Below are 41,670 nucleotides of genomic sequence, written 5' to 3' on the forward strand. Positions count from 1 at the left end.
GTCGCCGCACCCACCTCGAGTCTCGAGGGGGTCTGCTGCACAACTTCTGACAACGAGGGCTCCATCAGCCCTTCCCCCGCATAACGCTCATCCTACGACGGCGGTCGCGCAGCCTGACCAGCCGAAGTTCACTCATCCGGAGACAAATTTGTTGTACGTCCGCACGATTTTCCTACATCCGCCAACCCAACCGACTAGGCTATCGCTCACTTGCTGAATTACTTGAGTGTCTTGGATTTTGGGGGTTGTGGGTCTACGTGCGATGCTTCAGGATTCACAGCCTGGCCCCCGCCGCGAAGAGGTGGTCAGGCGTAAATGAGCCACAGGCGGCCGTGGTTGCAGTCGTCGCGACGCGTCCGCTCGCCGAGGCCGCCTACCCCAGCGGATGTTACGGCTGATGAGTGAATCCGAGGTGGCCCGCCCCGGGGGCATTTTCGACAAACTAAGCAAGTTCGTCATCGAAAAGCCGTTGCTCGTCATTGCAGTCTGGATCTTGGCCGCACTCATACCCGCTCTGGTATACCCGCCGCTCATGGAGGCCGCCGCCGGAAAGAATAATGCTGCCGCCCTGCCGGACGATGCTCCGACGATGGTGACCACCAAAGAGATGGCCAAGGTGTTTGATGAAAGGGGCGGCAAGGGCGGCTCTCAATTGTTGGTGGTCTTGACCAACGAGAACGGCCTCGGCCCGGCCGACTTAGCTACCTACCAAAAGTTGGTTGAGAAGCTGCGCTCCGAAAACTATTCGTTGCAAGACTTCATCAGCACGCCCCCGCTGCGCGAAGTGCTGGCAAGCAAGGACAATAAGGCCTGGAACTTGCCCGTCGTGTTCCAGACGAGCCAAGACGACCCCGCAACGCAGTCGGCGTACAAGAAGATCCAGGCGATCGTTAAAGATATTGTCGCCGGAACAACGCTCACCGCTCACTACGCCGGAGCCGTGGCCACCGTGGACGACCTTGTCACCATTGGCAAGGAAGATACACATTTAATCGAGATTGGCACCGCGGTCAGCGTACTCCTCATTCTGTTGATGGTTTACCGAAACATCATCACAATGCTGGTGCCACTGGCGACTATTGGTCTTTCCCTGGCGTCCGCTCAGGGCCTATTGTCTGGGCTGTCACTAATCGGTCTGGACGTGCAGATGCAGACCATTGTCTTCATGACCGCAGTTATGATTGGCGGCGGAACGGACTATGCCGTCTTCCTGATCAGCCGTTATCACGATTACGTGCGTAAGGGTCTCGATTCGGATCAGGCGGTCAAGAATGCGATGATGTCCATCGGGAAAGTGATTGCTGCGTCGGCAGCCACTGTGGCAGTCACATTCCTTGCGATGGTGTTCTCTAAGCTGTCCATTTTCTCAAGCATAGGACCGGCAATATCAATTTCGATATTGGTGGCGTTTGTGGCCGCACTAACCTTACTGCCCGCGATCTTGGTCCTTATCGGACGACGCGGCTGGGTCAAGCCGCGCCGCGAGTTGACCCGTCGCTACTGGAGGATTACGGGCACACGCATTGTGCGGCGGCCTCGGATTCATCTGGTCGCCAGCCTGATCGTGCTCGCCATCCTGGCCAGCAGCACGTTGCTGGTGCGTTTCAACTATGACGATCTCAAGGCACTACCAGGTGACGTCGAAAGCGTCGCCGGGTACGACGCGATGGATCGCCACTTCCCGCAGAACATGATGACTCCGATGATGTTGTTCATAGAGTCTCCACGCGACTTGAGGAGCCCAACCGCCCTTGCTGACCTGGAGCTAATGGTCAGCCGGGTCACTCAATTGCCCAACATCATCGCGATACGCGGTTTGACCCGGCCTAAAGGAGAACCGCTGGAGCAAACCAAAGTCTCCTATCAGGCGGGCGAAGTCGGTGGCAAACTTGACGAAGCGTCCACGGGGATCCGTGACCACGGAGGCGACTTGGACAAACTCGCCGACGGTTCTAACCAGTTGGCCGACTCTCTTGCGCAGGTGCGCGATCAGGTCACCGAGTCGGTCGCCAACGCAGGCGCGCTGGTCAGCCTCCTGGTGACGATGAAGCAACTAATTGGCGGCGACAAGACCCTCAACACTCTCGACCAAACGGCCAAGCTCGTCGGCCGGATGCGCGCGCTCGGGGATGCGCTCACCTCGAACATGGTCGACGTATCAAATGTAGTTGCCTGGGCCGGCCCAGTCGTATCGGCACTTAACGCCAGCCCGCAGTGCAACTCTGACCCGGCCTGCGCGGCGTCGCGTTACCAGCTGCGGGCGCTTGTCGAAGCGCAGACCAGCGGAAGCCTCACCAGCATTACCGCGCTCGGCCGTAGCCTGCAGCAGACTCAAGAATTCCAAACCGTCGCTCAGACAATCGACAAACTCGAGACAAACCTCAATCAAGCGGTCAGCCTGTTGCGGTCTATCGACGGAATGCAGAATCGGCTAAACGAAATGCAGCAAGGCGCCGGCGCCCTCGCTCAAGGCAGCCGCGCAATTGCTGATGGTGTGAACGAGCTCGTTAGACAGACCAAGAGGATGGGCACCGGACTCAACGAGGCTTCGTCGTTTTTGTTGGGGATGAAGCATGACGCGAACAAGCCGTCGATGGCTGGTTTCAATATTCCGCCGGAGGCGATGGCCAATGAAGAGTTCAAAAAGGGCGCCCAGATTTTCATTTCACCGGACGGACATGGGGCCCGGTACCTCGTACAAAGTGCTCTCAATCCGTTCACTACCGCCGCGATGGATCAGGTCAATGACATCCTCGGAGTAGCACACGCCGCCCAACCGAACTCGGAGTTGTCGGACGCCACGGTGTCGATGGCGGGGATTCCGACCGGGCTTCGGGATACGCGTGATTACTACGATCATGATATTCAGTTCATAATTGTCGCGACTATCATCATCGTGTTTTTGATCCTGGTCATGCTGCTACGAGCGATCGTTGCGCCGTTATATCTCATCGGTTCGGTGCTGGTTTCGTTCTTGTCCGCGCTGGGCCTGGGTGTCATCGTCTTCCAGTTAATACTCGGCAAGGATTTGCACTGGAGCTTGCCCGGCCTGTCTTTCATCTTGTTGGTTGCGGTAGGCGCCGACTACAACATGTTGCTCATCTCCCGGATTCGTGACGAATCGCCGCACGGTGTGCGGGTGGGCGTTATTCGCACAGTGGGTTCGACCGGCGGTGTCATTACGTCCGCAGGTCTTATCTTCGCTGCTTCAATGTTCGGCCTGTTGGCCGCGAGCATCAGCACCATGGTCGAAGCCGGGTTCATCATCGGGACCGGTATTTTGATCGACACCTTCCTGGTGCGCAGTGTCACTGTGCCCGCCATAGCTGCGATGCTTGGCCACATCAACTGGTGGCCGTCAAAGATCGGAACCAGCTCCACACCGCGCCGGCGAATTTACCGACAGGCTCGGGCCCGTAAACCCAACCTGCTGGACCGCGTGGTGAATACCGTCCGACGCTCTAAGCCCCGCCCCGGGTTGGCTGCGCCGTCGACTACCTTGAAGCGCTCACCGACCACTGGTAAGGGCCGCGGGGACCTGGTATCCAGCGCTGAAGCGAATAAAGCAACGATGCCGGACATCCCAAAAAGAATCAGCGACTACGACGATCTCTGGGAACACGCGCTCCCGCTATTCGGCTCCATGCGTGTGCCACCTAAGCTGACCCGGAGCGGTCGAGCGCTGGGCAATGGCCACGACAGACTCAACGGGAACGGTAAACAGATCGAACTGGCGAAGACATTCTGCGTATCCTCTGGTGACCAAAATGGGCACACCAACCGAAGCGGCCACACGAACGGCCATCACACCACCAATGGAAACGGCAACGGCGAGGCCCCCTTGAGTATGAGCGGAACGTTCACTGAGCCTGTCGACGAATTCGACTGTCACGCGCTTCCGCTTTTCCGGCCTATCGACATGAAGGACGCTCTGGTCAATCGGTGAAGTTTTCGTTCGTCGTCTGAGGTCGACCGCATGCACTCGTGACTCGTGGCCGTTGCGCGGCGTCGACTCGGACCTGCAACACCCACCGCCGCAGCGAATCGGCACCCACACCGACCGTCGGGCCGACCAACTGGCAGCCGTCATGCACTGACCGATACTCATCATGGTGATGGAGCACCATCCTCACCGCGCGCTCACGCTGCTCGACTGGATAATGCTTGGCCATAACCACCGTCTCTTTCACAGAAAAGAAGCGGCATCCAGCCTGGCGCCGTTCAACGTTCCCTGCTGCGGCCGCATCAAGAGTGGTTTTTCAACGTCTTTGCGGCACTCGGAAAGTCGTTGGCGCCCGAGCCGTCTTGAAGCTGTGGCGGACGCTGTCTGAACCCTCTCAGCAGGTCTGGTCTGGGTGGGGCCGGTGATCCCACGCAGACATATTGGAGATATCGGCCGTCGGCGAAGAACCCCAAACTCATGACGGCCACAAACACGCCAACTGTGCCGCGCCAAGCGTTGATTCCCTCGATCCGCTGTACCTTGAACCCCGCTCTCTTGAATATCCGCCGAATGCTGCGGCGGGTAAAGAAACGAATGTGGGTCCGGTCGAAGATGCCAAAGTCCTCCTGCGGAAAGTCCTTTCGGAACAGCACGTAGCCTAGGGCAGGAAGAAAACGGAAATTTGGGACCGCGGCGACGACGACGCCGTCGGGCCTCAGCTTAGCGCGAAGCCGTCGCAGCGTCGCACCGGGTTCGACCAGCCGTTCGAATACGTCGATGCAAATTATGGCGTCAAAGTAGCCGTTGGGAAGTTCGGCGATCTGATCGTCCAGGTCTCCGGTCAGGACGCGATCCATGACGGCAGTTGCGCGCTGAGCTGAGTGTGCGTCGGGCTCGATGCTCCATAGTTGCGCGCTGGTTTTAATTTTGATCTTGGTGCCGAACCATCCGTCTCCGCAGCCGAGATACAGCACGCGCTGCAAGTCAGTTGGGATGAATCGCAACATCTCTGGCGCTGCTCGTCGGTAGTACCGAGTGACGCTGTTCTCTTCTCTCGCAACGGGCATGGCCATCCGTCCTTGGTCCTGGAGGGTAGGTGGTCGCGATCTGCAGAGGCGACGCTGGCGGTGCTCATCCGTCCCGGCGTGCCGATTCAGATGCCGCCCATACCATTTGAGAGCAGGGCTACTCCGGCCGCAGTGGCGGCGAAGGCCAGGATTTGCCGCCGGTGGGTCCGTAGCCAGTTACGCAGCCACAGCATCGTTGCTTCGGTTTTTGCAGGGCTTATCAAGTGGCTGACGAGCGGAATCTCGACGATCGCAAGCATTACGAGGAGGTAAGCGATAGTGGCGCTGACCTGGGTGCCGATCGCAGCTCCCGAGGCGCCGATAGCCCCGAGCGCTACGAGGTACTCCACCGGCGGCGGTCCCGCTGAGCTCAGACCGGCGACAAACGCCGCCCATGGAACCCCGCCTTCCAGGGCGCCCTGAGCGCTTGCCATCAGCCGCGAGAACCGGGTTGGCTTGTGCTCCACCAGTTGCGACGACGAGTCACCTGTGTTGACTAGCGCTGGTGCGGGTGAACGCATCGAGAAACCCTTCGCAACCAGCGCGGCGACCATTAAGGCAACCACTCCTAGGGCAATTTGAATGTGTCCCACAACGGAGCTTGCCGCGAGGGACGTCACATGATTGACGAGTGCGTTCGCGCAGTCGCGAAGCAGAAGTAAGACGCCGAGCGCGACGGTTATGCCCGTCGCCATGCCACCAAACCAGAAAGCGAGCAAGTTCACCATGGCGCGCGGCTTGGAGACCAGGAAGGTGGCAACCCCGAGACGCACCGGCTCGGTAGCTGTCATCAGCGCGAGAATGAGCACTGTGGTCCACACCTTCGCCCTCCTTACCTTTGCCGTCTTGTAGCTGACCGACATTGGGTGAACAGGCAGAAAGCGCAGGCCACTGGGGCTCTGCGGATCAAGAAGCGCTCTGCGGCGGCCATATCGTCCTATTCGAGTGGTCGGCGGAGCTGCAGACCGTCAGTCGCGAAACTAATGGCTGGGGTAACTCCGGCTCACCTCATTTTCCAAGAGATCAGCTGCCCGCGTGGCACTTTCACCAGATTTGGTCATCTGATTCGCGATGTTGCGCGCTCGGGTGACGTATTCGGGAGCCAGAATTGAGCGGAGATCGCTGATCAAGGTCTCTTTAGTGGTGGCCGTCAACCGGCGTCCGGAACCGATTTTGAGCCGCTTGATCTGGGCTAGCCAGATCGGCTGCTCTATCCAGATCCAGAGGATCAGTGTTGGGACGCCGGCTCGCATGCCTGCGGCGGTTGTTCCGGCGCCACCGTGGTGTACCACTGCGCGACAGGCGGGGAATATAGCGGCGTGGCTGGCCGAAGTCACTAATTTAACGTGCTCGGGGGTTTCTATTTCGCTGTATGCATTAGGTCCGGTGCAAATTAACGCCCGTTCGCCCAACGCTGCGCAGGCGGCGCTGATCATGGCGATTGTGTCGCCGGGCGAATCAACCGGCATGCTGCCGAATCCGAAGTAGATCGGCGGCGTTCCGGCAGCAATCCACGACAGAACCTCGTCATCGGAATCCGTCGGCAACTCCAGTGTCAGGGCTCCGACGAACGGTCGCCGATCACCTTGTTCCGCCCACTCGGCTCCGAGGTCGGGAAAGCAGAGTTCATCATAGGCTTGGATCTCAAGAGAGCGGCTCTGCAGAATGCGCGATGTGGAGGATGCGGTTGCTTTCGGCAGGCCTAGCTCCCGGCGTTGCGCGTCTTCCGGATTCTTTGTCACGCGCCAATGCACCCACCACAGCGCCGACAACAGGGAACGGTTCAACGGCGCTGGCAATATCGGAATGAACTGGCCATTGGCACGCGCGGGGAAGTAATGGATCGTCGCCAGCCGAATGTCGTAACACTCCGCGACATTGGCTGCGATGCCCTGGTGGATCATGCCCGTCAACACCAGGTCGACGCCGTCTGCGAGTGTGTTTAGGGTCGTCGCCATATCCGCCCAGGCCTCGCGCAGTTCCGCGATGCCCTCGCGCACTAACTTGATTGAGGTTCGAGGCTTCCAGAATTCGCGGTAATTGTCCTCGTCGTCGAGGAGCTCCTGAGTGTCGGGACCGTAGGTTACTGCCTCCAGCCCGGCTGCCGCGACCAAATCAGTCAGGTTCGGTGGTACAGCGACGCGTACCTCGTGGCCGCGCCGCAACAACTCCCGACCGAGTGCTGCGCAAGGCTCGACATCGCCACGCGTGCCATTTATGGCAAGTGCGAATTTCATCAGCGGCCCCCTGCAACCTATTTCCCTATACCGCAGACGCAAGTCGACTCACCCGCGGGGCGGGAGTCATTAGAGTACGTCCGCCACCAGCGAGTACTCGGCAAGCGCTTGGTCTACCAGCCCGCGAAGATACTGGTCTGAGTTCTCGGCACCAGGTTGATATGCGGAGATGCTAACAAAAATCTTCCCAGCGATGCGTCCGGAAAAAAGATAAAGTTCGCCGCTTTCCCGCTCGACATGTTGCTTGGTTGCGCCACGGTTGACCAAGCGCGCGGAAAAATATTCGGCATCGGTACCGTCGATGCGGACGATTGCAGGATTCAGATCCCGAAGGTTGGAGCAACAAACCGGCAAATCCGCGTGACCCAAAGCCAGCCCTTCCAACTTGCGAGCTAGCCATTTCGGTGTATAAGGCACCAGTGGAAGAGGCTTCAGCAGCTCGTTTGGGGTGTGCTCAAGGGTGGCGAGACTCCGCTTCATCTCGTTGTGGATAATCTGGAAATCCGATGTCGCGCGGTCTGGATCGAGATGGAATGTAACTGCTGTAAGTGCATTCGCGCGCACATCGTCCGCGATACGGTCACTGACTGGCATTGTGATAGTGACAGCGCCGTCCGCCGGTCCTAGCCGCCCCAAGAGTTGAGCGAGTTTGGTCGCGAAAGCGACGAAAAGCGAACTGCTGGACCCTCCGAGTTCGACTGCGCGAGCATCCCATGAAGAGACGTCGCAAGAAAGTGATATCGATGGACAGTCTATGGGTTCGTCATTGCTGTCCGATGTAGCCGGCGGTGAATGCGATTGGCCTGCAGCGCCAGAGTCGCGTTTGAGCAAGATCATTATGCAGGCGATAAATGCCCGCAGGACCTCCGGCAAGCCACGGAGGGCTTGCCAACCGTCAACCAGAAGACCTCGCATGCGGCCGCGGGATCTCGGCGGTTGATAGCCGAGCTCCCGGTCGATGCCATTGATGGCTTCGTATACGGCCATGCTTAAGGCCACTCCGTCAACTACGGAATGCGACGTCACCAAGCTAATTGCGGAGCCGCCGTCTTCTAGCGGGAGGACTCCAAGATGCCAGCAAGGTCCATACTCCGGGTCAACTGGAATCTTTGCGCGTTCGTCCAGCCACGCCTTGATTGCACGCCGAGGCTGGGGCGACGGAGCGACGGCGACGTCGGGTGCATCGTGAAAAGCAACCCAACGGGGTCGGCCAAACGGCAACGGAGAACGCTCAATTCGGCGTCCCAGCAAACCACGGCCGAGGTTTCGATTGAAACGTCGCAACCCGTCCATGTCTACCGCCCGGTCATATATCCACAATGCCTGACCGACGGTTTCGTAGCCGGTGGCCCGCAACCGCAGGAGAGACGCATGGTCTAGAAACGCGACCCTGTCATCCGTCATAACCGATGAAATCGCCCCGTCCGAAACTCGCTGACAACCTTGATTTCCGCTTAGCCAGTACGCCAAGTGGGCACGGAAGGCGACGCGGTCGCAGGTTCATACGTGCGCCGACTGTAAGCAAGATGTAGGCCGCCGTTGCAGCGCCGCGCCGGCATCACGTCGCGTCCCTCGGCGACGCGAACAAACGCGGACTTCAGCGCCTCGACGTAGCGGGTGACTGATTCGCGGGCTATCGGGTTGTCCGGGAACAGCACCGTTACCTGTGTCTCCTTCTCTAACCGATTCACCCGTATGTCTATCTGCCCCATCATCCCGCCGTCGTGGCAGAGGCGGGCGCGCAGGTGTTCCATGTGCGAGTTCGCGAGAGCGGAAAGCGGAGGAATGCCGGCGTCGAGGTAAAATAGCAAGGGTGCCCCCCATTGGCCTTCCCGCAGCCACGGCACCAGCTCGAGCACCCGATCCAGCGGCACGTCCGCCAGGTCTCTGCCGGAATCGAAGCTTTCCTGAGCGGCTCTAACGATTTCGCGGAAAGACGATCCCGTGGTGGGGACGGTGATCGGAACAAAGCCGGTGAACCAGCCCGTCGTCATAAAGTCCACCTCGGTTCGGCGGAGGTCGATGGGGACGATGGCGTGATACTCGTCGGCTCCGGTCAATTCATGTTCGACCACGGCGTTGATGGCGAATGCGCCACCGCAGAACCTAGCTCCCGCCGATATGCAAGCAGATTCGAACGCAGCGGTTTGCCGCTCGTCCATCAGCTTGACGGCGATCATCTCGCACGGCGCAGACGTGTCACCGAGCGGTAGTGGGAATTCGGGCAGAGACCCCTCAATCTTGTCGAAGAATTCGGCCCATCTGCTTACGGCAGGGGACTCCAAAGTGAGCCGGGATATGCTCTCGTGCTGCCGGGCGCAGTAGTCCTGATAGCTGCCCGGTTCCGCAAGGCGCAGCGGCGCTCCGCCTCCGATGAGTGTGAGATACATCAGATGTATTTCGGCGAATACGACACCGACGAACATGGCGTCGCAATGCAGATGGTCTATGGCCACGCAGAAAGTGAAGTGGTCTGCGCGCTGGATGATCGAGAAACGGAAGCAATCCCATTCGAGCGGGCTCGGGGTGGCCAACAAATGGTCTTGCCACTGACTTTGCCCAGTCAGTTCGCCGTGTTGAATCGCGACGAACTGGACGTCGTTGGGCTTGGTCATGGTTCGCCGCTCGAAGCGATCGCCCTCGATGTGCTCGAACCGGCTTCGGTAGGTGTCGTGGCGACGCAGGTGCGCGTTGATCACGTGCGTCATGGTGCGGATGTCGCATTTACCGGGAATGTCCCACGCCGAAATCAATAAACGCGACATCTCAAGACCACGGTTGGCGTAGGACCGGAAGTTGCGAAGGTGATGGGTCTGCATGTAGCTGGGCGGGACCGTGCTTGCCTGCGCTTGCTCGGCCTTCGCGAGCGAAGCAGGCGACGGCTGCCATGACACGAGCGTGCCGGGCTCAGGATTCCAGTCACGGATTGTCCCGGCCTCCACCTTCCCTACTCTGACCATTTCGCCTCCGAGTCTTTCAGCTGGTTGCGGTGCACCGTAGAGCTGCGGGCGGCACACGAAATCTGGAACGGTGATGACGCTGGTAGGGGCGTCGACAAAGCGGGCTTCAAGGCCGCGTCCAGGCCGTTTCCGCTTGGTTGACGGGAGCCAAGCTGCCAGGTATCCGACGACGTGTCGCACGCAACGGACCCCCCAGCCAGCCATCCAACTGGGTTGGTGACGGCACTCGGTATGCCGACTAATGTGGTATTCACATACCCCCCTTTATGTGGTTTGCCGTTTGCAGGCAAAAATTGCCGCCGATGTGGGTTGACCACGCCCGACGCTGTGATGACTTCCCATCCGCGTTTTACGTTTTCGACCGTTGCTGAACCCGAGCTTAGTTGATGTTGGTCGTTTGATTTTGGTTTTCGCGGCATTGGTATTGAACCCAGGTCGAACAGCCGCAGTCAGTGCGGTGACGTGACTGCTGGCGTGCCTGCGGCCGGGTATCATCGTCGCAACGGCACCGATCCGGCCATCACCGGGGAGCCTTCGGAAGAACAGCTGCGAAGCCCAGTAAAACCGAACGGGTGGGCCCGTCACAGCCCTAAATAAGTGGCCGTGCGTGAGTGCGGCAAGCGGGGTGGTACCGCGGCGCTTGCGCTTCCAGCGCGTCGTCGTCCCCGTGCCTTGTGATTTATGGCACAGGAGACGAATGACCGACAGCGCCTATCCACGCATTGCCCTGGGCGCCGACCCGCGCGGCGGCACCCCACATTTTCCCGCGCTCGAGCTGGACGTTCTCGACTACTGGTTTCGCGACGACACGTTCCGAGCCAGTATCGCCCGGCGGGATGGCGGGCCGGAGTATGTGTTCTACGACGGGCCTCCGTTTGCCAATGGGCTGCCGCATTACGGGCATCTGCTGACCGGATACGTCAAAGACATCGTGCCGCGGTACCGCACCATGCGAGGGAACAAGGTAGAGCGCCGATTCGGTTGGGACACACACGGTTTGCCCGCTGAGCTGGAGGTTGAGCGGCAACTGGGTATCACCGACAAGTCCCAGATCGACTCGATGGGCATCGCGGCTTTCAACGACGCGTGCCGTGCATCGGTACTGCGTTACACCGACGAATGGCAGCAATATGTGACCCGCCAGGCGCGCTGGGTCGACTTCGACCACGACTACAAAACACTCGATCTCAGCTACATGGAGTCGGTGGTCTGGGCGTTTAAACAGCTGTGGGACAAGGGCTTGGCCTATGAGGGTTACCGGGTGCTGCCGTACTGCTGGCGCGACGAGACGCCGCTGTCCAATCACGAACTCCGGATGGACGACGACGTCTACCAGAGCCGTCAGGACCCGGCTCTCACCGTCGGTCTCAGGGTCGTCGGCGGCGAACTCGACGGCGCTCACCTGCTGATCTGGACCACGACGCCGTGGACTCTGCCGTCGAACCTGGCCGTGGCGGTGAATCCCGAGGTGAGCTATGTCCAGGTCCAATCCGGTGATCGGCGTTTTGTTCTGGCCGAGGCGCGGTTGGCCGCGTACGCCCGCGAACTCGGCGACGAGCCCGAGGTACTCGGAACCTACCGCGGCGCGGAGCTGTTGGGCACCCGGTATCTGCCGCCGTTCGCTTATTTCATGGACTCGCCCGAGGCCTTCCAAGTGCTGTCAGGCGATTTCGTCACCACCGAAGACGGCACCGGGCTGGTGCACATGGCGCCGGCCTACGGCGAGGACGACATGGCGACCACCGACCCCGTCGGCATCGTGCCGGTCACCCCGGTCGACGCCAGAGGCCGCTTCGACGCAACGGTCCCGGACTACCAGGGACAGCACGTCTTCGATGCCAACTCGCAGATCATCCGCGATCTGAAGAACCAGCAAGGCCCGGCCGGAGCCAACGGCGCAGTCCTGTTGCGTCACGAGACGTACGAACACGCGTACCCGCACTGCTGGCGCTGCCGCAACCCGCTGATCTACCGCGCGGTGTCATCGTGGTTCGTGCGGGTCACCGAGTTCCGCGATCGCATGGTGGAACTGAACCAGCAGATCACCTGGTATCCCGAGCATGTCAAGGACGGTCAGTTCGGCAAGTGGCTGCAGGGTGCCCGCGACTGGTCGATCTCACGAAACCGCTACTGGGGCACGCCGATTCCGGTGTGGAAGTCCGACAACCCGGACTACCCTCGAATCGACGTGTACGGCAGCCTGGACGAGCTGGAACGCGACTTCGGTGTGCGCCCGGACAACCTGCACCGCCCCTACATCGACGAGCTCACCCGGCCCAACCCCGACGATCCGACCGGCGCCAGCACGATGCGCCGGATCCCCGATGTGCTCGACGTGTGGTTCGATTCGGGTTCGATGCCGTACGCGCAGGTGCACTACCCGTTCGAGAACCGGGATTGGTTCGACGGCCACTATCCGGGTGACTTCATCGTCGAATACATCGGCCAGACCCGCGGCTGGTTCTACACACTGCACGTGCTGGCCACCGCCTTGTTCGACCGGCCCTCGTTCAAAACCTGCGTCGCACACGGCATCGTGCTGGGGTCGGACGGCCAGAAGATGAGCAAGTCGCTGCGTAACTACCCCGACGTGACCGAGGTGTTTGATCGCGACGGCTCAGACGCCATGCGCTGGTTCCTGATGGCCTCGCCGATTCTGCGCGGCGGCAACCTGATCGTCACCGAACAAGGTATCCGCGACGGCGTGCGCCAAGTGCTGCTGCCGTTCTGGAACGCCTACACCTTCCTGGCCTTGTATGCGCCGAAAGTTGGTGTTTGGCGGGCGGATTCGGCGCATGTGCTGGATCGTTACATCCTCGCTAAGCTCGCGGTGCTGCGCGACGACCTGACCGTGTCGCTGGACAACTGCGACATCTCCGTTGCCTGCGAACAGCTGCGGCAGTTCACCGAGGCGCTGACAAATTGGTATGTGCGACGATCGCGTTCGCGGTTCTGGGTGGAAGAAGCCGACGCTATCGACACGCTGCACACAGTGCTGGAAGTGACCGCGCGGCTGGCCGCCCCGCTGCTGCCGCTGACCACTGAGATGATCTGGCGCGGGCTGACCGGCGGACGCTCGGTGCACCTGACGGATTGGCCGCAGTCCGGCGAACTGCCCGCCGATCCCGGTCTGGTGGCCGCCATGGACCAGGTGCGGGACGTGTGTTCGGCGGCATCATCTCTGCGGAAGGCAAAGAAGCTCAGGGTCCGGTTGCCGCTGCCGAAATTGACTGTGGCGGTGGAAGATCCGGCGCAGCTGCAGTCGTTCACCGAGCTGATCGCCGACGAGCTCAACGTCAAGCGGGTCGCGCTCACCAACGCGATCGACACGTACGGCCGATTTGAGCTCACCGTCAACGCGCGCGTCGCCGGCCCGCGGCTGGGCAAGGATGTGCAGGCGGCCATCAAAGCGGTGAAGGCAGGGGAGGGGGTGCTGAACCCGGACGGCACCCTGACGGCCGGTCCGGCGGTGTTGCAGCCTGATGAGTACAGCTCGCGATTGGTGGCGGCTGACCCGGAATTCACCGCCGCGCTGCCCGGCGGCGCGGGACTTGTGGTGCTCGACGGAACAGTGACCCCGGAACTGGAGGCCGAGGGCTGGGCAAAGGACCGCATCCGCGAATTGCAGGAGCTGCGCAAGTCAACAGGGCTCGAGGTGTCCGATCGCATTGCGGTGGTGATGTCGGTGCCCGAACAGCGAGCTCAGTGGGCGCTGACGCACCGCGACCTCATCGCGGGCGAGATCCTGGCTACCAGCTTCGAATTCGGTGAACCGGCGGACGGGGTAGATATCGGCGACGGTGTGCGGGTGGCGATTTCGTGCGCCGCGCGCTAGGCGTGGGGCGAAGCACCTGGGGCCGCGCCAGCCGGACCGCGACCGCGCCGCTAGAGCAGGCCGCTTAGCAAAGGCGACGTGGTCGGCGACCCCGGTACGGTCATAGCAGGCAGCAACTGCGGCAGACCTGGCAACGCCGGCAGACTGGGCAGCGTCGGCAAGCCCAGCCCACCTATGCCGCGCAGCACCGACCCCAGGTCCGGCAACGCGGGCAGTCCGGGCAACAGGTCGCCCAGCGACGGCAGACCCGGTACGAACGGCAGACCAGGCAGCACTACCTGTGGCGTGGGGAGAAGGGGACTGGGTAGTGGCGCTGCGCCGATTGCTTCCGCCAGTCGCTGCGGCGCGTACAGCAGAAGTCCAGGCAGGATCCCGCCCGTCGGCGTGCCGCCGAGCGGGACGGACACCAGCGGCGGCGTTGTCAACAGCGGATTGACAATGAGAGTGTTCACCGACAGCGGAGTGAGAATCCCTCCGACCGGGATGCTTGCGGTAGCCGGTACGGTGACCGAACCCACGCCGCCGACGATCGGCAAGCTGACCCCCGGCAGGCCCAGGCTCAGCATGACCTGACCGTTCAAGAAGCCATTCGTGACGACCGCGGGCGCGGTGAGCACCGCAACCGCGGCACCGAAGGCGTCGCCACTGCGCACCGCGCTACTGAAAGCCGACGCAACCGAGGCAAGTGCACTTCCGGTGGTGATGGGCGAACCGATGGCGTCAATTCCCAGCGCAATCGGTAGACCGAAGAATGCGGCACCAACTTGCAGCGGGTCGAGGTTCGCCCCGATCGAGTAAGAGAAGTCGGTGAGGGTAGCAAACACGTTGAACGCATTCTGTCCGATTCGACCCGGTATCGCGGCGATGGGCGCGAGGTCGGCCAGAATCTGGCTGGCAGCGAACCCGGCGCTGAGGTGTTGGCCCGCGGTCGCCAAGGACGTCGCAATCGTGTTTCCGTAACTGACCTGGTTGGCGATGAATTGGCGCAAGAAGGGGAATGGGTTGGCGGCCAAACCATTGCCGAGACTTTGCAGATTGTTGATCGTGTTGGTCACCAGCGCCTGGTAGGGCCCAGTGATGGCGGCCAGGCTCGGGGGAGTTGCGCCGGGTGCGGGCGCAAATATGCCAGGCAGTAACGACGGAAGGGATGGCAGACCGAGACCCCCCAGTAGTCCGCCGTTGCTGAACAATCCGCCGACCCCGCTCAACAGGCCACCCGGATTGCCCAATCCGCCGGTGAGTCCGTCCAGAATCGACGCCGCCGGGGCGGCGGCCGCTGTACTTGCCAGTAATTGTTCGGCTATCGCGGCTTCGGAGCCCAGGTAAGCGCCGGCGGCGGCGCCGAGAGCCCGGACGAACTCTGCATGGAATGCCTGCGTCCGCGCGCTGATGGCCTGATATTGGGCTCCCAGCTCGTCAAATAACGCGGCGACGGCGTTCGACACTTCATCTGCGGCGGCCGGGGCGATATTAGTGGTCAACCCGGCAACGGAATGGGACGCATCAGAGATCGCGGCGCGGATGCCCGCCAAATCCTCGGCTGCGACCTGTACCCACTCTGGCGTAATGACAACCGACATAGTTATCTCCCCGACCCTGGTGCGGTATACGCGGTATCCCGGTAAGGCGGGAATCGGCCGAGTTAGCCGTTATTAAACATGCGTGAAATCTAATGTTTTTGTTGTCGACATAAACTCTGAAGGGCAGTGGATGTCCAAAAGGCAGGCACCCGAGCAATAGTCCGCAGGAGACCCAGCACCTGCATGTCCGTTGACGAACGAACCCGTCGACGTCGCCCTGGGGCGGCATGGCCGCAACGCGCCGCAGTGAAAGTTGGCAATAGCATCGATGACCGTGGAGTCCCGTTGGGTGCTGCACCTGGACATGGACGCGTTTTTCGCTTCTGTGGAACAACTCACCCGGCCGACCCTGCGGGGACGTCCGGTGCTGGTGGGCGGCCTGGGCGGACGCGGGGTGGTGGCCGGAGCCAGCTACGAATCGCGGATCTTCGGCGCCCGTTCAGCCATGCCGATGCACCAGGCCCGCCGGTTGGTGGGGATGAGTGCTGTGGTGTTGCCGCCGCGCGGCATGGTCTACGGAATCGCGAGCCGGCGGGTCTTCGACACCGTGCGCGGCTTGGTTCCCATCGTCGAGCAACTGTCGTTCGATGAGGCGTTCGGGGAGCCTTCGCAGCTTGCCGGCGCCTCGGTCGCCGAGGCGGAGGCGTTCTGCGAATTGCTGCGGCAGCGGGTACGCGACGAAACCGGTCTGATCGCCTCCGTCGGCGCGGGATCGGGAAAACAGATCGCCAAGATCGCCTCCGGACTGGCCAAGCCCGACGGTGTTCGAGTAGTCCGCCGCGACGAGGAGCGGCAGCTGCTGAACGGATTGCCGGTACGACGTTTGTGGGGGATCGGTCCGGTCGCGGAGGAGAAACTCCACAGACTCGGCATCGAAACCGTTGGGCAACTGGCCGCCCTGACCGAGCCGGAAGTGGCCAATATCCTGGGTGCAACAATCGGACCCGCGCTGCATCGGTTGGCCCACGGAATCGACGACCGCCCCGTTGCCGAACGCGCTGAAGCCAAACAGATCAGCGCCGAGTCCACCTTTGCCGCCGACTTGACCACCCTGGACCAGCTGCGGGAGGCGATCGAGCCGATCGCCGAGCACGCACATCGGCGGCTACTCAAGGACGGCCGCGGCGCTCGCACGGTGACGGTGAAGCTGAAGAAGTCCGACATGAGTACGCTGACCCGTTCGACGACGCTGCCCTACGCGACGGCCGAAGCGAGTGCCCTGACAGCGGTGGCCCGCCGATTGCTGCTCGATCCGCTGCAAATCGGACCTATTCGCCTTCTCGGCGTTGGGTTTTCCGGTCTCAGCGACGTCCGCCAGGAGTCGCTATTTCCCGAGTTGGACCTGTCGCCGGAGACCGAAGCGCACCAAGATTTCGAGACGATGCGAGCGGCGCTGCTGACCGGACAGGACGGTACGCCGTGGCGGATCGGCGATGACGTGACCCATCGCGAATTCGGCCATGGTTGGGTGCAGGGCGCGGGCCACGGTGTGGTCACCGTCAGGTTCGAGACTCGCAGTACGGGACCGGGGCCGGCGCGCACCTTCCCCGTCGTCGATAACGACATCACCGCGGCCAACCCGGCCGACAGCCTGGACTGGCCTGACTACATCGGTGAACTGCGCAGGCACGAACCGGATTCGGTGCCGCCGCCGTCAACCCCAGCGGCGGACGACGTCGTCAACGGGTAGCCCCGCCGTCAGCGCCGCCATCACCAGCACTCGAGCCTGCGACGGGGCCAGCTGCGGCACTATCACCGCTCCCGCCTCAACCAAGTCGTGCCCGGGGCCGTATCCCGCGCTGACGCGGCCTCTGGGCACACGTGTGGACACGGCGACCACCAGGCCTTCGCGGCACAGGCGACGAACGCCGTCGACCACAGCGGCCCCGGCGTTGCCGGATCCCAGCGCTTCAAGGATCACCCCTCGCGCGCCGGCCGCCGCGAAAGCGTCCAGTGCCACCGCATCGCTGCCCAGGTATGCCGCGGCGATGTCGACCCTCGGTGCCGTCCCGGCGATCAACTCGCCGAGGAACGGCCGCACCTTGGGCCCAGTCAGGCTCACGCCGCCGGCCACGGTCCCGAGCAGATGTCCGGCAAAACCGCTCAGGTCCTGGGTAGCCGCCTTACGCAGACCCAACGGCTGCAAGACGCGACCGGCAAAACACACGACCACCCCCAGGCCATGGGCATCCCGGCTGGCCGCCAGGGTGAGCGCGTCGCGCAGGTTGGCCGGGCCGTCCGCGTCGGCAGCGTCCGCGCTGCGCATCGCCCCGGTCAGCACCACCGGCAGGCTGCCGGCGTAGCCGAGTTCGAGCCACAACGCCGTTTCCTCCATAGTGTCGGTGCCGTGGGCGACGACGATTCCCGTAGCGCCGTCGTCGATGGCAGTGAGTACTGCGGCGCGGATCCGGTCCCAGTCGGTGGTGACCAGTTCAGAACTGTCGACAGCCATCAGATCGACCACTTCGACGTCGAACGCCCGCCGGAGACCTGCGGTCAGTTGCGCCCCGCTGTGGGTGGGCCGGCGCACACCGTCGGCGCCGGTCGTTGTCGAGATCGTCCCTCCGGTGGTGATGACGGTGATGCGGTTCATGAGGGGATCATTGCGCACTGCCGCAATTCGCATCCGCCGGCGAGGTCACGTCACCACTTGCGTGTGGGTGTCGACCCGCGGCGCGCGGCCTCTGCCGCGCTTGCGATCGCCACGGGTTGTAATGGTGTCGACCCGCGGCGCGCGGCCTCTGCCGCGCTTGCGATCGCCACGGGTTGTATGGTGTCGACCCGCGGCGCGCGGCCTCTGCCGCGCTTGCGATCGCCACGGGTTGTATGGTGTCGACCCGCGGCGCGCGGCCTCTGCCGCGCTTGCGATCGCCACTAGTGGATGATGGTGGGGTGCCCGACGAACCAACAGGATCCGTCGATCCGCTGACTTCACCCGTTGAGGCCACCACATCGCAAGGCCCACCCAGGCGCCTGCGGCTACTCCTGTCGGTGGCGGCCGTCGTGCTCGCGCTGGACATCATCACCAAGGTTCTGGCAGTCAAACTGCTGCCGCCCGGTCAGCCGGTATCCATCATCGGCGACACCGTGACGTGGACGTTGGTGCGTAACTCCGGCGCCGCGTTCTCGATGGCGACCGGATACACCTGGGTGCTCACCCTGATCGCGACCGGCGTCGTCGTCGGCATCTTCTGGATGGGACGACGGCTGGTATCACCGTGGTGGGCCTTGGGGCTGGGCATGATCCTGGGCGGCGCGATGGGCAACCTGGTCGATCGCTTCTTCCGAGCGCCGGGCCCGCTGCGCGGACATGTGGTCGACTTCCTTTCAGTCGGATGGTGGCCGGTATTCAACGTCGCCGACCCGTCAGTGGTGGGGGGCGCCATCCTGCTCGTCATTCTCTCGATCTTCGGTTTCGATTTCGATACGGTGGGCCGGCGAAAGTCCAATGGGGACAACGAAGATCAGGACCCCATTGACTGATCGTTCGATGACTGTCCCGGACGGGCTGGCAGGTATGCGCGTCGACGCCGGTCTGGCCCGTCTGCTGGGACTGTCCCGCAGTGCCGCAGCAGCCATCGCCGAAGACGGCGGTGTCGAACTCGACGGTGTGACGGCGGGTAAGTCCGACCGTCTGAACGCCGGCGCATGGTTGCAGGTACGACTGCCGGAACCGCCGAAACCGCCGGAGAACACGCCAGTAGACATCGAGGGCATGACGATCCTGTACTCCGACGAGGACATCGTCGCGGTCGACAAACCCGCGGCGGTGGCGGCACACGCTTCGGTCGGCTGGACCGGGCCGACGGTGCTGGGCGGCCTGGCGGCAGCAGGCTACCGGATCACCACGTCCGGGGTGCACGAGCGTCAGGGCATCGTGCATCGCCTGGACGTCGGTACCTCCGGCGTGATGGTGGTGGCGATCTCTGAACGCGCCTATACCGCGCTCAAACGGGCATTCAAGCAGCGCACCGTGGAAAAGCGTTACCACGCTCTGGTGCAAGGCCATCCGGACCCGTCCAGCGGAACCATCGAGGCACCGATCGGCCGCCATCCCGGTCCGGAGTGGAAGTTCGCGGTGACCCGGGACGGCCGGCACAGCGTCACCCATTACGACACGATGGAGGCGTTCGTCGCCGCCAGCTTGCTCGACGTGCACCTGGAAACCGGTCGCACCCATCAGATTCGGGTGCATTTCTCCGCACTGCACCATCCCTGCTGCGGTGACCTCGTCTACGGCGCAGACCCTAAGCTCGCGAAAAGGCTTGGATTAGACCGTCAATGGTTGCACGCGCGATCGCTGGCCTTCGCGCACCCGGCCGACGGTCGTCGGATTGAGATCGTCAGCCCCTACCCGGCCGATCTTCAGCACGCACTGGACGTGTTACGCGCCGAAGGCTGACGGCGCGTGCTGCGCGAGGGCGCCGGCTGCGCGATCCGGTGCCGATGGGGTATCACTTACACTTGCGCGCCTCCACAAGGACCCGCGCCGCATGAGCGACGAACGGTCCGTCAGCTTCGATGCGTTGGTGAAGTTCGCGTAACCGCCCGCGGTAGCGCTCGACGGTGAACCCGGGCACGGCCCAGATCACCTTGCGCAAGAAGTACACGATCGCGCCGATGTCGAAGAACTCCTGGCGTAACCGCTCCATTCGCATGTGGACAATCTGCAATCCGGCGGCTTCTGCCTGCGTCCGTTCGTATGTCGGTTCGCGACGCGACCACGCCTGCGGCTGGGGCCCGATGAAGAATTCGACCAACTCGGAGACGGTGCCAGGACCGATGTGCTGCGCGAAATATGTTCCACCGGGCCGCAATACCCGCGCGATCTCAGACCACGGCACGGTGTTGGGGTGCCGGCTGATCACCAGGTCGAACGCCTCTGCTGCAAAAGGCAACGTGGTCTCGTCTGGTACGGCCACCACGACGACGCCGCGAGGGTGCAACAGCTGCGTGGCCAGGGCTGCGTTCGGCGGCCACGGTTCCACGGCCACCATGGTCGGCGGGAATTTCGGGGCTCCGGCCAGTATTTCACCGCCGCCGGTCTGGATGTCCAGCGCCGCGGACACTTTCGCCAACCGGCCGCTCATCAACCGCTGATAGCCCCAGGACGGCCGCTGTTCAGTCGCGCGCCCGTCGAGCCAGGCGAAGTCCCAACCGTCAATTGATGCCGAATCCGCCTCGGCCAACAGCTCTTCGAAGGTCCTGCCCATACCCCCATTGTCGTATGCGGCAATTCCGGAAGACCGGCGGGCCGTTCGGCAGGTCATGTCACAACTGGTGTCGGCGTGGCTTCCGACTAACCTGTGTAGGCGCACTCCATCTGTGGCACGTACCGTGCGAATAGATCTCGACGATGTTGCCGAACGTCTTCGCGGTAGCACACGTGAAAACCGATGCCAGGTGCGAACTTCCACACCGAACCGCGTCGTTTACCGCCGCTCTGTGCGATCCGCCTGGCCAGTCCTCCAACAACGGGTCGATCACGCAGAAGTGGAACGTGCCGGTGTTCTTGCCGCGGCGACATCGTCGGGCGCGCTGTCGTTGTGTTCGACTGACCGCTCACTGGGTGCGGCACATGAACTTGGTACCGGCGAGGTCCAGGGCCACCTCGCCCTGGTGCTCCCAGTACTCCGAACCCTGCCGGCCATACCGGGCGCCGCTGCCCGAAGGCTGCAGAAACAGGATGACGCGGACGCCCTTCCAGTCCAGTACTGCGGTCTTCGGGTCGAACTGGTTGTAGAACTGTGCGGTCAGTGTTCCGGCGTCGGCGGGGCAGGTGAAGTTGACGACGGGTGGCGCTACGGTCGCAGGGGCGGCGATGGCCAACTCGACCAGCCGGGTCTGATAGGCCTCCACCACACAGGTCCGGGCCTCGGTGAAATCGGCGCAGCCGTCGCGGGTCGTCGCAAACGCGTTCTGCGCGGTGTTCAGGGTGGTCTGGTCGGCCCCCGGGCGCGCCAGCGCCTGCAGATACGCGGCCTGCAGCCGACGATCCAGTTCCTTCAGCTGCGGGTCGTCGCAGACCAATTGCTGCGCCTTGTTCGCCGGTTTCGCGCAGTCGAATGTCATCGCCGGGGCGGGCGGCGAGGCACTGGTGGTGGTCATCGCGGAGGTGCCCGGCGGCGCCGGGTGAGATCCCCCGTCGCCGCAGGCGCTGACGAACAGAACGGCCAGGATGACGACCACGAGTCTCATACCTGCTGACTACCGGTCACGCGGACGAGCACGGTTGCGACACGCCGTCGTCAGCGCGTCAGACTTTCCGACTTGCTCTCCCCGAAGCCGACATCGAGGTCAGCGGCGTGAGTCGCCCAGGACCTCGGTCACGGCAGGGACGCCCGCCGCGGTCAGTGTGTCACTCAAATGTCCTGCGAACAGGTGGAAGTGATGCGTGGTGATACCTCGTACCTGGCGCACCTGCCATCGGAGAGCCGGTGCACGGCCGGGGGGCGAAGCGGCGGTGCGCCCGAATTATCTGAAGTGCCAATCCTTATATCTATTCACCCGCCAATGTCTTAGGTTGGCTTCATGACTCACTGTCACATCTTCCACACCACCATCAGGAGCAACTGCCGATGAACCTTGGTGACCTTACGAACCTGGTCGAAAAGCCCTTCGCGGCAGTGTCGAACATCATCAACACCCCTAACTCCGCGGGGCGGTACCGGCCGTTTTATCTGAGGAACCTGCTCGACGCGGTGCAGGGCCGCAAGCTCAGCGACGCGGTCAACGGTAAAACCGTCCTGATCACCGGCGGGTCGTCAGGCATCGGGGAGGCGGCCGCGCACAGGATCGCCGAGGCCGGCGGCACCGTGGTGCTGGTGGCGCGCACCCTCGAGAACCTGGAAAAGGTCGCCGACGACATTCGAGCCGAAGGCGGCACGGCACACGTCTATCCGTGTGACCTGTCCGATCTGGACGCGATCGCTGAGATGGCCGATAAGGTACTGAAGGATCTGGGTGGCGTGGACATCCTGATCAACAACGCCGGACGCTCGATCCGGCGCTCACTCGCGCTGTCCTACGACCGGATCCACGACTATCAGCGCACCATCCAGCTGAACTACCTGGGTGCTGTCCAGCTGATCCTGAAATTCATCCCTGGCATGCGTGAGCGCGGCTTCGGGCACATCGTCAACGTGTCGTCGGTGGGTGTGCAGACCCGCGCGCCGCGTTTCGGTGCCTACATCGCCAGCAAGGCCGCGCTGGACAGCTTGTGTGACGCGCTGCAAGCCGAAACCGTCAGCGACAACGTCCGATTCACCACCGTGCACATGGCTTTGGTGCGAACGCCGATGATCAGCCCGACCACGATGTACGACAGTTTTCCGACTCTGACCCCCGACCAGGCGGCCGGGGTCATCACCGACGCCCTGATCCATCGTCCGCGGCGGGCGAGTTCGCCGTTCGGGCAGTTCGCCGCCCTCGCAGATGCCGTCAACCCGGCAGTGATGGACCGAGTGCGCAATCGGGCATTCGGCATGTTCGATGACTCCTCAGCGGCCAAAGGCAGCGAAAAAGCCGGTGAGTCAGCAGATCTCGACAAGCGAAGTGAAACCTTCCTGCAGGCGACCCGGGGAATACATTGGTGACGCCGTGAGCCTCCCCAAGCCGACCACGCAGACCACCGTCGTCATCACCGGTGCCTCGTCGGGGATCGGTACCGAACTGGCGAAGGGATTAGCGCGCCGCGGGTTTCCACTGATGCTGGTCGCCCGCCGCCGTGAACGTCTGGATGAGCTTGCGGGGCAACTCCGGGAAAGTCACGGAGTCGGCGTCGAGGTCCTGCCGTTGGACCTGTCCGACGCCGCGTCGCGGGCCAAGCTGGCTGATCGGTTGAGCTCCGATCCGATCGCCGGATTGTGCAACAGCGCCGGATTCGGGACCAGCGGACGCTTCTACGAGCTGCCGCCCGAGCGCGAAAGCGAAGAGGTGACGCTCAACGCGCTGGCGTTGATGGAGCTAACCCGTGCCGTGTTGCCGGGGATGGTGGAACGCGGGGCCGGTGCGGTGCTCAACATCGCCTCGATAGCGGGGTTCCAGCCGTTGCCGTTCATGGCGGTGTATTCCGCGAGTAAGGCGTTCGTGCTGACATTTTCCGAGGCCGTCCAGGAGGAGTTGCACGGCACGGGCGTGTCAGTCACCGCACTTTGTCCAGGTCCGGTTCCCACCGAGTGGGCCGAGATCGCCAATGCCGAGCGGTTCAGCATTCCCCTGGCACAGGTGTCCCCGCGAGAGGTCGCCGAACAGGCCATCCAGGGAATGTTGTCCGGAAAGCGCGGCGTGGTCCCAGGGCTGGTGCCGAAGGTTGCCAGCACCACTGGTCGATTGCTACCTCGTACCTTGCTGCTGCCGGCGATCCGCATCGGGAACAGCCTGCGCGGCGGTCCCAGCCGCTGAACGCTCACGCTAGTTGCTGGGCGCGATCTTGAGGACGTGCCCGGGATTGACGACGCGATCGTTCTTGTCGAGCGTCGGAAGGGTAGCGGCGTACAGGTTGTCCGCGGAGTCGAACACCACGCTGTAGGACCGTGCCGGCAACGGGATCGAGATGGGGTTGGTGGATCCGGCCGGCAGCTCGGACATCCGTGCCTTGTAACCGTCTGTGATGAACACGTTCTCGCCGGAGTCGAACGCAATGTGTCGGGCCTCGATGAGGCCGGTGGTAAAGACCTCGGTGGGTGTCGTGGTACCGGCCGCAAGTTTAAGGACGCGTCCTTTGCCTGAGTCTCTGTTTCCTGCGGTGACGTACACGTCGCCGTGTTTGTCGACCGCGATCCCGCGGGGCAGGTAGAGATCGGGGAACGACAGATCCGTGGGCCGGTTGTCGCCGGGGACAAGTTTTTTCACCCCGAACTTCAGGGTTTCGTCACCGGCGAGCGGACCGGTGGCATACGCATTGCCCGCCCCGTCGATCGCGATAGCCGAGATCGTCACGAATCCCTGGAAGGGCAGCCGAAGCGGATACTGTGCGCCGACCGGCATCTCCCACACGTGCCAACCGTCGCTGAGATAGACGTTGCCGGCGGAATCGACGGCCATGTCGTTCGCGGACCGAAAATCCACTCCGGGAAATTCGAGAGTGGTGGTGCTGTTCGACCCGGCGGCCAGCTTCAGCAGCTTCGGACGACCGGGGTCGAACGAACCGGAATCGGCTTCGATGGTTGACCCCAGCAGAAATACGTTGCCGGCGCGGTCCAGATCGACCCTAAAGGGCAGCTGCAATCCGGGGAAGGGCAGTACGGCGGGCTGAGTGGTGTAGGAGTGCCGGGTGCGTGCGGGTGTGGGGGTGGTGCTGGCAGGCGCGGCATCGTGGCGCACCAGGTGGGGGATGGCGACAACGCCGGCGGCGACGGCGCCGACAATGACGATCGCGGCGATCATCGGCGCGAGGTAGCGGCGCCGGGCCGGCGGCTTGGGAGGTAGTTGGACCGGCCGCGAATGTGGAAAGGACACCGTCGGGGACTGGCCGTGCCAAGGTTCCTGCCGCGGCGGGCCGGGCGCAGCGGGCAGACCGATGACACGGGTCTGCGCCTGCGAAGGGCTCGGGGCCGGGCCCGCCGGTGCGGTCAGGGCGCGCTCGGCGGCAGCCGCGAGTTCGGCTACGGTGCGGTAACCCTGGCTGGGATCGCCGGATAGGCCACGCGCGACGACGTCGTCTAACCCGGCGGGGATGCGCGCCCGCTCCTGAGTGGGCCGCGGCATCGGCGCATGCCCGGACGATGGGGCGGGCGGGTGCCCGGTCAGGCACTCGTACAACACCGCCGCCAGGGCGACGATGTCGGCGCGATAATTCGCCTCTGCGTCGGTGACCAGCGCGCGGGTCTTTTCGGTTGAGGGCGTCGCTGGCGCCGCATCGGCCAGATGAGCGGACTCATCCCCAGACGCCGTCCTGGTGAGCACGATCGCGGCGGGTGTGACACCGCGATGAATGGCTTGTGGGGCGCGTGCGCCGTCGATTGCCGCGGCGATCTGCCGGACGACGTTGACCGCGCGTGCCGGGTCGAGCGGGCCGTCCTGTGCAAGGATGGTCGCGAGGTCGCTGCGCTGCTCAGGCATAGCCGGCCGCGAGTTTAAGCAGCCGGGTGGCCTGGGTCAGGTAGATGGTGCCGGCCGCGTCGACGGCCACGTCACCAAACGGCTTGTTCTCCGGTGCGCCCAGCGCGGTCGAGGAAGTGGCGCCCGCCGCCAATTTGAGCAATCGTCCCATCCCGTCGGCATTATCGATAACGAAGACGTTGCCTTTGCCGTCGACGGCCACACCCTCCGCGGCTCCGAGTTGACCGAACGGCAACTGAGTGGGCGCGGCCGCGCCGGAGTCCAATTTGAGCACCCGCCCCCGCTGCAACGCATAGACGGCGCCGGCGCTGTCGACGGTCACGTCTTCGAATGCGCCACTCCCGAACGGCAACACCGTGGGCGTGGCAGCGCCCGGGGCCAGCTCAAGCACCTGTTCGCGACCGGCGACGAACACATTCCCGGCAGCGTCGGCAGCGACACCCCGCGGGATGATCCGGCCCAGTGGCAGGTCGGTCGGGGCGGGCGCGGCTGGCGGGAGTTTCCACACGTGATCCGGGCCGCCCTGGGGCCAGTCAGTGACGTAAACGGCGCCGGATCCGTCGACGGCGACCCGTTTGGGTGAGCTCAGCCCACGCAACGGCACTTCCGTTGGTGCGGTTGCATTGACCGCGAGCTGGTACACCAGCGAGGTCCCGGAGTCGACCACATAGACGTCCCCAGTCGTGCTGACCGTGACACCCAACAGCTCGCCGCGACCGATCACCGGCAATCGCGTCGCGTTCAAAGGCGCGGCGGCGCCGGTGGACGGCGGGGCGGCGGTGGTCGATTGGGCAGTGGCATTGCTGGCGGACCGCCTGCCCGGTCCCGGTGCACTCAGGAGCACGACGAGGGTGGCGACGACGGCGACAACGGCGATCACGGCCACTGTGATGACCAAATTCCGCTGCGACTTTCGGCGCGACGGCTGCCTCGGCGGCGGCGAGCTCCGACGGGGCGGCGTCCACGGTTGGGTCATCGCGGCAGGCGGTGGCGGCGCCCACGACTGCACCGGCGTGTTCAGGGCTCGCGCTGCCGCGGCACCGAGTTCGCCGGCGGAGTGGTAGCGCTGCGCAGGCTCTTTGGCCATGCCGCGCGCAATGACCTCGTCGAAGCCGATCGGGATGCCGGGCCGTTGCCGACTGGGTTGCGGAGGCGGCGCGGTCAGGTGGGCGGCGACCAGCGCAGGTATCTCCGAGCGGCCCTCATAGGGCGCTTGCCCGGTCAGGCACTCGTAGAGCACGCACGCCAGCGCGTAGATGTCGGCACCGGGGGTCACCTCGCCTGACGCCAGTCGTTCCGGGGCGAGGTAGGCGAATGAACCGATCGTGGTTCCTTCACTGGTGAGCTTGGTATCGGTGGCGGCGTTGGCGAGGCCGAAGTCGACCAGGCATGCGAAGTCGTCCTTGCCGAGCAGCACGTTCGCCGGTTTGACGTCGCGATGTATCACCGTTTCGGCGTGCGCGGCATCCAGCGCGGCGGCGATCTGTCGCACGATGTCGACCGCCCGCGCCGGGGACATCGCGCCGCCGCGTTCCAGACTGCTCTGCAGATCCGTGCCGTCGATCAGGCGCATGTCGATGTAGAGCTGTCCGTCGATCTCACCGCAGCCGTGGATCGGCACCACGTGTGGGTCGTGTAGTCGTCCGGCGGTGCGCGCTTCCCGGAACAGCCGCTCCCGAAAAGCCGGGTTGTGCGAGTAGCTGCTGGACAGCAGCTTCAGCGCCACCACACGGTGCATGACGGTGTCCTCGGCCTCGTACACCTCGCCGAATCCGCCGGTGCCCAGCAGGCGGCGCAGCAGATAGGGCCCGAAGCGTGTGCCCACCCGTGAGCCCGAGGTATGGTCAACCGTCGGATCACCGGTCACGTCCACCACCTCGTTCGCACGTCGTGTACCACCAACTCACTGCGCGACACCCAGAGCCATTACCTTGCCGGTCGCGCAGTTGTCGCTGCGATGGCAGTCGACGACGAAAAGGTCGCCGTCGCCGTTGACGGCCACCCCCAGCGGGTAGTTGAGCCCTGGAAAGGCCACTTCGGCGGCCGTCGTCGCGCCGGCGGCCAGCTTCAACACCCGACGTTTGTCGATGTCGGAGACATAGAGATTGCCGTTCTTGTCCACCACCACACCGTATGGCTGTTCAAGGCCGACGAACGGCAGCTCGGTGGCTGTTGTCGCGCCCGCGGTCAGCTTCAGCACATGATGGTCGCCGCGGTCGACGATGTAGAGATTTCCGTCCTTGTCCACCGCAACGCCCGCCGGGGCGTTCAATGCGGTGGTGGGCATCAGCTGAGTGGCACTCGATGCCCCGGCCGCAAGCTTGAGCACCTGATTCAAGAATTCGTCCACGACGTAGATGCTGCCGTCCGTGCCGACGGCGACGGCGATCGGCCTGCTCAGGTGGCCGAACGGCATCAGGGTGGGGCCGCGGGCGCCGGGTGTCAGCTTCCACACGGCCGGCCCGTGGCTGTCCGCGACGTACACGTTGCCCTCGCCGTCCACAGCGACTCCCTCGGCGTTGAGCTCGCCGAACGGCAGCTCGACGGGAGTGGAGTTGCCGGGCGGCAGTTTGAGCACCAGCCCCTCCGAGCCGTTTCGGTTCAATTCAGTGACGTAGGTGGTGCCGTCCTTGCCTATGGCTACACCCCGGGCCTGAACCAGATCAGGAAATTTCAGCACTGTCGGGATGGTCGAGGACGGGCGCGCCACGCTGGGGGTGGGTGGCCCTGACGCACCCGGGCGGGAGACGATCACGAGCCCGGTGACGACTGCTGCGATCACGATGGCAGCGATGGCGCTCAGGCCGAACACGGCTCGTCGGCGGGATCTCCGACCGGGAGGTTGAGCCCACGGTGGCGGCGGGCCGGGGCGGGTCGGGGGGACGGGTGCCGGACGTGGGGCCGGAGCCGGGTCGAGGGCCCATTCGCGGGTCGGTCCTGCCGGATTCAGTGCCGACTGGGCGGCCTGGGCCAGTTCGCCGGCGCTACGGTAACGCGCCTCGGGATTCTTGGCCATCCCGCGGACGATCACGTCGTCGAGCGCGGCGGGGATGCCGGGACGCTGCTGGCTGGGCCGGGGTACAGGCGCGGTGAGGTGCGCGGTCATCAATGCGGACAGATCCCGGTGCTCATGGTAAGGCGGCATGCCGGTGAGCAGTTCGTACAGCACACACGCCAGCGCATACACATCGCATCGGTGGTCCACCGGAGAATCCGAAAGGCGTTCCGGAGCAACGTAATCGAAGGTGCCGACGGCTTTGCCGGTTTTGGTGAGCCGGGCATCACCAGCGGCGTTGGCCAGTCCGAAATCGACCAGGCTGGCGAAATCCTGTCCGCCTTGGCCGGACAGCAGGATGTTGGCGGGCTTGACGTCACGGTGGATCACCTGTTCGGCGTGCGCCGCATCGAGTGCCGCCGCCGTTTGGCGAATAAGGTTGACCGCACGCGCGGGCTCGAGCGGTCCGTCCCGCTTCAGCACCGTCTCGAGGTCCACGCCGCGGACCAATCGCATGTCGATGTAGACCTGACCGTCGATCTCACCGCAGCTGTGGATGGGCAGCACGTGCGGTTCGCGAAGGCGGCCCGCCGTGTGGGCCTCCCGGAATAGGCGCTCGCGGAACACCGGGTCCTGGGAGAACGTGCTGCTCAGTAACTTCAGCGCGACGGTGCGGTGCATGGCGGTGTCCTCAGCCTCGTACACCTCACCGAAGCCACCGCTGCCCAACAGGCGGACCAACCGATACGGTCCGAACTGCGAACCCTCCCGATCCACGACCACTCTCACCCCCCTCTGTTGCTGAGCGTAACGGCACTCCGAAACGTCCTGTGCGAGATCGCGGCCGACCCGGGTGCGCCGCTAGGCTCAGGCGATGGCTTCCGTTGAGTTGACCTCCGACGTCCCGATGAGCCCGCAGGACATGTGGGAGCGCGTGTCCGACCTTTCGGAACTAGGCGAGTGGCTCGTGATGCATGAAGGCTGGCGCAGCGACGTCCCCGACGAGATCACCGTAGGCACCGAGATCATCGGTGTGGCGCGATCGAAGGGGTTGCGCAACCGGGTGACATGGACCGTCACCAAATGGGATCCGCCGCACGAGGTCGCGATGTCAGGCTCTGGCAAAGGCGGAGCAAAGTACGGCGTGACCGTCACCGTGACGCCCAGCGAGGACGGATCCACCATGGGTCTGCGCCTTGAACTGGGCGGGCGGGCTCTGTTCGGACCGGTCGGCTCCGCCGCGGCGCGCGCGGTCAAGGGGGATGTAGAAAAGTCGCTGCAACTGTTCGTCGAGCGATACGCCTGAACGCCTGCAAGACACACTTGGCGACACGCCCGAACGACGTCGGTGCCCAGTCATAGACTGGCGTCCCTATGACCGGTCCGACTGCTCCTGACGTAGGCGTTCGTCGCGAGTCCTCGTTTGTGCATCTGCACAACCACACCGAGTATTCGATGCTCGACGGTGCCGCCAAGATCTCGCCGATGCTGGCCGAGGCGCAACGCCTGGAGATGCCGGCGATCGGTATGACCGACCACGGAAACATGTTCGGCGCCAGCGAGTTCTACAATTCGGCGACTAATGTCGGCATCAAGCCGATCATCGGGGTCGAGGCTTATATTGCTCCGGCTTCCCGATTCGATACTCGCAGGATCACCTGGGGCGATCCGAGTCAGAAGTCCGACGACGTCTCCGGTAGCGGCTCCTACACCCACATGACGATGGTGGCCGAGAATGCAGCCGGCCTGCGTAATCTGTTCAAGCTGTCGTCGCTGGCGTCGTTCGAGGGCCAACTCGGCAAGTGGTCGCGGATGGACGCCGAGCTCATCGCCGAGCACGCCGAAGGCATCATCGCCACCACTGGCTGTCCGTCCGGCGAGGTACAGACCCGGCTTCGGCTCGGCCATGAGCGCGAAGCGCTGGAGGCGGCCGCCAAATGGCGCGAGATCTTCGGGGCCGAGAACTTCTTCCTTGAGCTGATGGACCACGGGATCTCGATCGAACATCGGGTCCGCGAAGGGCTGCTGGACATCGGCCGCAAGCTGAACATTTTGCCGCTGGCCACCAACGACTGCCACTACGTCACCCGCGACGCCTCGCACAACCACGAGGCGCTGCTGTGCGTGCAGACCGGCAAGACGCTGTCGGACCCCAATCGGTTCAAGTTCGACGGCGACGGCTACTACCTCAAGTCGGCCGCCGAGATGCGTCAGTTATGGGATGGCCAGGTTCCCGGCGCCTGTGATTCCACCCTGCTGATCGCCGAGCGGGTGCAGTCCTACGCCGACGTGTGGGCGCCGCGCGACCGGATGCCGGTCTTTCCCGTTCCCGACGGCCACGACACGGCGTCGTGGCTGCACCACGAGGTGATGGCGGGTCTGCAACGGCGCTTTCCGGCCGGTGTCGGGCAGGACTACATCGACCGCGCCGAGTACGAGATCAAGGTCATTTGCGATAAGGGCTTTCCGTCGTACTTCCTGATCGTCGCGGACCTGATCAACTACGCACGCTCGGTTGACATCCGGGTGGGGCCCGGACGCGGGTCGGCCGCCGGATCGCTGGTGGCCTACGCCATGGGCATCACCAATATCGATCCCATCCCGCACGGCCTGTTGTTCGAGCGTTTCCTCAATCCCGAGCGCCCGTCGGCGCCAGATATCGACATCGATTTTGACGACCGTCGCCGCGGGGAGATGGTGCGCTACGCCGCCGACAAGTGGGGGCAGGACCGGGTGGCCCAGGTCATCACCTTCGGCACCATCAAAACCAAAGCGGCGCTTAAGGATTCAGCGCGCATCCACTACGGCCAGCCCGGCTTCGCGATCGCCGACCGGATCACTAAGGCGCTGCCGCCGCCGATCATGGCCAAAGACATTCCGCTGTCCGGCATCACTGATCCGGCCCATGAGCGGTTTAAGGAAGCCGCAGAGGTACGCGGCCTCATCGAGACCGACCCCGACGTGCGGACGATCTATCAGACGGCGCGGGGTCTGGAAGGCCTGATCCGCAATGCGGGCGTGCACGCGTGCGCGGTGATCATGAGCAGCGAGCCGCTGACCGAGGCCATTCCGCTGTGGAAGCGGCCGCAGGACGGGGCCATCATCACCGGCTGGGACTACCCGTCCTGTGAAGCCATCGGCCTGCTGAAGATGGACTTCCTGGGCCTGCGAAACCTGACGATCATCGGCGACGCGCTGGAAAATATCAAGGCCAACCAGGGAATCGACCTCGACCTGGAATCGGTGCCGTTGGACGACAAGGCCACCTACGAGTTGCTGGGCCGCGGCGACACCCTGGGCGTGTTCCAGCTCGACGGCGGCCCGATGCGTGATCTGCTGCGCCGCATGCAGCCCACCGAGTTCAATGACATCGTCGCCGTGCTGGCGTTGTACCGGCCGGGGCCGATGGGCATGAACGCCCACAACGACTACGCCGACCGCAAGAACGGTCGCCAGGCCGTCAAGCCGATCCACCCTCAACTCGAAGAACCGCTGCGCGAGATCTTGGCCGAGACCTACGGGCTGATCGTCTACCAAGAGCAGATCATGTTCATCGCGCAGAAGGTCGCCTCCTACACGATGGGTAAGGCCGACGCGCTGCGTAAAGCGATGGGTAAGAAGAAACTCGAGGTGCTTGAAGCCGAGTACAAGGGTTTCTACGAGGGCATGACCGCCAACGGCTTTTCCGAGCAAGCGGTGAAAGCGTTGTGGGACACCATTCTTCCGTTCGCCGGCTACGCCTTCAACAAGTCGCACGCCGCCGGCTACGGTCTGGTTTCCTACTGGACGGCGTACCTGAAGGCGAACTATCCGGCCGAGTACATGGCGGGCCTGCTGACCTCGGTCGGCGACGACAAAGACAAGGCCGCGGTGTATCTGGCCGACTGCCGCAAGCTGGGCATCACCGTGTTGCCGCCGGACGTCAACGAGTCCCTGGTGAACTTCGCCTCGGTCGGCAAGGACATCCGGTTCGGGCTGGGCGCGGTACGCAACGTCGGTGCGAACGTGGTGGGTTCCTTGATCAAGACCCGCAATGAGAAGGGCAAGTTCACCGACTTCTCGGATTACCTGAACAAGATCGACATTTCAGCCTGCAACAAGAAGGTCACCGAGTCACTGGTCAAGGCGGGCGCTTTCGATTCGCTGGGTCACGCGCGCAAAGGCCTGTTCCTCGTCCACACCGACGCCGTCGACTCGGTGCTGGGCACCAAGAAGGCCGAGGCGATGGGGCAGTTCGACCTGTTCGGCGGCAGCGATGCGGGCGCCGGCGACTCGGTGTTCACCATCAAGGTTCCCGAGGACGAGTGGGAAGACAAGCACAAGCTCGCTCTCGAACGCGAGATGCTGGGGCTGTACGTGTCCGGGCATCCGCTCAACGGTGTGGCTCATCTGTTGGCAACCCAGGTCGACACCGCCATACCGGCGATCCTGGACGGTGACATCGCCAACGACACCCAGGTGCGGGTCGGCGGCATCCTGGCTTCGGTCAACCGTCGGGTGAACAAGAACGGAATGCCCTGGGCATCAGCGCAATTGGAAGACCTTACCGGCGGTATCGAGGTGATGTTCTTCCCGCATACGTATTCCAACTACGGCGCCGAGATCGCCGACGACGTGGTGGTGCTGGTCAACGCCAAGGTCGCCATCCGTGACGACCGCATCAGCTTGATCGCCAACGAGCTTGTGGTGCCGGACTTTTCCAATGCTCAGCCGAACCGGCCACTGGCTGTCAGCCTGCCCACCCGGCAGTGCACCATTGACAAGGTCACCGCTCTCAAGCAGGTGCTTGCCCGCCACCCAGGCACTTCGCAGGTGCATCTGCGGCTGATCAGCGGCGACCGGATCACCACGCTGGAGCTGGATCAGTCGCTGCGGGTAACGCCGTCGCCGGCGTTGATGGGTGACCTCAAGGAGCTGCTCGGCCCAGGGTGTCTGGGCAGCTAGCGTCAGCGCGTTGCGCGACGTACCGCGCGGTCACGCTCGAGCAAAATTGCTCGTTAATGCAGCCAACCTGAGGTGAAAGCATCAGCGTTGAGGAAACCCGAGACATGGTTGTCGAAGTTGGCGAAGCCCGAGATGAAGTTTCCGAAGCTGAAGAAGCCGGAGCTCGACTTTCCTACGTTGACGAAACCGGAATTCCCGGCGGCACCGAAGATCGTGGGTATCCCGTTGCGGAAGCCCGACATATAGCTGCCTACGTTGAGTAAACCGGCGTTGTAATTACCCGTATTTTCCAAGCCGGCGCTGCCACGGACCGGTCCTTCACGGCCATCGTCGTTATCCGCACCCGAGTTGTAATACCCGGAATTTGCGTAGCCCGAATTGTTGGTACCGTCATTCGCCCACCCGGAATTGGCCACAGGCTGGTCGACCCAGTTGCCCAGCCCGGTGTTGAGATCGCCGGAGTTCAGGAATCCGGTATTGGAGTCGCCGGAATTGCCGTACCCGGTGTTGACATCACCGGAGTTGAATCCGCCGGTGTTGGTGTTGCCCGCGTTGAAACTGCCTACGTTCGTGTGACCAGAGTTGAAGAATCCCATGCTGCCGGTGATCCCGTCGCCACCCGAGTTACCAATCCCGGTGTTGGTGATGCCCGAGTTGAACCAGCCCGTGTTGACGCTGCCGGAATTGAACCAGCCGGTATTGAGCGTTCCGGAGTTTCCGACGCCGGTGCTGAATGCGCCGGAATTCCCGATGCCGGTGCTGTACTCTCCGGAGTTGCCGATGCCCGAACTCATGTGGCCCGAACTAAAGAATTCCCAGCTGGGCAGGCCGTTTCCCCCGCCGGAATTGCCCACGCCGAGCTGACCATCGCCAGAGTTGAAAAAGCCGATGTTGTTGTTACCGGAATTGCCGAAGCCGAAGTTGCCGGTGCCCGAGTTGAGAGCGCCGAAGCCAACTTGATTGTCCCCGCTCAAGCCGAAGCCTACGCAGTTGTTGCCGGTGTTTCCGAAGCCAAAGTTGCTGTTGCCCGTGTTCCCGAACCCGAAGTTGTGGTTACCGAAGTTGCCGGCCCCGAAGTTCGATAGGCCGCTGTTGCCGCCTCCGACGTTTCCGTCACCGCTATTCCCCAAGCCGATGTTGGCGGAACCGATGTTCCCCAGGCCAAGGTTGCTGCCGCCGATATTTCCTGATCCGAAGTTGTGGTCGCCAATGTTTCCGCTCCCCGGGTTGAAGCTGCCGATGTTGCCCCAGCCCAGGTTGTAATCGCCCAGGTTTGCGCTGCCCAGGTTGAGCCAACCGGTGTTGCCGCTGCCGGCATTGAGGTTTCCGGTGTTGCCCGAACCCAGGTTGTAATCGCCGATGTTCCCGCTGCCGAGGTTGAGCGCGCCGATATTGGCGCTGCCCGGATTAAGGTTTCCGGTGTTGCCGAAACCTAAGTTGAAGCGGCCAATGTTGCCGATCCCGAGTCTGTCGAGATTGAGGTCGTAGGCGCCGATGGTGATGTTTCGTAGGTCGAAATCATTGATCCTGCCGGGCACGATCGGTGCCGCTGGACCGACCGAACCGGCAAGGCTCGGGACTGGTTGTCCAATCCCGGTCAGCGCGGAGACCGCCGCCGACGCTTGGCCGTGATAGTCGAGCATCGCCGCCACATCCCGGGTCCACATTTCTTCGTAGGTCGCCTCGGTGGCCGCTATGGCCGCAGTGTTCTGGCCGAACACGTTGCCGAGCACCAGCGATAAGAGCTGCCCGCGGTTGGCGGCCACCGTAGTGGGGTGCACGATCACACTTCTTGCCGCATCGAACGCGGACGCAACCGATCGGGCTTGACCCGCCAACCGCTCGACGTGCGCAACGGCGGCGCCTAGCCAGTCCAGATACGACGTAGCCGCCTGCGCCATTGCCCTCGAGCCCGCACCTTGCCACGCCGCGTCCGCCAGGTTCGAGGTCACGGAAGAAAACGAAGCCGTCGCCTGGCCTAGCTCAGTAGCCAATACGTTCCATGCCGACGCTGCCTCCAGCATCGGCGCAGAGCCCGCCCCGGCAAACATCAAAGCCGAATTGATCTCTGGGGGCAGAACCGAGAAATGCGTCATTGAGATTTCCTGGGATGGTGAGGTGAAGTACGACATTGACGCATCATTGGGTCGACGGCGCACTCTACCCGTACTGGTAAATGCGCCCAGTAGTATTCGAGAACAAATCTGTGAATTGTGACACACAGCCCAGGCCGGGATCGTCTGGCAGATAAACCATCTGCGAGAACGCGGGTGACGTGCCGAAACCAAGCTGAAGGCTGGTCAACAGGTGCGGCATTCACAAGACACCATTTCTTAGAATGGCATTCTGAATTCCTTGCCCGGCACCACGCGTGGCGAGTGGCGATACTCATTTAGTTCCAGCCAGAAATGGAATGGAACCGTGTAGTGGTCTGGTGTGGTGCGAACAGCAAATCTGGGAGGCCGGTCAGCGACAGCGTGCAGCTACGGTATACCGGGGTGAGCGCCGGATGTGACGCTCCGCCGATTTCCTGGGCCCCGCGACCCTGAACGCGGCCGCCGGCTCCGGCAGCCATTATCCCGGCACCAGCCAATAACGGTGCACTTCAGTCGTAACGGTCTAGCATTTCCAAGCGGGAGCAACCACCACAACGCGGGTGGTGGCGCACGCTGAGACACTGCTGGAATCGAGGAGCTGACATGGGTGACGCGCGACCACGCGGGCACGAGCCCAGCGCCGCGTCCACGGCACAGCTGGCCTGACGGGGGGAGGGGTGATGACGGCACGGGAGGTTGGTCGCAGCGGAGTGCGAAAGCTACTGCAGCGCACCGGGTTGGTCGATGAGGCGACAACGGCGTTGGGTACCGATCCGGAAGCGGTGACGCAGCTATTGGACGCCGATTGGTTCGGTGAGCGGCTCGAGTCGCTGGCCCACGAACTCGGTCGTGACCCCGAAAGCGTGCGGGTGGAGGCCGCCGGCTATCTGCGCGAGGTGGCGGCGTCGCTCGACCAGCGCGCGGTGCAGGCGTGGCGCGGGTTCAGCCGGTGGCTGATGCGGGCCTACGATGTGCTGGTCGACGAGGATCAGATCGCAGCGTTGCGCTCCCTGGACCGCAAGGCGACGCTGGCGTTCGCGTTCTCGCATCGGTCCTACCTCGACGGCATGTTGCTGCCCGAGGAGATCGCGGCCAACCGCCTCTCGTCGGCTTTCACCTTCGGCGGCGCCAATCTGAACTTCTTCCCGATGGGCGGCTTCGCCAAGCGGACCGGGACGATCTTCATCCGGCGCCAGACCAAGGACATTCCCGTCTACCGGTTCGTGCTGCGCGCCTACACGGCGCAACTGGTCCAGAACCACACCAATCTCACCTGGTCGATCGAAGGCGGGCGTACCCGCACCGGCAAACTGCGGCCGCCGGTGTTCGGAATCCTGCGCTACCTCACCGACGCCGTCGACGAGATCGACGGTCCGGAGGTGTACCTGGTGCCGACGTCAATCGTCTACGACCAGCTGCACGAGGTGGAGGCAATGACGACCGAGGCCTACGGCGCCACCAAGCGTCCCGAGGACCTGCGGTTCCTGGTCCGGCTGTCCCGACAGCAAGGGGAGCGGCTGGGGCGCGCCTACCTCGACTTCGGCGAACCGCTGCCGCTGCGCAAACGCCTCGAGGAGTTGCGGGCCGACCCGTCCGGAACAGGAACGGTGGTCGAACGCATCGCGCTGGACGTGGAGCACCGGATCAACCGCGCTACCCCGGTGACGCCGACCGCGGTGGTGAGCCTGGCATTGCTCGGCGCCGACCGGTCGCTGTCCATCAACGAGGTGCTGGCCACCGTGCGCCCGCTGGCCAGCTACATCAACGCCCGCAACTGGGCGGTCGCCGGCGCCGCCGACCTGACGAATCGCTCGACGATCCGCTGGACCCTGCACCAGATGGTCAACTCCGGCGTCGTGAGCGTGTACGAAGCGGGGACCGAAGCGGTATGGGGGATCGGCGCCGAACAGAATCTCGTTGCGGCGTTCTACCGCAACACCGCCATCCACATCCTGGTCGACCGCGCGATCGCCGAGCTGGCCTTGTTGGCGGCGTCGGAGAACTCGGCGGACGGGACGGTGGCCCCGGCGTCCGTGCGCGACGAGGCACTGAGCCTGCGCGAGCTGTTGAAGTTCGAGTTCCTGTTCTCCGCCCGGGCGCAGTTCGAGAGGGAACTCGCCGACGAGGTGCGCCTGATCGGGCCGGTGGAGGACACCACCAAGAACGCCGGCGCTGACGACGTGCGCCGCCTGCTCGAGTCGGCCGATCTGCTGCTGGCGCATCTGGTGCTGCGGCCATTCCTGGACGCCTACCACATCGTCGCCGACCGGCTGGCCGCCCTGGAAGACGAGTCGCTGGAGGAGGACGCGTTTCTCACCGAGTGCCTCGAAGTGGGCAAGCAGTGGGAGCTGCAGCGCAGGATCGCCAACGCCGAGTCGAGGTCGATGGAGCTGTTCAAGACGGCACTACGGCTGGCCCGGCACCGGGAGCTGGTCGACGGACCCGATCAGCCCGGCATCGCCAAGCGGCGCCGCGAGTTCGCCGACGAGATTGCGACAGCGTGCCGGCGGGTCAATGTGATCGCGGAGATAGCGCGGCGCCGGGAATAGCGTGGCCGTCATGCCGCCAATGGCGAACACGCTCCGGCCAGTGAGCTGCAACGCTGCTGCCGGCGGCATGGCACCATTGACCGGTGTCCGCCGAACTGAGCCCGAACCCGCGCGACCTGCCGCTGTGTGCGGCTGATATCGACGGCGCGGCCAAGCGGATTGCTCCGGTGGTCACCCCGACGCCCCTGCAGTACAGCGACCGGTTGTCCGCGGTCACCGGCGCCACGGTCTACCTCAAGCGCGAAGACCTGCAGGTGGTGCGCTCCTACAAGCTGCGCGGCGCCTACAACCTGCTGGTACAGCTGTCCGACGAGGAGCTGGCCGCCGGGGTGGTGTGCTCCTCGGCCGGTAACCACGCACAGGGCTTCGCCTACGCCTGCCGCTCGCTGGGTGTGCACGGCCGCATCTATGTGCCGGCCAAAACGCCCAAACAGAAGCGGGACCGGATCCGCTACCACGGCGGCGATTTCATCGAACTGATCGTGGGCGGCTCGACGTACGACCTTGCCGCGGCCGCCGCACGCGACGACGTCGAGCGCACCGGCGCCACGCTGGTGCCGCCCTACGACGACCTGCGCACCATGTCCGGCCAGGGCACCATCGCCGTGGAGATCCTGGATGCCCTGGGCGACGAGCCGGACCTGGTGGTGGTGCCCGTCGGAGGGGGTGGCTGCATCGCCGGCATCACCAGCTACCTGGCCGAGCGGACGTCGAACACCGCGGTGCTGGGTATCGAGCCGGCCGGAGCGGCCGCGATGATGGCCGCACTCGCCGCAGGCGAGCCGGTGACGCTGGAGCACGTGGACCAGTTCGTCGACGGCGCAGCCGTGGCACGCGCGGGCACGCTGACCTACGCCGCCCTGGCCGCCGCCGGCGACATGGTGTCGATCACCACTGTGGACGAGGGCGCGGTGTGCACCGCGATGCTGGACCTGTACCAGAACGAGGGCATCATCGCCGAACCCGCCGGCGCGTTGTCGGTCGCCGGTTTGTTGGAGGCCGACGTGGAACCCGGCTCCACCGTGGTGTGCCTGATCTCGGGCGGGAACAACGACATATCCCGCTACGGCGAGGTGCTGGAACGGTCCCTGATTCACCTGGGCCTCAAGCACTACTTCCTGGTCGACTTTCCGCAGGAGCCCGGCGCGCTGCGGCGATTCCTCGACGAGGTGCTCGGACCCAACGACGACATCACCCTGTTCGAGTACGTCAAGCGGAACAACCGGGAGACCGGTGAGGCGCTGGTCGGGATCCAGCTCGGGTCGGCCGCGGATCTGGATGGCCTGCTGGCCCGGATGCGGTCGACGGAGATTCACGTCGAAACCCTGCGTCCCGGCTCACCTGCATACCGATACCTGCTCTTCTGAGGTGGTTTTCTCGCCTGCGGTCAGCCCAGGTACGCGGGCACTGGCGTAGCAGGGTCCAAGTCGCCGTCCGGCACTGCGGCGCCGGCCGCCACGCGGAGCGGCACCACGCCGGCCCAGTACGGAAGGTCCAGGTCCTGCGGGTCGTCAGCCACGCCCCCTTCGCGCACCTTGGCCGAGACTTCGGCCAGGTCCAGTGCGAGCACGGCCGTCGCGGCGACTTCGCGTGCGTTCGGGGCTCGGCAGTCCTCGGCGCGGCCGGGCAGCATGTGGTCGACGACGGCATCCAGCGCGCGCCGCTTCTCCTGCGGGTCCTCGACGAGGCGTGCGATGCCGTGCGCAACGACCGAGCGGTAGTTCATCGAGTGATGCATCGCCGAACGTGCCAGCACCAATCCGTCGACGAGGGTGACGGTGACGCACACCGGCATGCCGGCCAGCCTGGCCGCCAGCATCGGTCCGCTGCCCGACGAGCCGTGGATGTAGAGGGTCCCGCCGATCCGGGCGTGGATGGTCGGCAGCACGACGGGCCGGCCGTCACTGACGTAGCCGAGGTGGCAGGTCAGCGACTCGTCGAGGATGCGATGGACCGTGTCGCAGTCGTAGTGCGCGCGGTCCCGGTACCGGCTGGGTGTCGTGCGTGCGGTGCGCTGGTATGACGGGTCCATTTGCTTGCCCTCGATATTGTTCTAGTACATAATAGATACCGTGCCAGTACGATACAGCATATCCGGGACGGGTGCCGAGTCGATAGCGGCCAGCATCGAGGAGGGAATCTCCGAAGGCGCCCTGGCGCCGGGTGATCCGCTTCCGCCGATTCGCGAGGTCGCGAGCCAACTCGGGGTCAACGCCAACACCGTGGCCGCCGCATATCGGCTGTTGCGCGACCGAGGGGCGGTCGAGACGGCGGGCCGGCGGGGAACGCGGGTTCGCAACCGGCCGGCCACCACGCCGCGCTCGTTGCTCGGGCTCGCGGTTCCCGACGGCGCGCGCGACCTGTCTACCGGCAACCCGGACCCTGCGCTGTTGCCCATCGCCACCGCGCGGTTGGCCCCGGGCAAACCGGAGCGCCCGCTGCTGTACGGGCAGTCGGCGATATCCACCGAATTGGTGGACCGTGCCCGCGCAGACCTGCGCGGCGACGGGGTGCCCGCCGAGCACCTCGCCGTGACCAGCGGTGCGCTCGACGGTATCGAGCGGGTACTCAGCGCCCACTTGCGCCCGGGCGACCGGGTCGCGGTCGAAGATCCGGGCTGGGCCAACCTGCTCGATCTGGTTGCCGCACTGGGTCTTTCGCCGGAGCCCGTCCGGGTCGACGACGAAGGCCCGGTGGTGCTCAGCATGGCGCGGGCGCTGCGCCGCGGAGTAAAGGCCGTCGTGGTGACCACCCGCGCGCAGAACCCGACGGGAGCCGCGTTGTCCAGGGAACGCGCCCGCGCGCTGCGCAGTTTGCTGGCGGCCAAGACCAGTGATGTGCTGGTTATCGAAGACGACCACTGCGCCAGAATTTCCGGCGCGCCGCTGCATCCCCTGGCGGGGGCGACCCGTCGCTGGGCTTTCGTCCGGTCGGTCTCCAAGGCGTACGGGCCCGACCTGCGACTGGCTGTGCTTGCCGGAGATCGCCGTACCGTCGAGCGGGTGCACGGACGACTGCGTCTGGGGCCCGGCTGGGTGAGCCGACTGTTGCAGGATCTGGCCGTGTGCATGTGGTCGGACGACGCGGCGACGGAGCTCGTCCACGCGGCGAAGCAGCGATATGCCCTTAATCGCAACGCATTACGCGAAGCTCTCGCCGAACGCGACGTCGTGTCGCACGGTCGGTCCGGGCTGAACGTGTGGATCCCGGTGCCGGACGAGACCGTGGCCATCACCCGGCTGCTACAGGCCGGCTGGGCGGCCGCGCCCGGGACGCGGTTCCGGTTGGACACGCCACCGGGCATGCGCGTCACCATCGCGGACTTGAAGGACGAGGAGATCGAACCGCTGGCCGATGCCATCGCCGAGGCCATCCAGGGCACCGGGCCCTCGAGTGTGTGAG

The 41,670-nt window shown here is 64.1% G+C and carries 26 protein-coding genes; 12 read left to right on the forward strand and 14 right to left on the reverse strand.

Annotated elements, in window-relative coordinates:
* The first annotated feature begins 397 nt into the window (after positions 1 to 397).
* A complete protein-coding gene (locus tag AC5Y7D_RS27220; protein ID WP_499928982.1) occupies positions 398 to 3,946 on the forward strand; it encodes an MMPL/RND family transporter in 3,549 nt (1,182 codons plus the stop codon).
* A 299-nt stretch (positions 3,947 to 4,245) separates the two neighbouring features.
* Here the strand turns inward: AC5Y7D_RS27220 and AC5Y7D_RS27225 are convergent, their stop codons facing one another.
* From AC5Y7D_RS27225 to AC5Y7D_RS27245, 5 genes are all read right to left on the reverse strand, one after another.
* On the reverse strand, positions 4,246 to 5,016 hold the full coding sequence (locus AC5Y7D_RS27225; protein ID WP_499928984.1) for a class I SAM-dependent methyltransferase: 771 nt from the start codon (positions 5,014 to 5,016) through the stop codon (positions 4,246 to 4,248).
* Between the two features lie 80 nt (positions 5,017 to 5,096).
* Positions 5,097 to 5,831: a GAP family protein gene (locus tag AC5Y7D_RS27230; protein ID WP_499928986.1), complete on the reverse strand. Its 735-nt coding sequence runs from the start codon at positions 5,829 to 5,831 to the stop codon at positions 5,097 to 5,099.
* 159 nt (positions 5,832 to 5,990) lie between these two features.
* A complete protein-coding gene (locus tag AC5Y7D_RS27235; protein ID WP_499928988.1) occupies positions 5,991 to 7,247 on the reverse strand; it encodes a glycosyltransferase in 1,257 nt (418 codons plus the stop codon).
* Positions 7,248 to 7,316: 69 nt separating this feature from the next.
* Positions 7,317 to 8,234 carry a hypothetical protein gene (locus AC5Y7D_RS27240; protein ID WP_499928990.1) on the reverse strand — a complete coding sequence of 306 codons (918 nt, stop codon included), beginning with the start codon at positions 8,232 to 8,234 and terminating at the stop codon, positions 7,317 to 7,319.
* A 467-nt stretch (positions 8,235 to 8,701) separates the two neighbouring features.
* Complete coding sequence (locus AC5Y7D_RS27245) at positions 8,702 to 10,207, reverse strand: condensation domain-containing protein (RefSeq protein WP_499928992.1); 1,506 nt, start codon at positions 10,205 to 10,207, stop codon at positions 8,702 to 8,704.
* A gap of 697 nt (positions 10,208 to 10,904) precedes the next feature.
* Between AC5Y7D_RS27245 and ileS the strand changes: the two genes are divergently transcribed.
* Complete coding sequence (gene ileS / locus AC5Y7D_RS27250; protein ID WP_499928994.1) at positions 10,905 to 14,042, forward strand: isoleucine--tRNA ligase; 3,138 nt, start codon at positions 10,905 to 10,907, stop codon at positions 14,040 to 14,042.
* 50 nt (positions 14,043 to 14,092) lie between these two features.
* On the opposite strand, the gene AC5Y7D_RS27255 is transcribed toward ileS, so the two are convergent.
* The gene (locus tag AC5Y7D_RS27255; RefSeq protein ID WP_499928996.1) at positions 14,093 to 15,622 is read right to left on the reverse strand and encodes a PE family protein; all 1,530 of its coding nucleotides are present in this window, start codon (positions 15,620 to 15,622) and stop codon (positions 14,093 to 14,095) included.
* A 274-nt stretch (positions 15,623 to 15,896) separates the two neighbouring features.
* Here AC5Y7D_RS27255 and AC5Y7D_RS27260 point away from each other — a divergent pair, with 274 nt between their 5' ends.
* Positions 15,897 to 17,312 carry a DNA polymerase IV gene (locus AC5Y7D_RS27260; protein ID WP_499928998.1) on the forward strand — a complete coding sequence of 472 codons (1,416 nt, stop codon included), beginning with the start codon at positions 15,897 to 15,899 and terminating at the stop codon, positions 17,310 to 17,312.
* On the opposite strand, the gene AC5Y7D_RS27265 is transcribed toward AC5Y7D_RS27260, so the two are convergent.
* Entirely contained in the window at positions 17,277 to 18,215 is a 939-nt protein-coding gene (locus tag AC5Y7D_RS27265) for an asparaginase domain-containing protein (RefSeq protein ID WP_499929000.1), read from the reverse strand. The two genes, AC5Y7D_RS27260 and AC5Y7D_RS27265, sit on opposite strands and share 36 nt — an antisense overlap.
* A 299-nt stretch (positions 18,216 to 18,514) precedes the next feature.
* Here AC5Y7D_RS27265 and lspA point away from each other — a divergent pair, with 299 nt between their 5' ends.
* Together lspA and AC5Y7D_RS27275 are read left to right on the forward strand one after the other, a co-directional pair.
* Complete coding sequence (gene lspA / locus AC5Y7D_RS27270) at positions 18,515 to 19,105, forward strand: signal peptidase II (RefSeq protein WP_499929002.1); 591 nt, start codon at positions 18,515 to 18,517, stop codon at positions 19,103 to 19,105.
* Positions 19,098 to 20,024: an RluA family pseudouridine synthase gene (locus AC5Y7D_RS27275; RefSeq protein WP_499929004.1), complete on the forward strand. Its 927-nt coding sequence runs from the start codon at positions 19,098 to 19,100 to the stop codon at positions 20,022 to 20,024. Before lspA ends, AC5Y7D_RS27275 begins: the two co-directional genes overlap by 8 nt.
* A 52-nt stretch (positions 20,025 to 20,076) precedes the next feature.
* Here AC5Y7D_RS27275 and AC5Y7D_RS27280 read toward each other — a convergent pair whose 3' ends face one another.
* A complete protein-coding gene (locus AC5Y7D_RS27280; protein WP_499929006.1) occupies positions 20,077 to 20,835 on the reverse strand; it encodes a class I SAM-dependent methyltransferase in 759 nt (252 codons plus the stop codon).
* Between the two features lie 349 nt (positions 20,836 to 21,184).
* A complete protein-coding gene (locus tag AC5Y7D_RS27285) occupies positions 21,185 to 21,820 on the reverse strand; it encodes an MliC family protein (protein WP_499929008.1) in 636 nt (211 codons plus the stop codon).
* A 380-nt stretch (positions 21,821 to 22,200) separates the two neighbouring features.
* On the opposite strand from AC5Y7D_RS27285, the gene AC5Y7D_RS27290 reads away from it, so the two are divergent.
* The gene (locus AC5Y7D_RS27290) at positions 22,201 to 23,217 is read left to right on the forward strand and encodes an SDR family NAD(P)-dependent oxidoreductase (RefSeq protein ID WP_499929010.1); all 1,017 of its coding nucleotides are present in this window, start codon (positions 22,201 to 22,203) and stop codon (positions 23,215 to 23,217) included.
* Positions 23,218 to 23,221: 4 nt separating this feature from the next.
* Positions 23,222 to 24,025: an SDR family NAD(P)-dependent oxidoreductase gene (locus AC5Y7D_RS27295; RefSeq protein WP_499929012.1), complete on the forward strand. Its 804-nt coding sequence runs from the start codon at positions 23,222 to 23,224 to the stop codon at positions 24,023 to 24,025.
* Between the two features lie 9 nt (positions 24,026 to 24,034).
* Here AC5Y7D_RS27295 and AC5Y7D_RS27300 read toward each other — a convergent pair whose 3' ends face one another.
* From AC5Y7D_RS27300 to AC5Y7D_RS27310, 3 genes are read right to left on the reverse strand one after another with little or no spacing between them, the layout of a single operon-like run.
* Positions 24,035 to 25,684, reverse strand: coding sequence for a hypothetical protein (locus AC5Y7D_RS27300; RefSeq protein ID WP_499929014.1), 1,650 nt, complete (start codon positions 25,682 to 25,684; stop codon positions 24,035 to 24,037).
* The gene (locus tag AC5Y7D_RS27305) at positions 25,677 to 27,551 is read right to left on the reverse strand and encodes a serine/threonine-protein kinase (RefSeq protein ID WP_499929016.1); all 1,875 of its coding nucleotides are present in this window, start codon (positions 27,549 to 27,551) and stop codon (positions 25,677 to 25,679) included. The genes AC5Y7D_RS27300 and AC5Y7D_RS27305 overlap by 8 nt, the downstream gene beginning before the upstream one ends.
* A gap of 36 nt (positions 27,552 to 27,587) precedes the next feature.
* On the reverse strand, positions 27,588 to 29,462 hold the full coding sequence (locus AC5Y7D_RS27310) for a serine/threonine-protein kinase (RefSeq protein WP_499929018.1): 1,875 nt from the start codon (positions 29,460 to 29,462) through the stop codon (positions 27,588 to 27,590).
* Positions 29,463 to 29,553: 91 nt separating this feature from the next.
* On the opposite strand from AC5Y7D_RS27310, the gene AC5Y7D_RS27315 reads away from it, so the two are divergent.
* Both AC5Y7D_RS27315 and dnaE read left to right on the forward strand, forming a co-directional pair.
* A complete protein-coding gene (locus AC5Y7D_RS27315; protein ID WP_499929020.1) occupies positions 29,554 to 29,985 on the forward strand; it encodes a type II toxin-antitoxin system Rv0910 family toxin in 432 nt (143 codons plus the stop codon).
* A gap of 68 nt (positions 29,986 to 30,053) precedes the next feature.
* Positions 30,054 to 33,623: a DNA polymerase III subunit alpha gene (dnaE, locus tag AC5Y7D_RS27320; RefSeq protein WP_499929022.1), complete on the forward strand. Its 3,570-nt coding sequence runs from the start codon at positions 30,054 to 30,056 to the stop codon at positions 33,621 to 33,623.
* Positions 33,624 to 33,676: 53 nt separating this feature from the next.
* Here the strand turns inward: dnaE and AC5Y7D_RS27325 are convergent, their stop codons facing one another.
* The gene (locus tag AC5Y7D_RS27325; protein ID WP_499929024.1) at positions 33,677 to 35,719 is read right to left on the reverse strand and encodes a PPE family protein; all 2,043 of its coding nucleotides are present in this window, start codon (positions 35,717 to 35,719) and stop codon (positions 33,677 to 33,679) included.
* Positions 35,720 to 36,399: 680 nt separating this feature from the next.
* Between AC5Y7D_RS27325 and AC5Y7D_RS27330 the strand changes: the two genes are divergently transcribed.
* Positions 36,400 to 38,268 carry a lysophospholipid acyltransferase gene (locus tag AC5Y7D_RS27330; protein WP_499929025.1) on the forward strand — a complete coding sequence of 623 codons (1,869 nt, stop codon included), beginning with the start codon at positions 36,400 to 36,402 and terminating at the stop codon, positions 38,266 to 38,268.
* Between the two features lie 83 nt (positions 38,269 to 38,351).
* Complete coding sequence (gene ilvA, locus AC5Y7D_RS27335; protein WP_499929027.1) at positions 38,352 to 39,635, forward strand: threonine ammonia-lyase; 1,284 nt, start codon at positions 38,352 to 38,354, stop codon at positions 39,633 to 39,635.
* A gap of 20 nt (positions 39,636 to 39,655) precedes the next feature.
* Here ilvA and AC5Y7D_RS27340 read toward each other — a convergent pair whose 3' ends face one another.
* A complete protein-coding gene (locus AC5Y7D_RS27340; RefSeq protein WP_499929029.1) occupies positions 39,656 to 40,300 on the reverse strand; it encodes a pyridoxamine 5'-phosphate oxidase family protein in 645 nt (214 codons plus the stop codon).
* A 40-nt stretch (positions 40,301 to 40,340) separates the two neighbouring features.
* Between AC5Y7D_RS27340 and AC5Y7D_RS27345 the strand changes: the two genes are divergently transcribed.
* Positions 40,341 to 41,669, forward strand: coding sequence for an aminotransferase class I/II-fold pyridoxal phosphate-dependent enzyme (locus tag AC5Y7D_RS27345; protein ID WP_499929031.1), 1,329 nt, complete (start codon positions 40,341 to 40,343; stop codon positions 41,667 to 41,669).
* The last annotated feature ends 1 nt before the right edge of the window (position 41,670 follow it).

It is taken from the genome of Mycobacterium sp. NGS49 (assembly GCF_059812565.1).

Coding starts and splice junctions, on each gene's coding strand:
- AC5Y7D_RS27220 (WP_499928982.1), top strand. CDS start 398: ATGAGTGAATCCGAGGTGGCCCGCCCCGGGGGCATTTTCGACAAACTA.
- AC5Y7D_RS27225 (WP_499928984.1), bottom strand. CDS start 5,016: ATGGCCATGCCCGTTGCGAGAGAAGAGAACAGCGTCACTCGGTACTAC.
- AC5Y7D_RS27235 (WP_499928988.1), bottom strand. CDS start 7,247: ATGAAATTCGCACTTGCCATAAATGGCACGCGTGGCGATGTCGAGCCT.
- AC5Y7D_RS27240 (WP_499928990.1), bottom strand. CDS start 8,234: ATGGCCGTATACGAAGCCATCAATGGCATCGACCGGGAGCTCGGCTAT.
- AC5Y7D_RS27245 (WP_499928992.1), bottom strand. CDS start 10,207: ATGGTCAGAGTAGGGAAGGTGGAGGCCGGGACAATCCGTGACTGGAAT.
- ileS (WP_499928994.1), top strand. CDS start 10,905: ATGACCGACAGCGCCTATCCACGCATTGCCCTGGGCGCCGACCCGCGC.
- AC5Y7D_RS27255 (WP_499928996.1), bottom strand. CDS start 15,622: ATGTCGGTTGTCATTACGCCAGAGTGGGTACAGGTCGCAGCCGAGGAT.
- AC5Y7D_RS27265 (WP_499929000.1), bottom strand. CDS start 18,215: ATGAACCGCATCACCGTCATCACCACCGGAGGGACGATCTCGACAACG.
- AC5Y7D_RS27280 (WP_499929006.1), bottom strand. CDS start 20,835: ATGGGCAGGACCTTCGAAGAGCTGTTGGCCGAGGCGGATTCGGCATCA.
- AC5Y7D_RS27285 (WP_499929008.1), bottom strand. CDS start 21,820: ATGAGACTCGTGGTCGTCATCCTGGCCGTTCTGTTCGTCAGCGCCTGC.
- AC5Y7D_RS27290 (WP_499929010.1), top strand. CDS start 22,201: ATGAACCTTGGTGACCTTACGAACCTGGTCGAAAAGCCCTTCGCGGCA.
- AC5Y7D_RS27300 (WP_499929014.1), bottom strand. CDS start 25,684: ATGCCTGAGCAGCGCAGCGACCTCGCGACCATCCTTGCACAGGACGGC.
- AC5Y7D_RS27315 (WP_499929020.1), top strand. CDS start 29,554: ATGGCTTCCGTTGAGTTGACCTCCGACGTCCCGATGAGCCCGCAGGAC.
- dnaE (WP_499929022.1), top strand. CDS start 30,054: ATGACCGGTCCGACTGCTCCTGACGTAGGCGTTCGTCGCGAGTCCTCG.
- AC5Y7D_RS27325 (WP_499929024.1), bottom strand. CDS start 35,719: ATGACGCATTTCTCGGTTCTGCCCCCAGAGATCAATTCGGCTTTGATG.
- AC5Y7D_RS27330 (WP_499929025.1), top strand. CDS start 36,400: ATGACGGCACGGGAGGTTGGTCGCAGCGGAGTGCGAAAGCTACTGCAG.
- AC5Y7D_RS27340 (WP_499929029.1), bottom strand. CDS start 40,300: ATGGACCCGTCATACCAGCGCACCGCACGCACGACACCCAGCCGGTAC.